Origin of the sequence: Segatella copri (genome assembly GCF_009494835.1) — a bacterium.
Classification (GTDB): Bacteria; Bacteroidota; Bacteroidia; order Bacteroidales; family Bacteroidaceae; genus Prevotella; species Prevotella copri_F.
The window spans coordinates 1-56,788 of sequence record NZ_VZBE01000023.1 but is presented as its reverse complement, the minus strand read 5'-3'; the positions used below and the strand labels follow the sequence as shown (position 1 = coordinate 56,788).

Here is a 56,788-nt window from a genome sequence, read left to right as displayed (position 1 = left end):
AGGTCGGAAAACGAAAGTAGGAGGAAAACTACTTCGTTTTCCTCCTACTCGATTTTTTATAGGATATATTAGTAGAAATAATGCACATCTTTCATAAAAATTGCACACTGAATTCTAGTGTGCGCATTTTTGTGAAAAACTACATTAATATAGTTTAAATCTTAGGCTTATATTCTTTTTCTTAGCCGAAAATTAGTAATTTCGCAGAGCAAAACTTAAAAAGAAAAGAGTAAATGACAGCAGAAGAATATTATCAGCAAGGTAACGCCTGGCGCAAGCAGGGTGACTTTAAGCGTGCCCTCGACTGCTATATGGAGGCCATTGCCCTCGATCCGGAGAGCCCTGCCGTAGCAGCCAAGGAGATGCTGGATGATATCATGAGCTTTTATTGCAAAGACTACTACAATCCATAACAACCGACATGTGGACAGCAGGAGCTTTGTTTACTCCAATGGTAAAGATAATTAGTAAGAAATTAGAATATGAGTAAGATTAAAGGGGCTATTGTAGTCGACACCGGGCGTTGCAAGGGATGCTCGCTCTGTGTGGAGGCTTGTCCTCAGCATGTCATTGCATTGGCAGAGAAAAAAGTCAATGTGCATGGTTACCGTTATGTAGAGGCAGCTGTACCTGATGCGTGTGTTGGTTGCACTTCGTGCGCCATCGTGTGTCCGGACGGCTGTATCACTGTTTATCGTAAGAAGGAGGACTAAATAATGGCAAATCAGGAAGTTACATTAATGAAAGGCAATGAGGCGATAGCCCATGCCTGTATCAGATGTGGTGCGGATGGTTTCTTCGGCTATCCTATCACACCTCAAAGTGAGATTATAGAGACGCTGGCTCTGCTCAAGCCATGGGAAACATCAGGTATGGTGGTTCTGCAGGCTGAGAGTGAGGTGGCGGCTATCAACATGGTTTATGGTGGCGCCGGTGCCGGTAAGCGTGTCATTACCACTTCTTCAAGTCCGGGTGTGGCTTTGATGCAAGAGGGTATCTCTTACATGGCTGGTGCTGAGATTCCGGGCGTTATCGTCAACGTACAACGTGGCGGTCCAGGTCTGGGTACTATCCAGCCATCCCAGAGTGATTATTTCCAGGCTACCCGCGGTGGTGGTAATGGCGACTATAATGTGATTGTGCTGGCTCCTGCTTCTGTTCAGGAGATGGCAGATTTCGTTGATCTCGCCTTTACGCTTGCCTTTAAGTATCGCAATCCTGCGATGATTCTGAGCGATGGTGTCATAGGTCAGATGATGGAGAAGGTGGTTCTGCCTCCTGTCAAGCCTCGTCGTACCGAGGAGGAGATTGCGAAGGAATGTCCTTGGGCTACCATCGGCCGTCCGAAGAATCGTCCTGTCAACATCATGACCTCTCTGGAACTCAAGCCTGAGGTGATGGAGGAGCGCAATATTGCTCTTCAGGAGAAATACAGAAAGATTCGTGAAACCGAGGTCCGTTATGAAACCGAGCAGATGGATGATGCCGACTATGTAATCGTAGCCTTCGGAAGTGCGGCACGTATTGCCGAGAAGAGCATCGAGAGTGCGCGTGAGCAGGGCATCAAGGTAGGATTGTTCCGTCCTATCACCCTCTGGCCTTTCCCTGAAAAGGAGATTCATGAACTCGCCAAGACCAAGAAGGGCATTCTGGTTGTAGAAATCAATGCCGGTCAGATGGTTCAGGATGTGCGACTGGCTGTGAATGGTCAGACTCCTGTGGAGCACTTTGGTCGTCTGGGCGGTATCGTTCCAGAGCCGGAGGAAATCGTTGAAGCATTAAAACAGTTAATAGTTAACAATTAATAGTTTATTGTTAATAGGAGGCTACGCCCTATAAACTGTAAACTATTAACTATAAATTAAATAAAATGAATGATATCATTTCACCAGAGAATCTGGTATATAAGAAGCCTACGCTGATGAACGATACCCCGATGCACTATTGCCCGGGGTGTTCGCATGGCGTAGTTCATAAGCTCGTTGCCGAGGTTATAGAGGAGATGGGCATGGAGGATAAGACGGTAGGCGTATGTCCGGTGGGCTGCGCTGTCTTTGCTTATCGCTATTTGGATATTGACTGGCAGGAGGCTGCTCATGGTCGTGCACCTGCTGTAGCTACGGGTATCAAGCGCTTGTGGCCTGATCGTCTCGTCTTCACTTATCAGGGCGATGGCGATTTGGCTTGCATCGGTACCTGCGAAACTATCCACGCCCTGAACCGTGGTGAGCATATCGCCATCATCTTCATCAATAATGCCATCTATGGTATGACCGGCGGACAGATGGCGCCAACCACCCTGTTGGGTCAGAAGACTGCTACCTGTCCTTATGGTAGAGATGCTGATCTTCATGGTTATCCACTAAATATTACCGAGTTGGCAAGCCATCTGCAGGGTACCTGTTATGTAACCCGCCAAAGTGTGGAGACCGTGGCAAGCATCAAGAAGGCGAAGAAGGCTATCCGCAAGGCATTCGAGGCAAGCATGCAAGGCAAGGGGTCCAGCCTGGTAGAGATTGTTTCTACCTGCAACAGCGGCTGGAAACTTTCACCTGTTGAGGCTAACAAGTGGATGGAAGAGAACATGTTTAAGCAGTATCCTAAGGGCGACCTGAAGGATACAACAAACATGTAATGTTGAATGTTGAATGTTGAATGTTGAATTTGACATTTGCAAAAGATTAGAACAATGAAGACAGAAATCATTATATCCGGTTTTGGCGGTCAGGGTGTTCTCTCTATGGGAAAGATTCTGGCTTATTCAGGACTGATGGAGGATAAGGAGGTAACCTGGATGCCTGCTTACGGACCAGAGCAGCGTGGCGGTACAGCCAATGTAACGGTCATTGTGAGCGACAGTCGCATCTCTTCGCCTATCCTGAGCCATTATGATGTAGCCATCGTGCTTAACCAGCCGTCGCTCGACAAGTTTGAGCCGAAGATTAAGCCAGGCGGCATCCTGATTTATGATGGCTATGGTGTGATGAATCCTCCACAGCGCAAGGACATCACCATTTATCGCATTGATGCGATGGACAAGGCTGCCGAGATGAAAAACTCCAAGGTGTTCAATATGATTGTTTTGGGCGGTCTGCTGAAGGTTTGTCCTGTTGTGAGCACCGATGGTTTGAACAAGGCGCTTTACAAGTCATTGCCAGAGCGCCATCATGGTTTGATTCCGCTGAACATGCAGGCAGTGGAAGAGGGAATGAAGATTATCGAAAAGGTAGATTAAATTCAATCATCAGTATAGATAAGGGAGCGGGCTGCGTTGCGATGCAGTTCGCTCCCTTGTTTTATTAGGCTGGGTTGAAAAGGAAAAAATGATGCATCTTGCAGATTATATATTTAATTTGCATCATGTAGTTTGCTACATTCAAAATCTGTTGTTGAATGTTTTTCGTATCTTAAACTAAAGAAAGTTGTTCTTTTCCTTGGCATTTCCAATTCTTTTCGCTAATTTTGTGGCGTTAATTTAAAAGAAAGGATTTTGATATGGTAGCAACTGTTTTTAATCAAGCACAGCTTGAACTTTTAGATATGATGCAATGGGTGAAAAGCCCGGAAGCATTGGCTGAATTGAAGCAGGTTATCTCTGATTTCTTTGCAAAGAAGGCACAGGAGGAATTGGATGCAATGTGGGAGCGTGGGGAAATGACAGCAGAAAAGCTGAAGAGCTTTGAGACATTGCACGAAAGAACTCCTTATCGTCGATAGTTATGAATATTGTTTTGGATACCAATTGCCTTGTTCTTGCAATTTCAAGGCAAAGCGAATACCATCAAGTATGGCAAGATTTTCTTGCTGGTAAATTGATTATCAAGGATCATACGATGGCTGCCCTTGGTTTGGGCGGTAAACCGTATAAGAAAATAAAGGTGACGCATCTTTGATGCGCCACCTTTTTAAATGATATGCCTAGTTGCCCCTGATTTACAACAAACTTTAACGCTGTTGCCGCTGATTTGCGACAAAAAAGTAGTATCTTTGCCCCTGATTTGAAACAAATGCGTATGTTTAGACGAAATATCATCAGTAAATTGGAGGCTTGGAAGCAAGACAAAAAGCATAAGCCTCTTATCCTGAGAGGAGCTCGACAGGTTGGCAAGACAACTGTGGTCAATGAGTTTGGCTCTCAGTTTGATAATTATCTATATTTCAATCTGGAAAGAAATGAGAATGCCAAGTTGTTTGAAATGGAGATTCCTTTAGACGACCTGGTGAATATGCTGTATGCCAGTGTCGGTAAGGTTAAGAAAGAAGGAACTACACTTCTTTTTATCGACGAGATACAGAATTCTCCTAAAACCATAGCACTACTCAGGTATTTCTATGAACAGAGACCAGATTTGTATGTTATTGCTGCTGGCAGTCTGTTGGAGAATCTGGTGGATGTTAAAGTCAGTTTCCCTGTGGGAAGAGTACAGTATCTGGCTTTGCGACCTTGTTCGTTTTCGGAGTTCCTGGGGGCTATCGGCAAGAATAATCTGCTTGCCGTACTCTCGCAGAAGGCTGAGTATACGGTTGCCTTCCATGAACAGTTGATGCATCTTTTCAATCAATATACCATTGTGGGAGGGATGCCTGAAGCAGTGCAGCAGTATGCTGAAACCCAAGATGTCATTGGTATCGAAGATGTTTATGAAACTCTGGTGCAAGCCTATAAGGATGATTCTGAGAAATACGTCAGAGGCAATAAGTTGACTGACGTGGTGAGATTCATCCTCTCCTATGGTTGGGCTTTTTCGGGTGAGACCATTACGTTAGGCAACTTTGCCAATTCTGGCTATAAGTCAAGAGAGGTGGGCGAGGCTTTTAGATTGCTGGAGAAGGCTATGCTCTTGGAGTTGATTTACCCTGTATCTTCTACCCAGTTGCCGATTATCCCTGAGACCAAGCGAATGCCAAAACTCATCTGGTTTGATACGGGATTGGTGAACTATCAGGCGGGAATCAGAAAGGAAATCATTGGCTCTACCGATATGGTGGACAGTTGGCGTGGGCATATTGCAGAACAAATTACGGCTCAGGAGTTATTGGCTTTGGAAGATAGGGTGGGACAGCATCGCTCGTTTTGGGCAAAGCCGAATAACGGTGCAGAGGTTGATTTCATTTTTTCTCATAACTCCAAGCTTTATCCGATAGAGGTAAAGAGCGGAACGAATGCCCATCTCCGTTCACTTCAGGTGTTTATGGATAGTTCTGATGTAAACATAGCCATCCGTATCTGGTCAAAGCCTTATTCTATAGATAAGGTCAAGACCATTCATGGCAAGGAGTTTACGTTGATCAATCTTCCGTTTTATCTGATAGGTAATTTGCGGAGCGTATTGGATGCTGTTGTCGAAGAATAAAGGGTAGATACAAAAACAAAAGAATTCAGCAAATAAGCATCTTGGCTATTTGCTGAATTCTCAATTCATATTCTATTTTTTCCTTTTATTCTTTACTTGAAGTTGAGCTTGCCTTCGGCAATCTTCTTAGCTTCTTCTAGCTTGTTGGTGGTTATGAAGTCAACGCCGGAATCTACGCATTTCTGAATCTCCTTCATCTGGTCGATGGTCCATACATTCACCTTCATGCCCAGGTCGTGACTCTCTTTAATCCAGTTCGGATTTTTGAGGAGGGCACCACCATAGTAGTCGATGCCGGCAAAGCCTTTCTGCTTGATGACTTTGGGAGCCACGTCGCTGCCCAGATTGTAAACCCGGGCTTGTGGGTTCAGCTTCACGAGTTCCTCGCAGGCATGCATGCTGAAGGAGATGTAATCCACCTGCTTCTCCATGCCGGTTGCCTTTACTAAATCAAGGCAAGCCTTTACGCATCTGTCTTCACGCTCAGGAGTCTGATGTGCCTTGATTTCCAGAATCAGCTGCATGGGAGCAAGCTTCTTGCCTGCCTCCAGATAACTCTTCAGCGTGGCGATAGGCTCACCGTTGGCAAGCTTCAGATTCTTGATGTCGGCATACTTGGCGTTCTCGATGATGATGCCATGAATGTCGTCGTCCTGGTTTACCACCACGGTGTCAGGAAGAACAAGGCTATGCAAAGAATTGCAAAATAAAAATGCCTCATTTCCAATGCTGGTAACGCTGTCAGAAATGATAATATCAAACAGAGAACTGCAACCCCTAAATGCAGACTCAGCAAACATGACAAACCAGCTCATCCTGCTAAGGACGAAGCAGAAAGATGCCGAAGTTATTATGCAAACATTGCTTTCTTCAAAGGCGCCCTAACCGAATACACATTCCAAATTGTTACTGGGAATATTTACAAAAATGGTATGGAAAAATATAGAGCTATTATTGCAGGAAGCAGCAGTTTCTTCAATTGTGATTTGATGAAAGAAAAATGCTGCCTCTACCTTGAGAACAAACTTAAGACGCATCATGTCATCTTACTCTCAGGAACTTCCATTGGTACAACAGAATTGATAAAAAGACTATCCAGCAGAATTAAAAATCCTAGTTGAATCTAACTTTGCTGAATGGGATAGATTCGGCCGAAGTGCTGCTGGTATATCAAACATTAAAATGGTAGAAAGAGCTAATGTGCTTATTGCTTTTTGGGATGGAATGAGTACAAGGACAAAGCAACTTATAGATATGGCCATAGCCAAGCAAATACCAGTTAAAATTATACGATATTGGCATAATTAACAAGATGAAACAACTTCTATGCAGAATTTTCGCACAGATTACAATATAAATCCCCCAAAAAGTGAAAAAACGAGTAAATCAGTATTGATTCTAAACAAATTTCACTATCTTTGCAGAGCCTTACCATGTAAAGTGGATAAGCACAAATTAATTTTGACTTAGATGATGGTGTAGTGGTCAACTATGCCAAATTTGGGGATGTTCTAAAAAAGATAAAATAGCAAAGCTATGGTTAATAGTATTGACAGAAAAGCGGTAACAGAACTTATGAAGGGGTATTATTTTTATATCCCTTCATATCAGCGCGGCTATAGATGGACCAGCATCCAGGTGGTTCAACTACTAAGTGACTTATTATGTTATGCAAGTAGCACTTTTAACAAGCGAATACAAGGTATCAACGAAGGTGAGTACTATTGTCTGCAGCCGGTAGTAGCAAGAAAAATCACAGACAAAGAAGTACTGAAAAAATTCCTACCAAAAGATGCTAAGAAAGATGCAGAAGCATGGGAGATCATAGATGGTCAACAAAGACTTACAACTCTTTATATATTGTACAAGTATTTAATTACGAAGTGCAATATTTCTGCTGAAAGTTTAAAAGAGGATGAAATAGAACTCTATCATCTTACCTATGCCACAAGAAAAGGGTCTTCAGTTTTCTTAGCAAATATTGGAAACAACGATGATGAATGCAATGATAATATTGATTTTTTCCACATGAGTCAAGCCTATGAAACTATTGACAAATGGATAAGAAGCATTGATGAGTATGAACTTACAGGTGCAAAAAGTTTGTGCCAAAGATACAACTTAAGCACAAAAGTGAGCGATATTCTGAACATATTCCGTTCATTATTAAATGCGGAAAAAGATAAATATTCAATGTATGGATCAGTCCAAGTATTATGGTATGAACTTGCAGATGACAAAGATGCCATTAAAGAGTTTAGAGAAATCAATACAGGTAAGATTTATCTAACAGATGCTGAATTAATAAAAGCTCTCTTTCTCAGAACACAGAACTTGGAATCGCAAGAGCATATTCAAATGCAGCGTGCCTTAGAATGGGAAAATATTGAAAATACGCTCCAAAATGATGCTTTCTGGTGTTTTTTAAACGCCAAAGGAATTGATATGCCTAACCGCATTGACTTCATCTTTAATCTAAGATATAAGATGGAAACTCTTTCTGTCTTAAATCAAGACGATGACAATCTTGATGGAAAAGTTGATACACTGTTAAGAGACTGTGAAACAAAACTCGCAACGAATAACTTTGTGTTCAACTATTTCTACGACAAGTTTGATGGAAAATCTAATGTTGAATTGATTCAAGCATTAACCACGGAATGGGATGAAATACTTAATATCTTCCATACAATAGAAGATTGGTATGAGGATGTCATCACCTATAACCTTATAGGTATGCTCAGTCAGTACCAAGGCAACTTGCTTCCGAAGTGTTATTATCATTTCAATCACATGGATGAAAATGAGTCCAGGGGTGAATTTAAAGATTGGCTTAAACAAAAAATTTGTGATCAGACACAAAATATCACTGTGGAACAGGGACATATTGACCTCAGCTTTGGTGATAGCCGAATATTTAATTTGCTCTTGCTCTTAAATGTCCATCATTTAAATAAGCAAGCAGAAGGACTTGAGAGCCAAAGCGAGTTAAGTTCTATCTATAAATTTCCATTTGATGTTCTTACTAAACAAGGTTGGGATATAGAACATATAGATTCATTCACAACTAATGGATTGAAAGAAATATCAAACAAAAAGGAATGGATTAGCATAGCTCTTGAAGACTTAAGTATGAATGAAGAGGAAAGATCTTTCATAAATGAGCTTTACGAAGAAGGAGAACTTGACAAGGCCATCGAGAAAATACGAGAAATCGCAAAAGAGTGGACTGATGCACCAGAGGAGGTTAAGAATAATATTGGGAACCTCACTCTATTAGACTCAGGAACCAACCGTTCATATGGTAATAGCTTATTTGTAGTGAAACGTCGTAAAATCATTGAAAGAATGAAAGCTGGCATTTATGTTCCAGTTACAACTACTTATGTCTTCATGAAACTCTTCGACGAAAACGGAACAAACCGCTCTCGATGGGGAGAAGAGGACATGAATAAATATCAAGCCTACATTTGCGATGAACTCAAAGATTATCTAAACATTAAAAAGTAAAGACAATGAGTGAGACATATACATTCAGAAGTATCTTCAGCAAACCTATTTCATACGCAAAAGACGAGGATCCTATAGTAATTTCGAAAGTTATCATACCAAGAATACAGAGACCCTATGCGCAAGGAAGACTTGGTGAAGCAGAAACAAAGATAAGAAATTCCTTCTTGAAGGATATTTTTAAATACTTGACATCTGAAAATGATGCCATCATGGACTTTCATTTTATCTATGGTTCTATCAAGAATATTGAAGATATTACAAATCAAAAAGAGTATATCTTGGAGCTATTAGATGGTCAGCAGCGTTTTACAACTCTGTTCCTTCTTCATTGGTTTCTTCTTAACAAAGAGAAAAGACAAAATACGGAAGTAGCAGAAAGCATTGTCCATGCACTTAAAAGTTTCACCTATGAGACTAGAGCTACAACTACTGCTTTTTGCCAATCTTTAGCTCAATATTCATGCAGCTTAGAAGATGAAAAGCCAAGCGTTTGCATACGTAGAGCAAGATGGTACTATCATAATTTTGACAAAGATTCTACCATTGCAGGTATGCTTGTCATGCTGGATGCTATGAACGAGGAATACAATAAGACTGAAAATAATAATCTCTTGGAAAAGACCGAGAGATTGCAATTCTATGTACTCCCCCTAATGCAGTACAATCTTTCAGAAGAACTATATATGAAGATGAATGCTCGTGGTCTGCCTCTATCTGTCTTTGATAATTTTAAAGCAGAATTTACAGGTGCTTTAAGAAAATGTAAAACATTGACAGAAGAAAAGGTTGACTTAGAGGGTGGCATTCAAAATGAATTAATCTCACATGAAGAAAGTATTTCTCTGAAACTGGATGCCAAATGGATAGACTTGTTTTGGAATAAAAACAAATCTAATTCTGATGAAAGCTATATGAGATTTTTCAGTAGATTCTTTGCCTATCGATATATGATTGATAGTGATGTTGCAGCTAAAGAAATGACAAGCAAAGAACTTCCCATTTACTCATTTTATACACTTTCAGAAAGCAAAAAAAATGAAAATGTATATTTAGGATTTGATGAATATGAGAAAGTCTTGACCAACCATCCAGAATATTTTACGGCTTTAGAAAAAGTCTTAGATACACTTTGTTCGCATAAAGAAGAAATTGCCAAATCACTCACCCCGGCCTGGGGAAAAGAGAAAGAGGAAAACTTCTTTCTGGATTCTACAGCAACGTTTTCACAAACGCTCTTGGTTGTATTTGGAGCCATTTGTGAATTTATACTATGCTATGAGGATTGGGAAGCAGATATTTACCAAAAATGGATGAGAATCGTATGGAACATCATAGAGAATACCAATATTGACAGTTTGATACCAGCAACCAACACGCTACGTAATTTATCTAATTTTACAAAAGCTGTTGCTTCGAATCAGCACAAAGCAAGTACATTCTATGATCTCAAATCCAGGGCAAAATGTAATAACAGTTTCTTTGAGGCAGTAGCTGCTTCCAAGGAGATTGGCTCTTGGCCACGTCCATTCCAGGAAGAAATAGAAAAGGCCAAGAGAATTGCAGAGAATCCAGATTGGCTAACTGTGTTTCAAAGTGTAGAAGTCAATCCATTCATAAAAGGCACTACCTGTTTCTTCTATGAAGAAGGAATGCCAATAGAAGTATTCTGCAAGAACTGTGAGTGTATTCAAGAAATGTTTGATAAGGAAGGCATCAGTCCATATTATCGAAAGAATCATGTACTACTTCGTGCTATCAACTCCAATTTGTACGAATGGGATGGTCAACTAGAGAACCGCTATGTAACAGAAGATAGTGAACCTAAAAAGTTCTTAAAGACATTCCTCATTAATGAGCCTATCATAAGAAAGATGCTTATAGCAGCATTTAAGAATGCCAACAACAAGGAGGAGATTACATTCTTTTTAGAAGAGTACATCAAGAGCAACATTGTGTCACTGAATGGTTTAGAGAACTGGGATCTTCAACTTGCCATTGCTCATAACATCTTATGCCAAGACATCAGACTATACGACTGGATGACTTCTCAAAAAGCACCCGTTTGCATAAGTTGGTTTAAAGGACACATTGCTGTAGCTATACCACGTGTATGGTATGATAGATATTTAATCGATTCTGAAAGAGATGCCATAGCCCAAAAACTAAAAGATGATTTTAGCATGGAATATTGGGAAGATGAAACTAAACATACCTATCTGTCTGATTTCGAAGAAACTGGACACTATAAAGGTGAAGATTTGTTTATGTTTGCATCACTATCAGACAAGGAAGATTATTCTATGAATTGCTGGTTCAAGAATTACCACGAAATTCGAATATTCATACAATGTCCAAGTCAAAAGAAATGTAAGGAACTTGAGAAATTATTACTTGAAGGTACCATATATGATGATGAGCGAAATTGCTTATACTTCGATACCGATATGGATGGTAACCTGATGGCTAGCTTTCATTACTTTTCAATAAGTGACTATAGTCCAATAAAGAAGCGTTTAGAGGAGATTTGGGATAAAGTAGAATCGGCGGTTAAAAAATTAACAAACAATAAGTAGCAATGAATTCGCGAAATAGAAGAATACAAGAAAAAACATAAATAAGCATCAGCCAAGAAGCCAGGAGCTTCTTGGCTTTTTTCGTCTAAAATATTAAATCTTTAAGGTTGCAATTTGCGACCTTAAACATAGGAAATCATGGTTTGTGATATCCAATGTATTAAATCGAGTAGGAGGAAAACAAAGTAGTTTTTCTCCTACTCGATTATATACCTTATATATATACCTTATTATATATATACATCTAATCTGCTTTATTCCGCCAGTCGGATGCTCATCGGGCTTACGGTGATGAGGCGCTTTTTGTATAGATCGCCCACGGCACGCTTGTAAACCTTCTTGCTCACATGGAAACGCTCGTAGATGTCGTCGGCCTCGCTCTTGTCGCCAAGGTTACACTCGCCGTCGTTGTCCAGAAGATACTGGTAGAGGGTCTCGGCGAAGTCGGCAGTCTGCTGGATGCCGGTCTTCTGCAGGGTGACATCTATCTTTCCGTCAGGACGAACTCTTCCGATGTAGCCCTTCATCTTGTCACCCGTATGGATGTACTGGAAAATCTGGTCCTGGTAGAGGAGACCCGGATACTGGTTGTCGATGATAACCTTGAAGCCGAGGTCGGTCTTCTGCCAGATGAGGAGATCCACCTCGTCACCATGCTTGTAGTGAGGATGGTCTTCGTTGAGATAACGCTCAATCTTGGCAGAGGCAACGATGCGGTAGCTCTCCTCATCGATGTGGATATGCACGATGTAGGAGTTGCCGAGCACCATACGTTTCTTCTGCTCGCGGAATGGGCAGAAGATGTCCTTCATCAGCCCCCAGCCCAAAAAGGCTCCGTATTCGTTGACCCATTTCACTTCGAGATAGGCGAAGTCGCCCACCTTAGCCAATGGGGTTTCGGTGGTTGCTATGAGGCGCTCTTCCTGGTCGAGATAGATGAAGACATCCAGCTCGTCGCCGATGCCTGCGTCTTCAGGTACGTAGCGGGATGGAAGGAGGATTTCTCCCTCGTCACCACCATCGAGATACAGACCGAAATCAACATTCTTTACGATGCGAAGGCGATTGTAATCGCCGAGTTTTATCTTTTTTGCCATATCATATTATTTTCGAGAATATAAAATGCTTTTGCCCTTACAGGGCGACAGTTTTTTGCGTCCGTAATTACCCAGGGTGTTGCCCTGGGCTAGGAGCTTCTGCCCTTTACCTTTCCCTTCGGCCGGTGACCGTTGGTTCAGGGCGTTTAGATGCGATCTATGGATGAGTCTGGTTCTTCTGCAGAAACTTCTTTGTTATCAGCAGTTTCTTCCTGGCTATCAGCAGCTCCTGCTTCCACCGTTTTCTCAATCATTCCATCCTTGAGATGGATGGTGCGGTCGGTGATGGAAGCAAGGCCCTCATCATGAGTTACGATGACGAAAGTCTGACCGAACTTGTCTCTGAGGTCGAAGAAGAGCTGGTGAAGCTCAGCCTTGTTCTTGGTGTCGAGACTTCCTGATGGCTCATCGGCAAGGATGACGGCAGGATTATTGACCAAAGCTCTCGCCACGGCTACACGCTGTTTCTCACCACCGGATAACTCGGCAGGCTTGTGACTGGCTCTATCGCTCAAGCCCATGAACGCCAGTAACTCCTCGGCACGCTCCTTGGCTTCTTTTCGGCTCTTGCCTGCAATGAAGGCAGGAATCATGATATTCTCCAGGGCGGTGAACTCAGGGAGAAGTTGGTGGAACTGGAAGACGAAACCGAGATGCTGGTTGCGGAAATCGCTCAGTTTCTTGGTGCTGAGGCTGCTTACATCGATGCCATCAACCATGATGCTGCCACTATCAGGCTTGTCGAGGGTACCGATAATCTGGAGGAGTGTAGTCTTGCCGGCACCACTAGGACCGACGATACTTACTACCTCGCCCTTGTCTATATGCAGGTCGATGCCCTTAAGCACCTGCAGGGAGCCGAAGCTCTTGGTTATACCTTTTATATCTATCATTTTCTTACTCAAAATTATTTTGCAGGCAAAATTAAGCAAAATATTTGGAAATGCCTAATTTTAAGAGATAAAAAGAAATAAGGAGGGATATAAAAAAACAAAACGCGCCTTATTCTTGCAAATAAAGCTCGTTTCAGTACTCTATTCTGTATTACTTTCTATAAAATGTATGTGCTATTTCAACCCATCGGCATCACCGGTGGTCTTCAATCCGTTGCTCTTTTCTCTAGGGGTGATGTTCATCTTCTTTGCCACGGTATTCTCGATGAGGCTGGCATCGAATGCCATCTTCTTATCGGTACAGTTGATGTTCTCGAAGGTGAAATCTGCCAGACGGTATTTCTCGCTCTTGCCCACATCGAAGAAATTGTCGCAATCCATGTGGATATTCTTCATCGTGATGTTGCTTCATGATGATATGAAATCCATTCTATCAAATTGCATCAGCCAGTACTTGGTATCCTTGCGCCACATATCTCTTTCTGTTGCTAATAGGTATTTGCTTGTTTGCATATTGTTTCTTGTTTTATTTCATCTGCAAAATGACGCTGAATAATTCTAACTTCCAAATTTTTATGTTTTTTTTCAGCAATCCTGCATTTCGTTGTTACTTCTGATTGACGTTGCAAAGATACAACATTTCCGTTTCCTACCTATGCGATTTGTGCGATTTGCGTGGATTCGGGAAATAAAGTACAGAAAATACCATGAAATCATTCTGAAAATATCTCCGAAGGATAAAAAGATAACTCCGATAGATAAGAAATTATCTCCGATAGATAGCAAAATATCTCCGAAGGATAAGAAAATATCTCCGATAAAGAAGATATGGAAACCGTGTTGGGGTGACGAGGTGAAGGGTATATTTTAAATCTTTATATTATATTCTTTTTTAGGGCTTTTTCGATTTTTGACCCTAGGGTCTTTTTTTGAATTACCCACTTTTTTCTTTACCCACGCGTACATATATAAATAGAGTTTTCAAACCTTCACCCTTCACCTTTTTATTTAACATTCTGTAAATCAATTTATTACAGGTGAAGGGTGTGAAGGCTGTTTTTCCGCTTTTCTTAAACATATTTTAAGAAATGAAGCTGCCTTTACATTTTTTTAAAGTTGCATTTCTTCTTAAACCATTGCAGGAATGATTCGTAAGCACTGATCTCTTCCTGATGCTGAGGCTCAGCGAAGGTAAGCTGGTCGCCGTAGGAATCACCATGCTGGTCGGGGAAGATAATCATCAGGTTGGTACCTGAGAAGTATTTCGTTATTTCCTCCGGCAAACGCTCCAGTGCTGTCTTGTAAGATACGGTTCCCTTACGGGCGGTTACTACCACGAACAGGTGGTCTGGAGATATCTGCGAAGCCAGCTGCGGCAACTCGTTCCAGTGAATCATCTGGGTATAATCGGCACGCACTTCCGGATGCCGGTTCTTGATATATTCATTGATGAGCGCCAGACTCTCTTCTCTGCCATGAAACTGGATGCGGCAGTCTAGGTTGCCGGCAAGTCGGGCAAGGCGTTCCAGCCAGCGGTAGAAACCCGGCTCAAACTCTGCTCTCGAAGGTACGGCTACCTGTATTCTTCTCAATGTATTCAACGGCTGTCTGATGCGTGCCATGATGATCTGTCGGCTCAATCCGTTGAAAAGACTCTGGTGAAATTCTCCCCAGAACTTCGGCGAAACCTCAGGATGCATGTGCATTCCGATGATAATCTCAGAACATTGGAACTCGTTGAAAGCATGCTTGATGCCGTTGGCGATGTTGGCTGCAATACGAACCTGGGTCTGCGTCATCACATCGGTGGCAGCAGCCAGCTGACTGCAATGTTCCAGAAGCCGTCTTCCCTGTTCCTGGTTGTATCGCATGTCCTTGTCTTCATATACCACATTCAGGCAGATGAGTCCCCTGTTCAGTTTCTGGTTTCTCACCAGAAACGCCAGACTCATCAGGTTGTCGGCATATTCAGGATATTTCACCGGAACCAGAATCTTCTCATCGCTCACCTTCTTGTCGTCTTCCGCATCAGGCAGTTCCTTGTCTCTCAGGATAATCTTATGCGAAGACCGGTCGGTAAGGATGGATGAGATGATGCAGGTAATCAGAATCATCATAACCACACCATTGAGCATATCATCGTTTACGAGGTAAGTGCCCGGTGCTACGAGCAGATGCATACCTACCATCACCATGGCGATACTTCCGGCAGCATGAGCCGAAGTGAGTCCGAACATCATGTGACCCGAAGAAAGTGGCAATCGGAAACCCAGACAGGCGATATAGGCTGCGATGGCTTTGCCCAGGGTTCCGAAGAAGGCGATGCAGAACACGACCCATAGAATATGACTGCCCTGAAACAGCAGATTGATATTGATCAGCATGCCCACACCTATCAGGAAATAAGGAATGAAGAGGGCATTGCCGATAAACTCGAGGCGGTTCATCAGTGGCGAAACATGCGGAATATATCTGTTTAATATCAGACCGGCGAAGAAAGCACCGAAAACGCCCTCGATGCCCACTATCTGCGAAAGTGCCGCACTCATAAAGAGCATTGAAAGTACGAAGATAAACTGCATCACCGCATCGCTGTATCTTCGCAAGAACCATCTTGTAAGTCGGGGAATCAGCATGATCATCACGCCACAATAGGCGGCAAACTTGAGGGTGAAGAATACCCAGAACAGTACGCCGTCATGCTTGCTGAACGATGCTACCAGTCCGGCAAGCATAATCAGGGCTATGAGCAGCGAAATCATGCTCGACCCCACACTCAGCGTAACGCTCGGTTTCTGTTGCAGTCCATATCTCGAAACGATAGGATAGGCAATCAGCGTATTGGATGCCATGATGCAACTCAGCAGGAAGGATGCCTTGGCAGAGTAGTGGAGCAGCCAGATACTCATGCCGTATGTGAGGAAGAACGGTATAAAACAGGTGAGCAGACCATAGATAAGCAGTCGCGACTTGTTCTTTTTCATGCCTTCCATATCCATCTCCAGGGCGGCGAGGAACATGATGTAATAAAGTCCCACCTTTCCGAAGAGCTCAAACGAAGAGTCGCGCTCCAGGATATTCAGTCCGTATTTGCCTATGAGCACACCTGCCAGCACCATACCGATGATGTGCGGGATACGGAGTTTACCCATGATGATAGGGGCAAAGAGGATGATGAGGAGCACTACGAAGAATATCAACGTAGGGTCAGTGATAGGGAAGTATTGAGCGATATGGAACATAGGCTTTCTTCTTTTTTGTTATACTTAAAGAGGGATTTCTGCATCAGCATTCATCCCTCCCTTTCTGTTTTTGACTGCAAAAGTACGAATAAATCTTGAAAGCACAAAGTTTTTCTGCCCTTATCCTACAATCATGGTGATATTTTTGCATGCTCACTATTGTTTCTATCTTTTCAAATCCCTATCCACCATGGCACAGACACAGGAATCAGACCATACGTTTTCTGCCGTTTCAATCATGTCGATGATGGTATAGATTGGCAGGATGATGCCCATGATGCCGATAGGAGCATTGATACCGGACATTAGAGATAGGGTAAGAAAATAACATCCCATCGGTACTCCTGCATTACCCACTGCTGAGATAACTGAAATGAAGAGCCAGAGAATCATCGTAGTCCAAGGTAAAGGCATTCCTCCATTCTGCATCAGGAATAAGGAGGTTACGAGGATAAACGCAGCGCAACCATTCATGTTGATGGTAGTACAGATAGGCAATACGAAGCGGGAAACCTGATTGGAAACTCCCAGTCTGTCTTCTGCTGTCTGCATCGTCACCGGCAACGTAGCAGCAGAACTCTTTGTAAACAGAGCCATTAATACTGCCGGCATCATCTTACCCAAAGTGCGCACAGGATTCAAGCCTCTTGCCAAGAGGAAGAGCGGAAGGATGATGAAGAATTGAATGACATTACCTCCCAGGATAACAGCTACGTACTTTCCTAGAGAAGCCATCACGATACCCGCAGAGAACTGGGCTGAGAGTTGTGCTGCAAAGGCAACGATACCCAGAGGCAGAGCCCAGATTAATCCATGAATCAGCATGAAAAGCAGATCCTGTAATCCAAACAATCCCTTCATCACGACTTCTTTCTTATCGCTTGATGGCATCTTGGCTAAAGCAATACCTGCTGCTGCCGCCAAAATCAGGATAGAGAGTACATTTCCTTCGGCAAACGGCTTGATGATATTGTTGGGTATTACTCCAAGAATATGGTCATAATAGCTGGTTTCTCCCAGCTTTTGGGGAACATCCGCCATACCGCTCTGTACCAAGGCTGTAGGTAAATTGCCTGGAGAAACGATGTTGTAGAGCACCAGTCCCACTGCTGCAGCTGCTATCGTCGTGAGCAGGGTGTAGGTGATGGCGTGGCGGAATATCTTACCGGTATCTGCCTGGTTGCCCAAGGATGCCAGGGTTGTGATAACTGCCAAGGCTATGGTTGGTACTGCTAGAAGCTGGAATAAGCGGGTATAGACCGTGGCTATGAAGTTCATCAGACCATCCAGCCAGCTGATGCCGAATATCCCCAAGACTGCGCCTACTATCAAAGCGCCAATCCATAGTATCAGCTGCCGGGTTTGCTTATTCTTCACTCCTTTTTGCTTACTGCAGCCAGCATTGCTATCCGGCTGTCTATTTCCAATATTATTCATTGTTTCTACCATGATTTTAAACTATTATTTTCAAAAGGCAAAGGTATTATTTTTTTTCCTTGTCAACAATCCCACAAATATGGTATTTTGCAATCTCGTTATTTTTTTCGGAATATTCTTTTGCTTGTATCATTATTTTTTGTAACTTTGCCGAAAGAAATTAAAAAGGCAGCAATATGAAATATCCTATAGGAATACAAGACTTCGAACAAATCATAGAAGGTGATTATGTTTATCTTGATAAGACGGCATTGGTCTATGACTTAGTGACTAATGGTAAAATATACTTTCTGTGTCGTCCTAGACGATTCGGAAAGTCGTTGCTCGTATCTACCTTGAAATACTATTTTGAGGGAAAAAAGGAGTTGTTCAAGGGGCTTGCCATCGACAAGCTGGAGAAGGAATGGAAGCAATATCCTGTGTTCCATTTAGACTTCAATGGCATTAATTTTACTGATGCAGGAATGTTGGATAAAACCCTGTTAGGTTTTGTTGAACGACAGGAAAAAATATATGGGAGGGATGAGTTTGCTGAAGGATTGGGAAGCCGATTTGTATCTGTCCTCAAAGCTGCCCATGAGAAAACTGGTCTTCGTGCTGTTGTCTTGATTGATGAATACGACAAGCCTTTGCTAGATGTCTTGGACCAAGATTTGAATATTACAATCAATGGTCAGAAGAGAAAGTTGGAGGAATGGAATAGAGAAGTTTTGAAAGGTTTTTATTCAGTTTTCAAGGCAGCCGATGCCGATTTGCAGTTCGTCTTGTTGACTGGCGTTACCAAGTTCTCTCAGGTGAGTGTGTTCAGTGGTTTTAACCAACCTGATGACATCAGTATGGATGAGCATTACGAGGCACTTTGCGGTATTACGGAAGAAGAGCTGTATTCCACATTCGAGGAACAGATTAAAGTGATGGCTGTGAGATATAAGACTACAGAGGAGGGGATGAAATACAAGTTGAAACGTAAGTTCGACGGTTATCATTTTAGCTCAGACATGCTCGATATCTATAATCCGTTTAGTATCTTGAATTCTTTGAGCAAGAAGAGACTAAGTGACTTTTGGTTTCGTACTGGTACACCAACTTATTTGGTTCGCTTGCTTTCCCATTTTAAGGAGAATTTGAATGAATTGACAGGCAAGTATTATCCAACAAGTAGTTTCGTGGATTATCGAGCAGATGTAGAAGCGCCATTGCCTATGATTTATCAGAGTGGCTATCTTACGATAAAGGATTGGAACATGAATATGGATTCCTATCTTTTGGATTTTCCGAATGATGAGGTGAAAAATGGATTCCTTACTTTGGTGGCTACTAGCTATTTGCAGCCAAAAGAATCGACAGATGCTTTTGTTTTACAAGTGGTGAGTGCTATGGACGTGGGCGATTGCCATCAGTTGGAGAATCTGATGACATCCTTCTTTGCCAGCATTCCTTATAGCCAGCGTCGTAAGGACGATGAACGCGAGAAGGAACATTACTTCCAATACACCTTTTATCTCGTATTGAGAATGATCAGCTGCTTCACGGTCTTCATCGAAAAGCAGCAAAGCGAAGGTAGGGTAGATTGTGTGGTAGAGACTCCGAACTATATCTACATCTTCGAGTTCAAGCGTGATGGTTCGGCAGAGGAAGCTCTGAAGCAGATAGAGGATATGGGCTATGCCAGGGAATATGCAGCAGATGGCAGAAAGATTTATCAGATAGGCTGCAACTTCTCATCGAAGACGGGAACCATTGATGGGTGGAAAATGAAGTAAGTAATCAGTAAGAATATCCCGAAGATGTAGTGATGCGGCGTTATAAAGAATAAGTTTTCTTTACATTAGCTTGCCTGAGATTCTCGTATTTTCAGATGCTTATTGTTTCTTTGAGAATATCGCAAATATGAAGAATAATAGAAACTTATTGATAATCAGGTATTTGTGATTTATTGACAAGATGATGCCGTTGAGGAAAATCTATAGTTGTACGACTATAACCCCTATAGTTGTACAACCATAACTCTACAGTTGTACAACCATAGCATGTATAGTCGTACAACTGTAACTTTATAGTCGTACAACTATAGGTCTTATTCTTAATATAGAGCAGAAAACAAGGATTTCCAGCCTCTCAATCCTCTTGTTTTTATCGCTAGATTCAAAACTTGTAGCTATATGAATTTTGGTTATAAATATTGACGGTAGGTTGGGTTGGTGTTAATACTCGTATGTTTACCATTCGAATTCGTTTTTGAAATCGGCCATCATTTCTAGAAAGTCAACAGCGTTGCCTGTTCTTGCATATTCTTCTTCACGAGCTAAGACATGATTCACCAACTCATCATTATTGCATGGTGTCATAAAAGGATATTCTTCGGATTCGTTATGAGCCTCTGTTGCATATTCGTGACGATAGGCTACTGTTGGTTCTTGAACGGTACAGCTATCCTCGAAAAAGCGTTGGGCTTTATCGTTTAGTCGTTCTTTTGAGTTTGACATTATTTTAGTCATATAATAATCCTCCTTAATTTTGGTTACTCTAATATGTTGCAAAATTACGATTAATATTTGAAAGTACCAAAGTTTTTCTCTTTTTTCTTATGAATAATCCTAAAGAACTTGAGTTTCATATTGAAGGCCTTGTGGAAAATGGGGAAGATGTTCCCGAATAGCTGAAGAATGGTGATTATGAGTTTGAGTATAATATTATAAGATAAGATCAGTTGTGTATCTGATTTAGCAAAGAGGGTGTGTCATAAGTAAATGATTCACCCTTTTTTGTTTGTTGGAATGTTGCTGATATGTTGTTGGAAAACATAGTATAAGTTGTTAGAAAAGATAGTATATGTTTTTGAGTTAGTTAGTATTTCCGGTCGCACAACAGCTGTTGTGCGCTTGCATATCAGCTGATATGCGCTTGCACAACAGGTGATGTGCATGTGTAGGTCAACTGTTATGCACCAACTGTAATTTAGACTTATGACGCCTCCTCTTTGTCATTTGGTACATACAGAATGGCATTTCATACATTTATCCCCCAACTTTCTATGCTGTTTCGGATAAATTCATTATCTTTGTCCCCCTGAAAACAACTAAAAGATAAAATGTAATGAAGAAAAGATTAAAATATACTTTGGTTTCCTTAGGCAGCCTGGTCGTTTTGGCAGGTATTGGTCTGGGAATCATGTATATGGTGTCAGTTTTTCTGCCCTTATCCTACAATCATGGTGATATTTTTGCAATTTTGCATTTCGAAAAAGACAAACGTATGTTTGAAAGAATCTCTATCAAATGAACTAAGGAATGGTGATTGAAAATCGTGAAGCTCCATATCCCAACCAGTAACCAATTCCTCCTTTTATGTTTGTGGGGAGGTTATGTTGGTAGGTGAATATTGGGTTTCTTGATAGTTCTAACATCTTTGCATATTCGCTCCAATAGTTGTAAGCAAAGCTGTCCACTCTGCATAATTTAACGGAAACCTGCTCGTTTGCCAGAAAGGAAACGTGGCTGTTCTCCTTTTTGTTTCTGGAAAAGCCATATATCGGTAATTTAGGATTTGGCTTGTCGAAAAGTTCATTGTCGCTTTCTCCCAAGAAAGAGCTGTGAAACTCTTCTTGATGTGTCTTATCTAAATTGACAAATACCTTATAGAATCTGTGTTGAGCTAAATCGTCTTCTATCTTGGCATAGAGATTATATTTTCCCTTGCCGAGATCTTGACTGATACCTTTCTCTAAAATCTCGGGTGGATAAGGAATAGATGTTGTTGCTTCTAGTTTTTTCCCGTCCTTGGTCTCAATGGTGAGTTTGTAACTTCTTCCTGCAATGCCTGTAAGTTCGTTGCTGGTATAAATACTTGAAGACTCATAGCTGTTATTTATCTCATGATGCAATACGTATGTTTGGTCATCGCAAGTTATGGCTACGTTGGCATCATCGATGGTATTATTGTATAGGTCCTCCTGTTTGTTCTCGTTGTTGTTTACGGGTACTGTACAATAAAGGCGGACTACAGGGGCATGTCCGTTTTCTATCCAACCTTCTACTACGATTTGAGGCTGGTAGTCTGGGATTGTATCTGATGTGCAGCTAACCATAAAAAGAAGTGTTATAATTAGAACTTCAAATATTTTTTTCATAACTTTGTCTGTTTAAAATTTGCAATAGAAATTGATGGATGGAAGTACTTTGATTGCAAAGCTCAGCGGTTTGTAACTGTAAGTCTTTTCTTTGTCAACTTCATGGAAATGCAACCTGTAGTAGATTGGATTTCTATGGTTGAGGGCGTTGTATAAAGAAAAGTTTACTCCATACTCCGAATGATTCTTTTTGCAGAATGTATAATCTGCTGATAGGTCTAGACGGGAATATGCAGGAAGTCGATTCTGGTTGTATCCGTTGTATTGGGATATAATGTTGCCGTCTATGGCATAAAATGACTTTGAGGCTGTGAATGGTGTGCCTGATGCATATACGAATGTGCTGCTGAGTACTAAGTGCTTACTGGTCTTGTAGGATAAGACCATATTTAACTCATGCGGACGTTCGTTGGATGCCGGGAATGTCTCTTTTCCTGTTGTTCCTTCTATTGTACGGGATGCATGAGTGTAAGTATAGCCTATCCACCCATTTATGCTTCCAAATCGCTTGTTAATCATGATTCCAAAACCATAATTGCAACCTTTGCCTTGTCTTACATAATTTTTTAAGTCATAAGTTGACTTGCTGAAATCTAGCAGGTCGCCGGTATATTCCACTTGATTATACAGCTTTTTGTAAAACAGTTCCAGATTGATGGTATAACCACTTTTGCCGATGGCTTTTTCTCCCAGAATGTTTATACCGTCTGCGTATTCTGGTTTGATAAAATCATCTGAGCTTACCCAAAACTCAAAAGGCAATCCTATCTGTGATATTCCTGTTTGGTGTAGATTTTGCCAGCGTCTATATAGGTTCATCACTACTTTGGAAGAAATTCCCTGAAAGTGGAAGGAAACGTTGGGTGAAAAATGAAAGTCAGCTTTCTGTCCTGATGTCCAGTATATACATTCTCTGCCACCAATGATGGCATAAAGACTTTCATTTCCTATCTTGTAGTCTGCGTATGCAGATAGTTCTGCTGCATTTTCTGTCGTATTGGTGCTCCTGCTGGTATAGTAATTGCTAACGGCAGGTGATTGGGGGTCTATGTCATGATATCTCAGTTCATAGCCAAGTCCCCAATGATGCAGTTGGCTATGGTTGGCAACTCCTATTGTTGTTATCTTGCTTGGCAAAAGAAGCTGTTCATTTCCACGTACAAACTTAGTGTCATTGCTATATGAGGTGATGTATATCTGCTGTCTGGTCTTAGCGTTGGCATTGTACGTCCGTTCGTATTGGGCAGATAACAGGATGTTGTTCCAGCCGAGTTTCAGTTCAGCTGGATAGTAAGGCATATTGAGGTTCACATGGTCGCCTCCTGTATAAAAGTCGATAGAAACCTTGTCTTTTGTGTTAGGTTGCCAAAGATAGGTTAGATTCACGTCGTTAAAGTCATATTTGAATTTGTCTCCGTCGAATGTAAGCCATTTGCTATATAATAAGTTGAGGTATGCCATACGGGCTGACAGGATAAGGGTGCTGTTTGTGGATAATGGCAAATGTAATGTGCCTTGCGATGACATTGGTCCTACTGCTATATTGCCATGTATCTTATGGCTAATTGTATCAATGGAGTTTAAAGAAACCATACCACCGATTCTCTCTGTGAAATCTGCGCTGGTTGGCGATGTGGCAACTGTGAGGGATTGGAAATGAGAAGGATTGAATGTTGAGAACAGTCCAAGAAGGTGTCCGGCGTTGTAAACTGGTATGCCGTTGATACCCACCAGGTTGTGTCCTGTGCTGCATCCCATGATATGTATGCCCGCATCATATTCGTTGTTGGTCGAGATGCTGGGCATGGTCTGCAGGTAATGTATAGGGTCTGTATTGCCTAATATCTTAGGCAGGGTATTGATGAAAGTAATATCGAGTTTGGTAGTCGCATCTTGCCTTTTTAAGAAAGAAGAAATTTTCTTGGCGGTGATGTTGACATCGTTCAATGACTGGCTTTTCTCGTAAGTGCTATCCTTTAGGTTCTGTGCATTCATTATCCCTAAAGTCATAAAGGAAAACAATAGAAGGAGTGTATATCTTCTCATAGAGCGTAAAAGTTCGTAGCATCCTCCTCAAATAAGTTTGGAGAATGCTACGAGTAAAATATAAATTAGAATCTGCAACCTAATGTTGCTGACAATGTATTGAACTTCAAGTCGATGTCGTCATGGAACTTAGAGAAGTCCTGACCGTATGAGATACCGATAAATGCCTTCTTGTAAACAAAGTTTGCACCTACGTGCCAACCTGCCTGAAATCTGTTAGCCTGATGACCGTCACAGTCTTTCTTGTCGAAGATGTTGTCTAATTTATCTTCGTCTTTTTTTGTTTCGCCATAGTATTTGTAGGTCACTTCACGCTTTGCTGTACCAATGATGTTATATTTGAAATCAATACCTGCAAAAGGCTCTATTGCAAAGTCTGAGTTTGGAATAGCAACGTGGTAGAGCAGGCTTACAGGAACTTTGGCTGTAAGCATGTTTCCTGTGTATTTGAGAGTAACTTCTTGGCCTACCTCGTCAGAATAGAATGCGTACTGGAGAGCTGCACCAATCTCCAGATAGAGAGGTGCAGATGGAGTCAAGTTGATGGTGCGGTTGTAACCGATAGAGAAAGCGTTAAGTTTCTCGCTCAAGCCACTATTGTCTATTGCTTTCTGATATTCATCTCCATAATCATCATACCTGTCATTGAATGAAGAAAGACTGTAGCTGGTGCCAATACTGTTGTACTGCACATACAGGCTGTTCCAACCCTTGGAGATTTCGTTACTGCTGTTAGAAAAGTTCTTGCTCTGTGAAAACTGTGCAAACGATGTGGTACTGATCATCATCGCTGCTACTAATGCTAAAAATTTAATTTTCATGATGTTTGTTATTTAAAAATGAAACAATTGCTTTAGTTCTTTATCTTAAATGGAATCCTCCAAACATTGGCAGTTTGAGTGCCGCTGCCACGTTGTGATACAAAATAGATGTATTTGCCGTCTTTACTCCATACAGGACTCAAATCGTCTGCAGCATGGTAGGTAATCTGTGTTAGGTTACTTCCGTCTATATGGCAAACAAAGATGTCTGTATTAGGGTATACCTTATTTTGGCTATTCTGTCCGGCTACATCAACAACTTTCATACTGCTGCCTACCATCAATATCCATTTTCCGTCAGGCGAAATAGTAGGAGAGGTGAAGCTGCGGTTCCCTTCTGATACGATGCATTCTTCAACTCCTGTTTCTGTATTGATTCTCCATATCTCATTGTTTCCAATGCCTGAAGATCTTACACAGAGAATGTCTGTGGTGTTAGGAACTGGTATGGCATTGAATCCAGACGTAAAGTTGGAGAAAGAGTTGTCGTTGAATTGATAATTCCAAATGCCAAAGCTGCCAGAGTTTTCTTTACGGCAAAATAAGATTTGACTCATGTCGGCATTGTAAGATGGAGAAAAGTCGAACTCGTTTGCTGTTACCTGTCGGCAACCATATCCTTTGTTTGCGTCTGTGATGAAAATGCGATTGGAAGAACCATTCTTTTCGGTGAAACAGATTTTCTGTCCGTCAGGCGAATAAGAAAAATCTATTACTTGCTGGCGATTGGTGCGCTGCTGCGTAGTTCCAGCACCTGTCAGGTTTTTCAGATAGATGTTTGAATTGTTGGTCTTATAGGATAAGAAAGCTAATTTTTCTTCAGTAGGTGACATGGCGATAACTCTGCCAGACCACCATGTAATTTTCTTGCCTCTTCTTTTAACTTCCGGCATGCACAAGCAATCGTTGTCTGAAGTGATTTTCTTGAAATCAAGTCCGCTTTCTTCGCCGACGGCAACAATAGAGTAGTCTACAGATTGAGCCATAGCAGGCAATGAGAGACCTAAAAGTAATAGCAAAGCATTTAATTTTCTAGTGCTCATATACATTATTATATATACAAGCCGACTCTCCAAAGCTTGTGATATAACATTTGAAAGTAGGACATAAAAAAAGCGCGGGAGTCTGTACTCGTCACTCATCCCGCTCTTCGAGGCCTTCGCACTGCCCATCAAGTCTGAACGAGCAACGCAGAAGCCCACGCCGATAGTATATAACAATCCCTGCATCCTATCAAAAAAATAGGATGTTAAGGTGTACAATCTACCCACTTGGACATCTACTGTTGCTTTCGTTTTTGACTTGACTTTGAAAGTTGCGAAGTTTCGAAGAGCCAAAACAAAGCGTAAGTAAACGCCTTTCCCTTATGTCTTGATCCTTTAGTCCCCAAGCCAATCGTCATCGTTACGAGAGATAATCTTATCCTTTACAATCGGCGCGAACTTCAGCTCTCTTTTACAAGAGTATTTAAGAATCGCTGCAAAGGTAGATAAAAAATGTGTAATCGCCAAACGTTTTAGTTAAAATCTTTGTAAAACATTAAAAATATTTAGTTTCCCCATTTGTGTATCCTAATAAAAATGTATGTGTGGTCTGGAAAAAGTCTCTCATAAAAATGTAATAGATTCTACTATCTCACCATTTTTTCGTACTATTCCTTTGCTTGTATCATTATTTTTTGTAACTTTGCCGAAAGATTTTAAAACGGCAGCAATATGAAATATCCTATAGGAATACAAGAGTAGAACGTATCTATGGACGTGAGGAGTTGACCGAGACTTTAGGTAGTCGTTTTAAGGCAGTGTTGGGGAAAGCTTATCAGAAGACAGAAATGAGGGCTGTCGTATTGATTGATGAATACGATAAGCAACTATTTTTCTCTTATTTTCTGCATATTCTTGCAGAAAAGTAAGCAAAAATGATAAATTTGCAGCAAAAAGCAATAATTTTTGGGAATTTATGCTTGATATTGTAGAAAAAGTCTTAACTTTGCAGCGGATTTGAGAAAATAAGCAGTTTCCGGCTATCAGAAAATGAGAAATTATGAAGCTGTCAGAAAGATGAGGAATCATGAAGATGATGATAAGGAGGCTGGCTTTCTCTTCCACAGTTTACACTTATAACAACTTTATAAATTAAAAGATTCGATTATGAAAGTAGCAATTGTTGGTGCAAGTGGCGCAGTAGGACAGGAATTCCTGCGTATCCTTGCTGAGAGAAATTTCCCTATGGATGATTTGGTGTTGTTTGGTTCTGAGCGTTCTGCCGGACGAAAATACAACTTCAAGGGAAAGGACTATGAGGTCAAACTTTTGCAGCATAACGATGACTTTAAAGATGTCGATATTGCTTTCACATCTGCTGGTGGCGGCACTTCAGAGGAGTTTGCCGAGACTATCACCAAGTATGGTGCCGTGATGATTGATAACTCTAGCGCATTCCGTATGTGCGACGACGTGCCTCTGGTTGTGCCTGAGGTAAATGCTGAGGATGCCCTGAACCGCCCTCGCAACATCATCGCCAACCCTAACTGTACCACCATCATGATGGTTGTAGTGTTGAAGCCTATCGATAACTTGAGCCATATCAAGAAGATTCATATCTCTTCTTACCAGAGTGCTTCAGGTGCTGGTGCTGCTGCCATGGCTGAACTTGAGCAGCAGTATAAGGATATCATCGAGACCGGTAAGACTGAGCATATCAATAAGTTCCCTCATCAGTTGGCATACAATGTCATTCCACAGATTGACAAGATGACTCCTAACGATTACACCAAGGAGGAGATGAAGATGTATAACGAGACCCGCAAGATTATGCACTCTGATGTTCGCACCAGTGCTACCTGCGTTCGCGTTTCTTCACTCCGTTCTCACTCAGAGAGTGTTTGGTTCGAGACAGAGAAGCCATTGGCAGTAGAGGACATCCGCAAGGCTTTGGAGGCTGCTCCAGGCGTAACCGTAAAGGATGATGCCCAGAACTACGTTTATCCAATGCCATTGGAGAGTGCCGGTAAGGACGATGTATATGTAGGTCGTATCCGCAAGGATCTGGCTGATGACAATGGTAACACATTGTGGTTGACCGGTGACCAGATTCGTAAGGGTGCTGCCCTGAACGCTGTTCAGATTGCTGAGTACTTGATTAAGGTGGGCAACGTAAAGTAAGCCATACCTTATTTATATAAAAGAATATGAGGAAGTTAAGGGATAATGAATTTTATCTCTTAACTTCTTTTCGTCTTTATACGATTCTGAATAGAAAAGTAAGAATATGCTTGAAAGATTCAAACAATTACTCGGTGAGATGAACCGGGACATTTATGAGAAGGAGACGGAGATATCGCTCTCGCTCCTGGCAGCTCTGGCAGGTGAGAGTATCATCCTGCTGGGACCTCCGGGTGTGGCAAAGAGTATGGTGGCCAGACAGTTGAAGACGGCATTTAGGGATGCTCAGAGCTTTGAGTATCTGATGTCGCGATTCTCTACACCCGATGAAATCTTCGGTCCGGTGAGCATTCAGAAACTGAAGACTTCGGATACTTACGAGCGTGCGGTGGAGGGTTATCTGCCTACTGCCGATGTGGTTTTCCTTGATGAAATCTGGAAGGCGGGACCTGCTATCCAGAACACGCTCCTTACGGTGATTAACGAGAAAATCTTCAGAAACGGCAATCGGGAAATGCATCTTCCTCTGAAACTTCTCGTGGCGGCAAGCAATGAGTTGCCGGCTAAGGGAGAAGGACTGGAGGCGCTTTGGGACCGATTCGTTATCAGAATAGAAAGCCGACCGATTAAGCTGGAGAAGAATTTCCGGGCGATGCTGCTGGAGGCTCCCACGGATTTCTTAGGTCCCACAGATTTCACAGATTCCACAGATTCTTCTGGTTCTATGGGGAAATCTGATTCCGCAGATTTTTCTGATTTGAAGATTACTGCTGAGAAGTATGCTGAATGGGCGGAGAAAATCAGTAAGATTGGCGTGAAAGAGGCGGTGCTCGATGCGATTTCTGCCATCCGTAAATCTCTGAGAGCCGTGAATGTGGATGAGGCTGCCGAGCGCAGAAACATCTATGTGAGTGACCGAAGATGGAAGAATATCGTCCGCCTGCTTCGCACTTCTGCCTTCATGCAGGATAGGGAAGAGGTGGATATCTGCGATTTGCTTCCTATCTACCATTGTCTGTGGCAGGAGCCGGAAGAGCGGGATGCTATCCGAAACATCGTGATCCGTGCCCTCTTTTCTCCTTTTGCAGATAAACTCGTGGAGATGAAGAATGCGCTTGCTGAGGATATTAAGTATCATCGTGTACGCAGGAATCCGGAGGATGGAAGGGATTACGAGGGAGAGATAGAAAACCTTTCGGATGGCTTGAACTCGCTGGAAAGGCAGTTGGGCGAGAATCTCTTCGCATCTGCTGATGATAAGGCGGAAATATCGGCTTATCTCCGTGATTTCTATAAGGAGCTGGCGTTTACCCGTCAGGATACGATGAAACTTTATGAGGTTTAATCGCCTCCTATTACATTATTATATATAGAAGAATCTAAACATGATGAATGAACAGAAAATCTTGACTCCAGAGTTGGAGGCGCGTGTTCACCAGGCTGTGGATAACTTTATGCAGGGCTATGGCTGCTGCCAGTCGGTAGTGGCTGCCTTTGCCGATTTGTATGGTCTTGATGATGAGATGGCGAAGCGCATTGGTGCCGGCTTCGGTGGTGGAGTAGGCAGAATGAGAATGATGTGTGGTGCTGTTTCGGGCATCGTGGTGCTCGTTGGCTTGGATTGCGGACAGACCGAGGGGGATGACCGCGAGGGCAAGTCGGCATGCTATAAGGTGGTGCAGGATTTGCTCGCCAAATCGAAGGAGCAGAACGGCAGTATCATCTGTGCCGAAATCCTCGGTTTGAAGGGCCACGAGAAAGCGCAGTCCAGCTATGTGGCTTCGGCAAGAACGGCAGAATATTACAAGTCTCGCCCTTGCGCAGCCAAAGTAGAGAGTGCTGCAAGAATCTTCGCAGAATATCTAATGGAGAAAAAATAAGGATTTACTCCTATGAAATATCAGAATAACAAGGACTTGGCGGAGGCACAGTATTACTTGAAGATGCTGGATGACTTCTGCAAGTCGGGACAGGTGAAGATTCCTGATCCGACAGGCACCGCCATGCCTTGGAATTTGAAGGAAGACCCGCTGAAGGATTATCTCATTCATCTCTTCACCCTGAAAGTAACCATAGAAGAAACTGGCGAAGAGGTGCAGAAATTCGTGCGACAGGTGGTAAACAGCAAGATTAAGAGCAAGGTGTTCTATGATAGCGTGGGAAAGTTTATCGTGGAATGCGTCCACCACATGCGATTCCAGCGCCAGCGTGCCTGGACCGAGAGTCATCGGGCTGATGATGTGCTCGATTGGGCTCCCTTCAAGCGGATGGATGAACTGGTGTGGCTCCCTTTGCTCGACCAGCTGGAACAGGAACATGCTGAAGATGGGTTCGATAAGCCTTTCTTCCTCAAGCTGATGACTGGAGACGGGGCTTCGAAACCCGAAAACTGGGAAAGGCTGGTAAGAGACTGGAAGGTCTGCATCGACCATCAGGTATTGAACAAGCTGAAGGACTTTATCTTGCTCCGTCAGAACAACTTCGAAACAGGACTGGTGCGCATGATGGACCAGATAACCCGCAACATGAAGACGAAGGGCGTTTCGGAACAGCGCGCCGTACAAGCCTGGGAACTGATGACGAACGGATGGACCGAAACGGAGTTTGAACGCCGTCTGAACCAGGTGAAGATTCAGGACAAATATCCCGAAATCAAGGAGATTGTGGCGAAGATGGGACGAGTAGCCGATGCCAACGGCAAAGACCGGCTCACCATCGCATCGGGCGTAGAGATGAAGATGGAGCATTCTGCAGGTAGCGATATCGAGGGCATTACCGTGGGCGATGATCTCAACTCTCTTCTCCCGCTCGAACTGGCACAGTACAGCGATGAAGATATGGAGGGCCTCTTTATCTATAAGTATCGCACGCGAAGACTCCAGACCTTCCGTTATAAGAGCGAAATGTCGAAACCATCCCGCAAACTGGGCTTTACCCATGCCTCCCGCAAGGGGCCGATGATTGTCTGCCTGGACACCTCAGCCAGTATGTATGGCACGCCTGAAAGGATATCCTCAACACTCATCTCTCTGCTGGAAGAGACGGCAGAAGATTTGGAGCGTGACTGCTTCCTGATAGATTTCTCCGTCAGTACCCGTGCCATCGACCTGATGGCGAAGCGCAAGGCAGAGCGCCTGAAGAGAATAGGAATCACTATGATGGAATCAGCCGAAGTAGATACATCTCCGTCCGACGGAGATGGACAGGCGCATACCGGGCGAGGCATCCGGCGGCAGCCTACCACAACCCACCTTCCATTTATCGGAGGCGGAACATCGGCAAAGAAGATGATGACCCAGATGTTCGACCTTCTCGACAACGACGGACTCCATTACGTGAATGCCGATGTGCTTTGGATTACCGACTTCCTGATTCCAGATCCGCCACAGCAGCTGTTGTCGAGATTCCGGGAATACAAGGAGACGGGTACCCGATTCTATGGCATCCGCATCGTGCGTGATGATGACAAGGAGCCGAACGCCTGGAAGGAGTACTTCAATCAGATTTATACCATCCGGTACCGCCCGCTGCGAAGATATTAAAGAAGATGTTAAGGCAGAAAAGGGGTATCAGATGATAATAGAGACATGTATGAAATGTATCAAGAACTTTATCATATGTTACATTTGGCGCAGAATTTCGGTTTTGCGCCATTTTTTTGAATTAAAAATTCCTTAAAATGCTTGGTGATACAAAATATATTTGTACCTTTGTGCTCGGAACAATGAATAATTGTCAGCCAAACAAATTTAGAAAAGAATCAATAAATATAAGCAATTTATACAAAAACTTAAGTAATAAACTAAAATTATGGTAAGCAACAACATTCCACAAGTAAAGCTCGGTATTATTGCCGTTAGCCGTGACTGTTTTCCAATCGCGCTTTCTACTCAGCGCCGTGAGAACATCGTAAAAGAGTACAAGGGTGAAATCTTCAACTGCCAGACTACAGTTGAGAACGAGAAAGATATGCTCAAGGCTTTGGGCGAAGTGAAAGAGCAGGGCTGCAACGCTTTGGTTGTATTCCTCGGTAACTTCGGTCCTGAGACTCCTGAGACTTTGATTGCAAAGAACTTCGATGGTCCTTGTATGTTTGTTGCAGCTGCAGAGGGTGACGGCGACATGATTAATGGTCGTGGCGACGCTTACTGCGGTATGCTCAACTGCTCTTACAACCTCGGCATGCGCCACCTGAAGGGTTACATCCCTGAGTATCCTGTAGGTACAGCAGAGGACGTAGCTAAGATGATTCAGGACTTCGTTCCTGTAGCTCGCGTTATCATCGGTTTGAAGGGCTTGAAGATTATCACCTTCGGTCCACGTCCACAGGACTTCTTCGCTTGCAACGCTCCTATCAAGGGCTTGTACGAACTCGGTGTTGAGATTGAGGAGAACTCAGAGCTCGACCTTCTCGTAGCTTACAAGGAGCACGAGAACGACCCACGTATCGACGAGGTTTGCGCTGATATGGCCAAGGAGATGGGCGAAGGCTGCTACTATCCTGACCTCAGCCGCAGAATGGCACAGTTTGAGTTGACATTGCTCGACTGGGCAGAGGCTCACAAGGGTTCTCGCCAGTATGTAGCATTCGCTGACAAGTGCTGGCCTGCATTCCCAAGCCAGTTCGGTTTCGAGCCTTGCTATGTAAACAGCCGTCTCGTTAGCCGTGGCATTCCTGTAGCTTGCGAGGTAGATATCTATGGTGCACTCTCTGAGTACATCGGTATGTGTGCTTCTGACGATACCGTTACATTGCTCGATATCAACAACTCTGTTCCTCAGTATATCTATGATGAGGACATCAAGGGCAAGTACGATTATAAGTTGACTGATACCTTCATGGGCTTCCACTGCGGTAACACTCCACAGTGCAAGATGTGCTCTAGCCGTAAGATTAAGTATCAGCTCATCCAGAACCGTTTGTTGGAGAATGGTGGTAAACCAGACTTCACCCGTGGTACTTTGGAGGGTGATATCGCAGCTTCTGACATCACATTCTACCGTCTGCAGTGCGATTCTGAGGGCAACCTCCGCAGCTACATCGCAGAGGGTGAGGTTCTCGATGTTCCTACCCGTTCATTCGGTGGTATCGGTATCTTCGCCATCAACGAGATGGGCCGCTTCTATCGTCACGTATTGATTCAGAAGGGTTATCCACATCACGGAGCCGTAGCATTCTCTCACGTAGGTAAGACCTTGTTCGAGGTATTCAAGTATCTCGGCATCAAGGATATCGCTTACAACCAGCCAGCTAGCCTGCCTTACCCAACAGAGAATCCTTGGAAGTAAATTGAGTGAAGAGAGAAGAGTGAAGAAACAAAGTTCGGCGGCCGAAGGGAAAGCCAATTCATTTGCTCTTCTTTCTAAACTGAGTTCATAAAAGATAAGGGCGATTGCTTATCCCTTGCGTAGGGAATAGCAATCGCCCTTTTTATGTTTTCCTGGAAGGAGATTACCTGATGATAATCTCCTTTACGAATGGTTTGCTTATTTCGTATTTTCCAACGCTTCCTGTTTCTGCGGAATCACCACCGAAGCCCCGATGCTGACGAGCAGTACGAGGATGATGAATACCAACGAACTGACTGCATCAATCTCGAAGAAATCGTGGATGAGCATCTTCACACCGATGAACACCAGCAGCACACTCACACCCACCTTCAGATAGCGGAACTTATCTGCTATCGCTGCCAGCAGGAAGAAGAGGGCACGCAAGCCCAGGATGGCGAAGATATTCGAGAAGAACACCACGAACGGATCGAGCGATACCGAGAAAACGGCTGGAATGCTGTCGAAGGCGAAAATCAGGTCGCAGAACTCGATGAACACCACCGTCATCACCAGCGGACCCAGATGCAGGCGCTTCTGCATGAACTTCACTACCGGATGCTCCAGGGCATTGATCTCTTCCTTCTTGTTCCTGTTGAGGAACATCTTGGCACCGCTGTAAACCAGGAATCCTCCGAATACGAGTAATATCCAGGCGAACCGGCTGATGAGCGCAGCACCCGCAAAGATGAAAACGAAGCGCAGCACGATGGCTCCCAGAATACCCCAGTTCAGTACGTGCTGGTAATCTTTCTTGTCTACTCCGAACGAGGTGAAAATCATCATCATCACGAAGAGATTATCTACCGAGAGCGTTTTCTCTATCAGATAACCCGAGATGTAGGAGATGGTCATATAGTGCCGGTATTGCTGCAGACTCCCCTCATAGTTGTTCGGGTCCAGTTTGAGATGAGAAGCATAGCGCGAGGCTATCAGCTTCAGGTCGTCGAAGTTCTCTATGCCGTGCACCATGTCTCCATGGAAATAGATGAATACGGCGAAGGCGAGCGCGAGAATAATCCATACAGCCGTCCATGAACCGGCTTCCTTGATAGACACCACATGTGCCTTTCGGTCGATGACCAGCATGTCTAATACGAGTATGGCGGCGATAAATATCACGAAGCCCACCAAAAACATCGATTCAGTAAAAACATGTTCCATTTTTCTTTATCCTTAATCTATTTAGTATATACCATTGAATCTTAAAATCATTTCATCTATTAGAAACGTGGGCGCAAAATTAGGAAAAATATCTGGAATAGCGAAGGTTCCGGTGCAAAACTTAATTGATTTTAACTTGAAAGGCAGGAATGTAACAGGTTTGTAATAATAGCGCTGTGAGAACCGGCAAAAAAGGCGTTTTAAAGGTAAAAAAGTAAAAAAGTAAAAAGGTAAAAAGGTAAAAAGAGCCTAGCGGAATGTTAAGCTAGGGGGCTCTTTTTACCCTTTTACCTTTTAAAGGCTCTTTTACCTTTTCTTAGTCAGCACATAGTGCTTAGCCATGGCGCCTTCAGGCTCATTGCCCAGCGAATCGGTCCTGATGAGGCTGTTGGCATCCTTTACCTTGTAGTAAGATGTCTCGCCGCTCGATGGACGGGTGATTTCTACCACGTTGTTAGCCAATACCTTGAAGATACCGCTCGCTTCGTCGTGACCATCCTTGCGCTCCAGATAGTCGGCTGAGTACTGGTAGGTGCTGTCGGCGTTGAGCGTCAAAACGGTCTTGATGCCCGGACAGTCGGCAGCAGGGAGAGTACCCTCATAGGTGCCGGCAATGGAATCGAGAATGACATCGTTGGAATTGAGCGAATCATTTTCAGCATAACTGAGGCTATCCTGGCCAGCCCCCTGGCTATTTGTCTTCTTGCCATTGCAGGAGACAACTGACAATGCAGCGATGACGGCTGCTGTCAAAACTAATTTCTTTTTCATACTATACTGCTTTTTAATTGTTACTTATTTACGGAATCTCTTCTCTTAGAGAGCACTTTCCCCGAGAAGGATTTCTCTTCGCAAAAATAGTGTTTTATTCTGATATCCGCAAGTTTTACACAGAAAATTATAGAATATTATACTATTTTCTTAATTGATGATGACTGGCACAATCTCTTCTTCGCTAGGCCAATGAGGCAGATAGAAGAGCGGGCGAGGGGTGCCGCCCAAGCCCGTCCAGTCTATCTGTTTCACAAAGTCGAAATCGGGAGGACCGAAGTCGAAACTTCTGCCGTAGAGCACGATGGCGCCTCTGCCTTCATCTATCTTCCACAAACCGCCCCCGTAGGTGCATTGCTCGCCGGGTGACAGCATGTCACGGTGAAGATAGACACGCCCGAACTTCAGTACTCCGTCTCTGTTGATAATGAATTTCTGAAACATCTCTATTTCTGGTTTATTCAATGAAATCTGTATTCCGATTGATTCAATGTAATGAGAGAATTATTTCTTCTTCCAAAACAGTTTGTCTATGAAATCATAGCGCTTCTCCATCTGGGCATCAGTTTTTACGACGGTATTCACGTCTATCTGAAGCACAGGGGCTACTGCCTTGCCGTTGGTGGATGGCCACTCAGGCAGACCCAGACCATTCGGATTGCCGGTCTTTACGAAATTGACGTAATACTGGTTGAAGATGTCGCTGATCATATAATCCTCCGGCTGCCAGTTGAACACGCGGTTGGTTGGCAATGTACCCATTGCATACTCGATGTCGGCAGAATGAACGGCTCCCTTATCCTGTGGAGCTGGAGTTGCATCTTCCTTAGCATCTACCACGCCGCCAGCCAAAGCTGCCACCTTACCCTTGATGGCCATAGCAGGACGAGGATGGCAATAGCGGTAGCGGTAAACAGGCTGTCCGCCGGTCAGCTTGTGCATGTTGCCCCACTTCCATGTAGAATAATCGAGGAAGATATCCGAAGCCAGATTCACACCCGGCTGCTCCAATACATCCTTATCGCTGTTGATGCCGTAGAGGCGGAAGAGTTCTTCGGTGTTCTCTTCTCCAAATGTAGCCTTGGCACCCGCCTTCAGATTCTCGACGGTAGGCTGCTTGCCCATCAATACCGCCCATGGAGTCATCTCCTGGTTGTTACCGCCAATGAGCAGAGGCACCTTGGTCTGCTCGCCCTTGGCAAATACCTCTACAGGCTGTTCTTTCATAAAATATCCGTCGATATTATAGACAGGAACCGCTCTTACTTCCGCCAGCTTCATCAGTTCCTCGGCAGGAAGGGCACGAAGGTCGTTGAGATTCTTCATTCCGACCTTCTTTCCCACCTTCTTGCCGTTTTTCTTACCTATCTTCTCGGCTATTTTCTGGGCAAGCTGCACGCCTTCTTCCTCGGCCTCCTTCAGCGTAGCCACCTTCTTGAATCCCATCACCGAACCACTGGAACCCATTGCCTGCGCAAAGAGTCCCTGACAGAGAGGGGAAGCCATCAGGGCGCTGACCGACATGGAACCTGCCGATTCGCCTACGATGGTGATGCGGTTAGGGTCGCCGCCGAAAGCCTCGATGTTATCCTTTACCCACTGGATGGCAGCCACCTGGTCCATGAATCCATAGTTGCCGGAACCCTTGTAGGATGTTTCCTTAGAGAGCTGTGGGTGGGCGAAGAATCCGAAGATGCCCTCACGATAGTTGGCTGTGATGGAGATGATGCCCTTGCGTGCCATCGCATCGCCCGCATATCGAGGTTCGCTTCCGCTACCTGCCATCAATCCTCCGCCGTTGAAATAAATGAGTACCGGCAGATGCTCCTTCATGGTCTTTGCCGGTGTCCATATATTAAGGTAGAGGCAATCCTCGCTGTTGGTCTTCGCACCGAAGTTCATATCGCCGAAGAGAGGTTCCTGCATCGGGTTCGGTCCGAACTCCTTGGCCTCGCGAACGCCCTGCCATTTCTGTACAGGCTGCGGAGCCTTCCAGCGGAGATTTCCTACCGGAGGGGCAGCGAACGGAATACCCTTGAATACTGTGATGCCTGAGAGGTCTTTTCCTTCGAGGATACCTTCGGCAGTCGTTACCTGAGTCTGCGCCATCATTCCCATACCAGGGAGCAGAAAGGCGATGGATAAGAGTAGTTTTTTCATATCGTAAATCTGTTAGTTTTGCAATAATACTGCAAATATAATCAAAATATCGTTACCTTGTTTTATTCAGTCCCATTTTTTAAATCTTTTTGTAAAAAGGCAATGCTTTCACTCTTCTTTCATTTATTTGTAACACGAAAGTAACATCCTTTAAATACCTTTGCAGCGGTATAAAGTATTACAGCATTATCCGCAAAACTCCTTTCGGCAATTCGCTGACGATTGATTTGGCAAAGGCGGCGATAGACGGCGAGCAGTTGGGTGCAGATGAACTATATGGCAGCCGCGGAGACTCTGGTGTGCTCTTGGAATGACATAGCTGTAGAAGTTTTGGACAGATATCAATATTTAATTGACAGACAACAAAATAGATTGGCCATTTAATCGTTATATTATATAATAAGGTATAGTTTTATTTTGAGAGTAATATGAAAAAATGGCATTTATGGTTGGCGGCTTCCATCGGACTGGTGGTCATCGTTGGAATGATGATTCGGGAGTTTGATGTGGAAGTTCTGAGCAGGATAGATTTGTCTCCCAGGTTCTTTCTGGGGGTAGTAATGGGCGTGTTGCTCTTTGCGGTCCAGAATCTGATGCTCACCCTCCGTTTCCGTCATCTCTGCCAGCGTAAGTTATCCGTTGCCGAGGCGTTCCGCATCAATGTGCTCTGCGAGTTTACTTCTGCCGTCACTCCTTCGGCGGTGGGGGGAAGTGGTTTGGCTTTTGTCTATCTCAATCGCGAGGGAGTTTCTATGGGCAGAAGCATCTTCACTATGTTTGCAGCCCTGCTGGCTGATGAGGCATTCCTTGCCATCAGTTGCGTGTTGCTCTATTTCTGTGTTCCATCGCATCTCTTGTTCAGCTTGGCTGATGGAGTGGGGATTTCTGCGGATGCTACGAACGAATGGATTAAGGGCGGAGTGCAGGTTATTTTCATCGTCAGCACCCTTATCGTTGCTGTCTGGACGGCCATCCTCTACCTCTTGTTGTTGCATCGTCCTCAGATTCTGGGCTGGGTATTGAAGGGGTGCTGCAAGATTCCTTTTCTCCATAAGTTTCTGCCGAAGGTAGAAAAGTTTTCCGAGGAGATGACGATGGCTTCGAAGGAGGCAAAACAGGAGGGCGGAAGATTCTGGCTGCAGCTGATGGGTTATACTTCCCTGGCGTGGCTGTCGAGATTCGCCATCGTGGTAGCTATTCTCATTGCCTTCCATTGTCAGGGCAACATGCTGGTGGCTTGGTGCCGCCAATGGGTGATGTGGATGATTTCCATTCTGAGTCCTACGCCTGGCGGAAGTGGCGTGGCAGAGTTGATGTTCCGCCTTTATTATGCCGATTTCCTGCCCGATGCCTCAGTAGCCATCCTTGCCGCCATGCTCTGGCGCGCCATCTTCTATTACCCTTTTCTGGTGATGGGCACCCTGGTCTTGCCGAAATGGATAGCAAGGAAATAAGATTGAAACAATCTCGATACTTCAAAATTTTCGTCCATAGACGAAAAAATGATGGAAATAAGGAAATTTTCGTCTATAGACGAAAATCTTGTTAAAAACAGAGATATTTTCGTCTATACACGAAAAAAATGCTATCTTTGCACAAAAATTCGAGTATGAACGAAAATATAGAATCAGTAAAGAAGTATAATCTTTGGTTCGGTAACACCATCGATTGTGGTTTTCCTCGTCCGCTTTATACCGAAAGTGTCGCTTCATATATTGGCAGCAAGGTGGTGAAGGTACTTACGGGACAACGACGTGTGGGAAAAAGTTATATATTGCGTCAAACTGCCATGCATCTTGTGCAACAGGGGATCAGCAGCAATAATATTGTCTTTATCAACCGAGAACTGACGGCGTTCGATTTTATAGAGAACTATAAGGATTTGGACAATTTTATTCGTCTGTACCGGGAGGAATTAAAGCCTGAAGGGCGAATCTACATCTTTATAGATGAAGTGCAGGATATTGATGGTTGGGAACGTGTAGTCAACTCGCTGTCTCAGGATTATACTGAAGATTACGAGATATTTATCACAGGTTCTAATTCAAAGATGTTCTCAGGAGAATTATCCACTCTTCTATCTGGTAGATATGTGGAATTTCACATATTCCCGTTGTCTTACGGGGAATATGCTAGCATTCATCAGCTCCCTGTCGGCAGAGAGAGTTATTTGACGTATATGGCTGATGGAGGTTATCCTGAACTCGTGCATTTCCAGTCTTCCGATGTAAAGCGTAACTATATTTCGGGATTGAAGGATACGGTATTACTGAAAGACATCATACGCAGATATACGATTCGCGATGTAAGACTGCTCGAAGATTTGTTTGCCTATCTGGTTAATAATTCTTCCAATCTTCTTTCTGTTACCAATATTACCAACTTCATAAAAAGCAAAGGACGCAAGACTTCGTATGATACAGTATCTCTATATTTGGGATATATAGAAGAAGTTTATCTTGCACATCGTGCTTTGCGCTACAATATCAAAGGGAAGGAGATCCTTTCTGGCAGCTGTAAATACTATATGAACGATTTGTCGTTTAAAAATTATCTCTATGCCGGATTCGGCTATGGAGCTGGGTATCTGTTGGAGAATCTTGTTTATCTAGAGTTGTTGCGTCATGGATATGATGTATATGTGGGTAGCATTAAGGATAAAGAGGTTGATTTTGTTGCCATCAAGAACGATCGTACCATATATGTACAAACCACTTATATGCTTGTAGATGAGCAGACCATAGAGCGTGAATATGCTCCGCTGGAATGTATAGCAGATAACTATGAAAAAGTTGTAGTGTCGCTTGATGATCTCCAGTTGCCTTCTCGCAAGGGTATTACGCATGTAAGGGCATGGGAATTGTCTCAGATGTTATAGTTTCATTCCGAATAGTGGGTAGCTGTTATTTTACCATATAAAAAAGGTGTACATCGTTTGTTTTTTTGAAGTCAAACGATGTACACTTTTTGATAAATTTCTCTTTCCTTTAGAAACTGACATAGAGTCGGGCACTAAGTGCCGTGAAATCTCCATTGTCGTTTTTTATGTATTGGAACGATGGCTGAAGGGATATGGATTCCGTCAGCTGTCTTTTCCATGTTACTTCCAGCGAATATTCCGAACCTTGCTGGAAGCGGGCGTACTGGCCCGACAGACCGCACTCGTTCTTATCGTCCTGATAGGCACCGCCCAGTTCTGCGTATCGGTAGCAGGCATTCTGATGACTGGTGTTCTCGGAATATTGCACCATGCACGAAATGTTCTTGTCGCCAGCCTTCCAAACGCTCTGCTCTCCGTAAATCCACCAGCCACAGGTTGTTTTGCCCTTGGATTCATCGGCAGAAACCATATCGCCATCCTCGTTGATTGGATATTGACGGGTATGGACGGCAACACCCGCAAAATATTTTCCACCTTTATGTTCATACTCCAACTGCGACATGTTGAAGATTCCATCTTTCTTCGGGCGAACAAGGAAAGGATTGTCGTGGGCTTTCCAACCATTATATCCTGCACCATTATACAGACTGTTTCTGAAAGTCCATTTTCCCTTGGTTACATCAAAGTAAAGGGTCAAGCCCGAATACGGATAGTTGGCTATCGGATAGCTGGAAGCAACCGTAGGGAAGATTCCCTCAGAACTGTTCAGGAAAAGTGCCGTAACATCAGAGGTAAAGAAATCCTCGTTCACGTTTCTCACACCCACAAACAGATGGCCCGAATTCCACTCGTGCATGTAGCCAAGCACGGCAAGCATGGCGAAATTATTATCCGCATCTATGTTCGAAAATCCCTGCCAGTCATCAATAATACCATCGTTGGTTTTTGCCACATGCAGCGTGGCCGCCTCGAACGAATCCTTTCCTTTTCCTATCGGAACACTCAGTTCCAATCTCAGCTGATTGATCAGATTGGTATTCTTGTTCATGTCCCATTGCCATTCAGAAATATATTGTCCGTTAAAGCTCTGTGCATAAGCAAGGCAAATATTGATGCAGCCTAAAATAATAAAAATAATTCTCTTCATTTCTTAATGTTTTGTATAATTTCTTGTTCGCTTGCCCGCCGCCTGCGAGCATTTCTCTAATTCATGCTGCAAAGGTAATGGATATTTCAAGATCCTGCAATACTTAATAGTTGGTATTTTTATTTATTCTAAATAGATAAATGCTCTTTCTATCCCCATTTCTAGGTATTGTGATTTCATTTTTATGGATAAAATTCCGCCTAGTCACTATTTTTAGGTATTACTAGTCACTATTTTTAGGTATTAAATGAATGCCAACAATAATATTTAAAAAAAATCTTTGTCTTATCAGATATATATTCGTACCTTTGCATCGTTTTTAAAAAAAGTTAGAAAATGAAGAAGATATTAAATCCATATTTGAACAAGGAGGGTTACAACTGCGTTTGCTGTGCCCCAAACAATCCTGTGGGATTGCATCTTGAGTTTTGGGAAGAGGGTGAGGATGTGCTTACCATCTGGAATCCCGGCGAGAATTATCAGGGCTGGATCAATACCCTGCATGGCGGAATCATCAGTATGCTGATGGATGAAGTGGCAGGCTGGGTCATCAACCGCAAACTGCAGACCACGGGTGTGACGATGCAGCTCAACGTGAAGTACAAGAAGCCTGTAATGACCACCGATTCGCAGATTACGGTGCGTGGTCACATCGCCAGTCAGCGCCGCAACATCGTCACCATCCACCTGACTCTGGAGAACTCCCAAGGCGAGGTTTGTGATGAGGGCGAAGCCATCTACTTTACCTTTGGTCCTGATAAAGCCAAGGAGATGGGATTCGACAGCTGCAAGGTAGAGGGGGAGGAATAACTCTCCCCACTTGTTTGTAATGCTGGAGTCTTTCTTGAAGTTTTGAAAGTTCTTAAAGTTGATCATGCTCAGTCTGCGTTTAAGAGTTCCTTGAATCACAATTCCCCAGAAAGCCGTTTCCTGCCCATTTTGTGGTCTTCATTGATGACCGGCGCCTGCCATCTATTAAGACCAGCCTCGGTCGTCATAGATGACCGACTTTTGGCACAAGAAGACTGTTCTTTCGATTGCCGGTGCAAAGATACAAAAATTCTAAGCAGAAAGCAAGCTTTTTCCGGTAGAATGTTGGAAAATAGTGCGTAAGTAGCTGATGTGTAGAGATATAAGTGTTTCCGGTTTGTGCATCTGATTGCAAAAGCTGCCTTTGGAATCGTTTTTTGATGTTGGGAAAGCGGTCATTTTCGGTCACGGTCATTTTCGGTCATTTTCAAAAATGATTCGGTCATTTGGGGCTATAGTATATATAAATATATTTATATAATACTATAGGGGGAGATTTGCGCCCCCGAAAACGAAAATGACCGAAAATGACCGTGACCGATAATGACCGGATCAGACTTCTGAAAGTTATTCGGAAAAGGATGACGTTTGTTTGTAAGATAATGATAATCAATGGGATAGTTTTGCGCAGTGCTTCTGTAGAGTACCATGCTTTGTACGGCTAAAACAGTACATATTCCTTTTCGCTCTATCCCGGTTTTTGCTCTTTTTACTAGAATCTTGACAAAATATATCAAAAAATTCCTCGTTTTTCCCCTTTCATCCTACCTTTTACCCCTCTTATTTTAGCTTTCTGAAGGGGTGAAAAGTGCCATCGGAACCACTTTTTCTTGCTCCTAAGAGCATTTTTCTCCTTCTTTCTCTGAAAAAGAAAGGTGTATTTTGGTATGCTTGAAAGGGGGGAAAATATAAAATGGCAGGTTCCAAATTAACGCATCAGGAACCTGCCATTTTCTTTCATTTTACGCTAATCTCAACCTCAGCGAATTAAGCACTACGCTTACGCTGGAGAAGGCCATAAGGGCACTTGCCCACATCGGGGTTATCTGGAAATCAATGCCGAAGATATGAAGGACACCGGCTGCCAACGGGATGCAGATGATGTTGTAGATGAACGCCCAGAAGAGATTCTGCCAAATCATGTGAACCGTCTTCTGACTCAGTTTTACGGCTTCCGGAAGTGCCACCAGGTCGTCGCTCATCAGCGTAATCTGCGCCACATCCATCGCCACATCCGTTCCCTTTCCTATCGCCATACTCACGTTGGCAAGGGCCAGAGCCTGGGTGTCGTTGATTCCGTCGCCTACCATTGCTACCTGCTTGCCTTCGTCCTGAAGTTTCTTTACCAAAGCCTGCTTGTCGCCAGGCAGCACCTTGCTCTGGTAATGCTTGATGCCGGCTTTCTCCGCCCAGTAGTGAGCCGCTTCCTCCTTGTCGCCACTCATCATATAAACCTCTATTCCCTTTTCCTGCAACTGCTTCATCGCTTCCTGGGCATGAGGCTTGAGGGTCTCTCTTGTCTCCAGATCCAAATCCTCCTGCTTGGTGAAATCGATGTTCTGGTTAGGAATGGTGAGGGTGCCGGTCTTGTCGATGACGAGGGCGTTGATCTTGTGGAGATTCTCCAGCGCCGACGCATCCTTGATGAGAATCTGCTTCTGCGCCGCCTTGCCGATGCCCACCATCAGAGCGGTAGGAGTGGCTAAGCCCATGGCGCAAGGACAGGCGATGACCAATACGGCTACGGCTGAAAGAATGGCCTGTGGAAGAGCTGCGTTGCCACCTATCAGCCACCATATTAAAAAGGTGATGAGGGCGATGGCTGCCACGGCAGGAACGAAAATCAGAGCCGCCTTATCCACGATGCGCTGCACGGGTGCCTTACTGCCCTGTGCCTCCTGAACCATGCGGATGATGTGTGCCAGGGCGGTGTTCTCGCCAATCTGCTTGGCTCTCATGCGGAGCTTTCCCTGACTCGGAATGGTGCCAGCCAGCACGTTGTCGCCTGCCTTTTTCATTGCCGGAGTCGGTTCGCCGCTGATCATCGCTTCATCTACATAGGCAGCATCGGGAGTCATGAAACTCTCTGCCTGGGTAACCACGCCATCCACCGGAATCTTCTCGCCGGCTCTTACCTCTATCATGTCGCCTATCTGAATGGTGGAAATCGGAACTTCCTCCATCTTGTAGTCGTTGGTGCCTTCTATCTTCTCGTAAGTCACCAGTCGGGCGGTTTTCGGCTGCATTCCCATCAGTTGGCGGATGCTGCTCGCCGTACTGTCCTTTGCCTTTTCTTCCAGGCATCTGCCAGTTAGCACGAAGGTGATGATCATCACGGAAGCATCAAAATAAGTGTGCCATTCTATGCCTCTCGCTCCCCATACCATTTCTCCGAAGAAGGTGTTGAAGGTGCTGAATAGGAAGGCGATGAGGGTGCTGAGTGCTACGAGCGAATCCATGTTTGCCGTATGATGCAAAAGCTGCTTCCAGGCGGAAACATAAAACTGTTTGCCGCAGTAGAGCAGGTTGGCGAGTGCCAGGAGCAGACAGATCTGGTTGGCGAAGGAACTGGTATGATGAGCCGAGGCAACGCCATCTGAAATCATATTCTGTTCCATACCCAGTGAAATCCATCCCATGGAGAAACACATGGTCAGGATGGCGAAGAGCCAGGAAGCGAGGGTTCGGCGGCGCAGGAGGGTGAACTCACGGCGGTTGATTTCCTCCACGCTTCTGTCGTTTTCGATAACGAGGTCGTATCCGGCATTGCTGATTTCCCGTTTCATATCTTCCAGAGAGATGATATCGGGGTTATAGTCTACCAGGGCAGTTCGGCTCGCCAGGGATACCGAGGCGGAGTTGATGCCTTCTAGCGACTGCAGCTTCTTTTCTACATTGGCAGAGCATACGCTGCAAGCCATGCCTATTACTGGAATTGTTTTCTTCATCTGTTTCTTATATAAATGTTCTGAATTCTATAAGCAGAAGCTTTCATATCTGCTTTTCTGCCTGCAAAATTACATATTAATTATGGAAGAAAAAAGATTTATGGTGAAAAACTTTTGGCTGCTCCATGAAAATCATTATAATAAGGTAGATGAAAAATGCGATGGTTCAGGTAAGGGCACAAAAAAAGGCAGGTTCCAAATTGCTTTGGAATCTGCCTCCATCATTTATGGGAGATGATTATTTGACTTCGATGTTCTTTGTAGTCTTAGCCTCCTCCTTAGGAGTAAGCTTTGGAATCTCGACCTCGAGTATACCATCAGCTACCTTTGCTGAAATCTTCTCACGATCAGCATCCTCAGGCAGCGTATAACACTGCTGGTAGTTGCTGTAAGAGAATTCGCGGCGCAGATAGTGCTCGTGCTTGTCTTCATCCTTGTGTTCCATCTTGTTCTCGATGGCGATGTTCAGATTACCATCGTTATCGATGTTTACACGAACCCACTCTTTCTTCAAACCAGGAGCTGCAACCTCCATGATGTAATTCTTATCTGTCTCCTTGATGTTAATGGCAGGAGCAGTAGCATTCATACGTGACATTACTTCGGTATTGAATAAAGTATCATCAAAGAAGTTACTCAACCAATCTGAATCATTATTTCTACGTGCTAACAACATAATTAAAACCTCCAAATTTTATTTTACTCGTCCTCTCGGTTCCTTACGGCTCCGTCGGGATTTCTGCTTGTTAATATTCTTGTTATTTTTTTGCTTTCGCCTCGAAACTCCGTCATTCTTCTGAACTCCTTTATCTTTTGGCTTCAGCTTTCACTCTCTGTTTTTGCAACTTATGTGCCAGCGGACTGAAAGTGGTAATGTTGGCACGAAAGGATAAATATTTTAAACTTTTCTGCCAGATGATGCGGTTATCTCAACAAAAAAGTGTAACTTTGTCACCAACTAAATAATTCCAAAAAGCTTGTTTTTTTTGAAGTTTTTTCAAGAAAACGTACTTTGAATCACTCTTTTTTATTATATTTGCAATCGAAAATCGATTTGAACCTTGACTAAACGATGAAATAGTTATGGAACAGAACTTAAAAACCATATTTTATGCGATGGGTGCGATGATTCTTGCACCCCAAACCCTCTGTGCTCAGTCTGTGAACATCGAAGGCTTAGATTCCTTGCGCTTATTGGGTTCGGTGAGCGTAGTGGAGCCTGAACTTCTGAAGAAGGGTGTGCTCAATAATGCCCTGGATGCCTTGAGCGGACAGACGGCAGGTGTTAACGTCACTACCAATGGTCTTGACCGTATTGCTATGTTGAACTCCGTCCGGGTTCGCGGTACAACTTCTATCATGGGCGGCAATGATCCTCTGGTGATTATTGATGGTGTTACTTCTGATGTGGCGACGCTTGCTACAATCTATCCCGCCGATATAGAGAGCTTTACAGTACTGAAGAATGCCAGCGAAACGGCACTCTATGGTTCCCGTGGTGCTTCGGGCGTTATCCAGGTAAAGACCAAGAAGGGTACGGGTAAGGGATTTCAGATTTCTTACGAGGGAAACTATGGTATAGAGGCGATGTACAAAAGTATGGAGATGCTCAATGCCGCCGAATACATAGCTGCTGCACAGAAGTATGGGCTGGAGTATAACAATAAGGGATATGATACCAATTTCCGCAAGGCGATTACCCGAACCGGAAATATCCAGAACCATTATCTGGCCTTCAGCGGTGGCACTCCGCAGAGCAACTACCGCGCTTCTTTTGGCTATATCGACCATAGCACGATTATTCGGAGCAAGGGCTATCGTAATCTGGTGGCTAAGATTGATGTCACCCAGAAGGCGTTTGGCGATAAACTGACGGGAGATTTCGGCGTGTTCGGTTCGTCTTTCAAGAACAATGATATCTTCGACAGTCAGGCGCTTTTCTATTCTGCCGATGCCATGAATCCTACTTATCCTTATGATAAGCTGAACGGCAGTTGGGTGAAGAATGGGGCTGCATCTCAGGTGAATCCTCCCGGTGTCTTGCTCAAGGAGCGTAATGATACGAAGAACATGAACTTCAATGCTCATCTGAAGTTGAACTATGATATGACAAATTCTCTGAGTGTTTCTGCCTTCGGAGCATACAGTTATGCTTCCAACGAGAACAACCAGTTCTGTCCTACCTGGGTTTGGGCGCAGGGCAATCTCTATCGTGGGGAGTTCAAGAGCGAGGACTGGCTTGCCAATGTATCGTTTAACTATCAGCATTCGTGGGGAATCCACAATCTGAAGGCAATGGTGGGTGCAGAATATCAGAAGGATATCCGAACGGGATTCTGGACTTCTGCGAAGGGAATCACCAACAACGACATGTATTACCATAACATAGGTGCTGCTGCATCACGGCCTTTCGGTGGGACAGACAGCAAGTACGAAGATCCGACCCTGGCTTCTGTGATGGGCAATGTCGACTACACCTTATATAATAAGTATAGTCTTTCGGTTTCCATGCGTGGCGATGGTTCTTCGATGGTGGGCAATGACCATACCTGGGGTTTCTTCCCATCCGTCTCTCTTTCCTGGGATATGAAGCAGGAGAAATGGCTCCGTTCTCTCAAGGAAATTACCATGCTGAAACTGCGTACGGGCTATGGACGCTCAGGTAATCTTGGCGGAATATCTTCTTATACCACTTTGAATACGGTACGGCAGAATGGTATTGTTTCGGTGAACAGTTCTCCTACGGTTACGATGGGAATGATTAGCAATAACAATCCTGATCTGAAGTGGGAAACCCGCGCTACCTGGAATATCGGAGCTGATTTGGGATTGTGGAACAACCGGCTGGTTCTGACGGCAGAATATTACTATTCCAAGACCACCGACATGCTCTATGCCTATGATGTGCCGGTTCCGCCTTTTGCCTATGATAAACTGTTGGCAAACCTGGGTTCTATGAGCAACCAGGGTTTGGAGGTCGGCATTTCCTTCACTCCTATCCAGAAGAAGGACATGGAACTGAACATCAATATGAATCTCTCCTGGCAGAAGAACAAACTCCTCTCGCTGAGTGGTGAATATGACGGAATGCAGATGTCGGCAGCCGATATTACTGCGATGGGTGCCTTGTCGGGTGCCGGTCAGCATGGTGGTTACAACAATGTGGTCTATCAGATAGTTGGTCAGCCTTTGGGGGTATTCTATCTTCCTCATTGCAAGGGAATTATAGAAGATGGAAATGGGCATTACCGCTATGATATCGAAGATTTGGACAAGAACGGAACCATAGATTTGAGTGATGGCGGTGACAGATATATTGCCGGTCAGGCTACTCCTAAAGTAACGTTGGGTTCCAATATCAGTTTCCGTTATCGCGACTGGTATCTTTCATTGCAGATGAACGGGGCCTTCGGACATAAGATATTCAATGGTACGGGCTTAGCCTACACCAATATGTCGAGTTTCCCGGATTATAATGTGCTGAAGGGAGCTCCTGAGAAGAATATCGTTGACCAGAATGTTTCTGATTATTGGCTGGAGAAGGGCGATTATCTCAACTTTGAGAATCTCACGCTGGGCTATGATATCCCTATCCGAAAGGGCGTGGTGCAGTCGCTCAGAGTTTCGGCGAGTGTCAACAATCTTGCCACCATCAGCAGTTACAGCGGCTTGACTCCGATGATTAACAGCTACGTGGTGAACAGTACGATGGGTATTGATGATAAGCGGACTTATCCTGTTTACAGAACCTTTTCATTGGGTTTAAGTGTTCAATTCTAAAATCAGAAAGTTATGAAACGATATAGATTTTTATTTCTGCTGCTGGCGGCATTGTCTATGACATCCTGCCTGGACGAACATCCTAAGGATCAGTTGGACGAGGATGCCATCTATGGCTCTGCATCTGATATTTATATCAATGCCGTGGCTTCTCTCTATAATTATATAGGTGGAGCTAACGAGAGTGAGGGCATTCAGGGCACCTGCCGTGGCATTTACGATTATAATACGCTGACCACCGATGAGGCGATGATTCCGATTCGAGGCGGCGACTGGTATGATGGTGGCCTCTGGAATGCCATGTACCAGCATCGGTGGAGTGCCGATGACCAGTCTCTTTATGATACGTGGAAGTACCTTTATAAGGTTATCGTGCTGGCTAATAAGTCTTTGGATATTATCAGCAACAAGTCGGCCCTGCTTTCTGCCGCACAGCAGGAGGAATATCGGGCTGAGATAAGAGCCATCCGGGCTATGTTCTATTACTATGCTATGGACATGTTCGGTCGGGTCCCATTGGTCCTTTCCAGTGCAGAACAGCTCCATTCCAGCCTGTTCCAAGGTCAGACAGATCGCAGTTCTATCTTCCAGTTTGTCTTTCAGGAGTTGCAGCAGGTATTGCCTTCACTTCCCGACCAGCACAGCAATAAGGAAGGCAATTATTATGGTCGCATCACCCAGCCGGTAGTCAACTTTCTGTTGGCGAAATTGGCTTTGAATGCAGAAATCTATATGTATGATGACTGGACCCAGGGTTATGCGAGCCGTCCGAAGGGAAGTGACATTCATTTCTCTGTGCCGGCTTCTGATGCCTCTTTGCGCAATGGCGATAAGGTGGACTGCAGGAAGTTGAATGCCTGGGAAACCTGCATTTATTATTGTGATAAACTGGCAGAAGAAGGCTATGTCCTGGAGTCGGATGATTCATTCAATTTCTCTACGCATAATGAGACATCGAAGGAGAATATCTTCACGATTCCGATGGATAAGAATATCTATACCAACCAGTTCCATTATCTCTTCCGCTCTTACCATTATACGCATGGCGGTGTCTTGGGATGGGGAAGTGAGAATGGTACCTGTGCCACGATTTCTACGATGAAAGCCAATCATTATGGCGAGGCTGATGAAGATGCCCGTTGCAAGATGAACTTTGTGGCGGGAGTGGTAAAGGTAGATGGTCATGAACTGCTGATGGATAATGGAAAGCCGTTGGAGTATCAGCCTTTTGAAGTGGCTCAAAACCTGACCAACAGTAAGTTTGTCAAGACGGCTGGAGCGAGAATGGCGAAGTATGAGGTGGATAGAACCTCTTATATGGACGGCAAGTTGCAGAGTAACGACATAGTTCTTTTCCGCTATGCAGATGCTTTATTGATGAAGGCAGAGGCAAAGGTCCGAAACGGAGAGAATGGTGATGAGGAGTTGAATAGGATTCGTGCCCGTGTGGGAATGCCTTACCGTAAGGCTACGCTCGATAACATTCTGGAAGAGCGGTTGCTGGAGTTGGTATGGGAAGGATGGCGTCGTCAGGATCTCATCCGTTTCGGCAAATTCACCGGTGCCTACGATCTCCGTACGCCTCTTCAGGGTGAATCCTCCGGCTACACCACAGTCTTCCCGATTCCTCAGAAATGCATCGATTTAAATTCTGAATTGGTACAGAATAAGGGATATGTCAATATTTTGAAGTAAAGAAACTTGAATAGTGTAAGAAAAGAGATCAGCTCTTATCAGAAGCATCTGTTTTTGAAAGTTTTTCCAAAAAAGGTTTGTGGTTTCAGGAATAATGGCTAATTTTGCGGGCTGAAAGGGGAATCGCTTGATAGGCGATGATTCTTGGAATGATATAATATAAATAGAATATGGATAGGAAAAATGATGGCCTCAGACTGATGGATGGGGCTGGATATAAGAAGATAATAATTGCTTGCGACTCTTATAAGGGTTGCCTTTCGAGCAGAGAGGTAAATGAGGCGATTGCTTCGGGAGTGAAGGAATGGAATGCGGATGATGCTTCTCCCGAAATCATTACCCTGGAAATGAGTGATGGGGGAGAGGGAATGCTCGATGCTTTTCTTTCGGCGATGAAGGGAGAGCGAGTGAGGATTCATGCCCATGATGCGCTGATGAGATGGATTGAGGCTGAATACGGAATCGTGGATGATACAGCGATTATCGAGATTGCGCAGACTGCCGGACTGGCTCTGATTGAGCCTGAACAGCGCAACCCGATGAAGGCTACTTCCTGGGGCGTGGGCGAGATGATAATGAATGCTTATCGCCGGGGCGTGCGACATTTCATCGTGGGCTTGGGTGGCAGCGCCACATCCGATTGCGGCATCGGAATGCTCAAGGCGATGGGCGACGACTGGAAGAAGATTCGCCGGGAATGCAGTTTTGTGCTGGCTTCGGATGTTACCAACCCGCTTTGCGGCGAAAATGGGGCGGCTCATGTCTTTGCCCCTCAGAAGGGAGCTGATGCTAAGATGGTGCAGATGTTGGATGATAGGGCGAGGAAGTTTGCCGAGGTAAGCGCCAAGCATTTCGGATATGATAGGAGTGAGGCTCCTGGGGCTGGTGCAGCCGGCGGACTGGGCTATGCTTTCCTGCAATATTTCAATGCAGAGGCACGACCAGGGGCTGAACTGCTTTTAGAGAAAATAGAGGTTGATGTGCTCATTCAGAATGCTGATCTCGTGATTACGGGCGAAGGTCATAGTGACCGCCAGACCTTGATGGGGAAGTTGCCGCAAAGAATTCTGGAGCATGTTACCAATCAGAAAATATGGCTAGTATCGGGCGGAGTTAGCGATAGAAAGGCTATGCTGGATGCAGGATTTGATAGAGTTGTTCAGGTTACTCCTGAAGAAATGCCATTGGATGAGGCGATGAAGCCAGAAGTGGCTCGTAATAATATAATAAAGGCAATTCGTGAGCAATTTGCTTTGTAGTTTCAGCTATTATCTGTACCTTTGTGACCGTTTTCAAATAAGGTAAGAATAATGAAGTATATAATTTTTGATTTTGATGGAACCATCGGCGATTCGCAGAGTCTCATTGTGAAGACTCTGCAGGATACGATGCGTGCAAGAAAGCTGGAAGTGAAATCGGAGAAGGCTTGTGCCAAGACCATCGGTCTTCGATTGGATGAGGCCTTCGTTTCACTCTTCGGAATGAGTGCTGAGGAGGGAATGGAATGCGCAGCAACCTATCGCGAAATCTTCCTGGAGAACAAGAAGACGATTAAAGTGCAGCCCTTCCCTCATGTGATAGAAACCCTGAGAGAGTTGCATCGCTGTGGGTTTGTATTGGGTATGGCCAGCAGTCGAAACCATTGCTCGCTGGATGGATACGTGCATCAGATGCAGCTGGAGGATATATTCTCTTCCATTGTTGCAGGCGATGATGTGGAGCATGCGAAGCCAGCACCTGATATGGTCTTCAAGGCATTGAAGGAGATGAATGGAACGGCAGATGAAACCCTTGTAGTGGGCGATATGACCTTCGATGTAGATATGGCGCATCATGCCGGCTGCAAGGCTTGTGCCGTGACTTATGGCAACGGAACCCGCCAACAGCTCGCCTCTGCCGAATGGATCATCGATGATTTCGCAGAACTCCTGGAAATCGTAAAAGAATAAACTGAACTCTGAATAAAAAGATAATTTTATCCTTGCTGGAATAAAAAAGCGGATAAAGTTATCTTTTTATTCATTTTTTTATAGTACCTTTGCACCCGCAATTGGTTCGCTGCCACCTTCTGCCGCCTCAGGCAGGATGAGTGCGTAGTGATTAAAAGGGAATCGGGTGAGAAGCCCGGACAGTCCCGCTGCTGTAAGCGTCTTATTGCGGCAAGCATCATGGTCACTGACAATTTTTCGGGAAGACCGCTTGCCATGAGTTTTGCATCTTTTTATGTTTACATAGAGTGAGATGCTGGGAGGACGCAAGTCAGAAGACCTGCCGTTGCCATCGGAAACAATATGATGAAAGAGTGTCTTTAGGATAAGAGATTCCGATGATTCTATCCAACCCCGTGGGATGGGTTCGTGATGGAGACACAGATAATAATATAAAAGATAGGATGAATGAAGGCATTGAGGATATTTTGTCTCGGTGGCTTGCTACTGTTGTATGCACAAGTGGGTATGGGGCAAGATTCCATTCGTACCGAGCATTTGCAGGAAGTAAAAGTGAATGCTCGGCAGCACCGGATACTTACGAGCACATCACCTCTCCAGCTTTTGGACAAGGGGGATATGTTGAGGCTCGGCGTTACGGATATGGCCGACGCTTTGCACCGCATGCCAGGCATCAATCTGCGCGACTATGGTGGGGCAGGAGGAATGAAGACGGTAGCTGTGCGTGGATTCGGAGCGGGACATACGGGAGTGAGTTACGATGGTGTGCTGCTCAGCGAATGTCAGGGCGGCGAAATTGATGTGTCCCGTTATTCGCTCGACCAAGTGCAGACATTGCGACTCACCATTGGTGACAACGACGACATTTTCATTTCGGCCCGGCAAGCCTCGGTGGCAGCTTTGCTTGCCATCGAGACTATGAGCGAGATTCCCATCGACCAGCAGCCTCACCTCTCTACTCAGTTGCAGGTGGGGTCCTTCGGATATGTCTCGCCTTATCTGCGCTATGTGCAGAGATTGTCAGATAGGTTCACTCTCCAGGCGATGGGTGAGTACACCTATGCCGAAAACGACTATCCTTTCATTTTGCACAATGGTAAATATACTACCCATGAGCGAAGAACCAACAGTCGTATGAACTCGGGGCATGGCGAACTGAATATGCACTGGATGATGGGCAGACGAGCCGATGGTATGAGCCGGAACCAATTGTGGGCAAAGATTTACTATTATGACAACGACCGACAGTTGCCTGGCATCGTGAGATATTATACCGATGTAACAGCCGAACAGTTGCACGACCGCAACGCCTTTGCTCAGGCGAGGTGGCAAGCCAGAAGTCTCGATGACCATTGGATGCTGAAGGTGCAAGCCAAGATGAACTGGGCGAGCTCTGCCTATCAGGACACGCTCGTGGCAAATCGGCGCAATGATGCTACCTACTGGCAGAGGGAATTTTATACTTCGGCAGCACTGATGTGGATGCCGGGGGACGGCTGGGCGGTGGATTACTCTGCCGACTGGATGATGAACTCGCTCAACAGCACTCTCGCCACCGACCTGCGACCTCATCGACATGGCATCCTGCAGTCGCTCTCCGCCCGATATGCGAAGGGAAGATGGGTAGCTCTTGCCAGAATATTGGCTTCGGTTTACCTCAACAGCGTGGGGCGCAAGATAGAGACTCAGCAAGGCAGCGCCAATCCTACCAAAGCAGGACAGGCTGCCAAGGATGCACGCCGGCTTTCGCCATCGCTTTCGCTTTCTTATCGGCTCCTGGGAAATGGTACTGCCAGCGATGAGCTTTATCTCAGGGCTTCGTACAAGGACATCTTCCGGGTTCCTACTTTCAACGAGAACTATTTCTTCCATTATGGAAGTTCAGATCTGAAGCCTGAGAAAACCCGACAGTTGAATATCGGGTTTACGTGGAAAAAAACTTCTTCGGGAGATGGGGGAAACGGCGAATCCCTACGTTATAAGGGATGGAATATTCAAGCAACGCTGGACGGCTATTGCAATCGGGTGACCGACAAGATTGTGGGCGTTCCTTACAATATGTTCGTTTGGCGTACTGTGAACTTGGCACGGGTTGATGTAGTTGGCGCGGATGCCTCCTTGCGTGGCACCTGGCAGATGGCTCCGGGGCAGCAACTCTCGCTGCAAGGGTCGTATAGCTACCAGCACGTGGTGAATCATACCGACCGCTCGTCCAGATATTATGGCAATCAGGTAGCCTATATCCCTCTGCACTCGGGCAGTATTGCCTTGGGGTGGGAGAATCCCTGGGTGAATGTCTCGCTCCATGGACAAGGAATGAGCAAGCGATGGGCCAACAATGAGCATTATGAAGGCACCGAAGTGGATGGTTACTGGGACATGGGGTTGACGCTCTATCGTCAGCTGGATGGACTGACTCTTTTGGGGAAATCCCTGAGAGGTGTGAAGGTTAGAATGGATGTGAAGAACCTGCTGTCTGAGCAGTATGAACTCGTAGGGCATTATCCGATGCCTCGCTGCAGCTGGATGTTAAGCATCGGGTATAACTTCTAGATAGTAACAAATTAGATTCAAATATAAACAGAAAAAGAAAATGAAAAAGTATTTATTAGGTTTGGCGGTGCTCTTGATGGGTACTGCAGTGATGACATCATGTAGCGACGACAACGATGGTCCTGAGACTTATCTCCAGGAGTACAGCACGGGCGCTTACGTTGTGAATTCAGGTAACATGTATAACAAAATTGAGAGCTCTCTCACAGCTATCGACTATGCTTCAAGCACAGCCACACAGAAAGTATTCAAGGCTGCTAACGGTCGTTCGCTCGGTAATACTGCCAATGATGGCATCGTATATGGCAACAAGATTTATCTCGCCGTAGATCAGAGCAACACCATCGAGGTAATCGACAAGAAAACCAAGCAGAGTATCAAGCAAATCAAGACTACAGACCTGCTGGGCAAAGCCGAGGGTGCTGAGCCTCGCCATATCATCGCTGACGGTGGCAAGGTTTATTTTACCACATACGGTGGATATGTGGCTGCCGTGGACACCACAAGCTTTGCTCTTCAAAAGAAGTGGCAGGTGGGCAGCTATCCTGAGAGCTTGGTCATCGGCAATGGCAATCTCTATGTAGCTAACAGCAACTACGGTTATGGTGGTGGCAACATCTCTTGCATCAATCTTTCCAACGACAATGTTGAGACTAAGAATATCGAGGGCGTGAACAATCCTACCAGCATCTATTATGCATCTAATGTTTTGTATGTTCTCGACAACCCAGTATATGGACCTGCTCCTGACTATGCGACCACTGGCGAGAATGCCCTACGTGCAGTGAGTTTCGCCGAGGGCAAGTCGCAGAAGGTGGCAGATGGCAACTATGCAGTATGCGTAACCCCTGGTACTACAACACGTACGCCGCAGTTGGTTCGTTCTTATTTCTTTGTGCTCAATGCACCTTATGGCGGCACTCCTAGCGTGAGCGTGCTTGCAGCAGGAAGTACACAACCACAGGCGCTGACGCTCTCTGAGAAGCCTGTGAGCCCATGCGGAATCTTTGCCGACCCATTGAACGGTCATATCTTCGTGCTCTCTTATAAAATGGGCGATAAAGGTACTCCCGACTATAATGGCAATGGCTACGTAGTGGAGTATGACAGAGCTGGTCAGAAGCAGCATGAGTATGAGACTGGCGTAGGTTCTTGCGCTATGTTCTTTGACTCTGCCTACAAGACTGCATACGCAGAATAAGATGTCGCGAGACAGATGATTATATAACTCATCCAATCCATGGGGAAGTGTCGTTTCGGCGCTTCCCTTTTTTATGGTATGCTCGGCATGAGCTTATTCTAATGGGTGCAAGTCCCTAACAAGCCCTAATAG

General features: G+C 44.4%; 44 protein-coding genes, 1 pseudogene and 1 riboswitch. Of the genes and pseudogenes, 27 read left to right on the top strand and 18 right to left on the bottom strand.

Translation table 11 applies throughout. From position 1 onward, the window contains the following. The first annotated feature begins 233 nt into the window (after positions 1–233). From F7D47_RS04200 to F7D47_RS04170, 7 genes are all read left to right on the top strand, one after another. The gene (locus F7D47_RS04200; RefSeq protein WP_006848323.1) at positions 234–413 is read left to right on the top strand and encodes a tetratricopeptide repeat protein; all 180 of its coding nucleotides are present in this window, start codon (positions 234–236) and stop codon (positions 411–413) included. A gap of 69 nt (positions 414–482) precedes the next feature. Further along, positions 483–713: a 4Fe-4S binding protein gene (locus F7D47_RS04195; protein ID WP_006848322.1), complete on the top strand. Its 231-nt coding sequence runs from the start codon at positions 483–485 to the stop codon at positions 711–713. Between the two features lie 3 nt (positions 714–716). Further along, positions 717–1,805 (top strand): 3-methyl-2-oxobutanoate dehydrogenase subunit VorB, encoded by a 1,089-nt coding sequence (locus tag F7D47_RS04190; protein WP_153086669.1) that lies wholly within the window; start codon positions 717–719, stop codon positions 1,803–1,805. A gap of 65 nt (positions 1,806–1,870) precedes the next feature. Further along, positions 1,871–2,635: a thiamine pyrophosphate-dependent enzyme gene (locus F7D47_RS04185; RefSeq protein ID WP_022120394.1), complete on the top strand. Its 765-nt coding sequence runs from the start codon at positions 1,871–1,873 to the stop codon at positions 2,633–2,635. Positions 2,636–2,689: 54 nt separating this feature from the next. Further along, positions 2,690–3,235 (top strand): 2-oxoacid:acceptor oxidoreductase family protein, encoded by a 546-nt coding sequence (locus F7D47_RS04180; protein ID WP_006848319.1) that lies wholly within the window; start codon positions 2,690–2,692, stop codon positions 3,233–3,235. A 260-nt stretch (positions 3,236–3,495) separates the two neighbouring features. Further along, positions 3,496–3,717: a dephospho-CoA kinase gene (locus F7D47_RS04175; RefSeq protein WP_153086668.1), complete on the top strand. Its 222-nt coding sequence runs from the start codon at positions 3,496–3,498 to the stop codon at positions 3,715–3,717. Positions 3,718–4,013: 296 nt separating this feature from the next. Next, positions 4,014–5,354, top strand: coding sequence for an ATP-binding protein (locus tag F7D47_RS04170; protein WP_153086667.1), 1,341 nt, complete (start codon positions 4,014–4,016; stop codon positions 5,352–5,354). 92 nt (positions 5,355–5,446) lie between these two features. Here the strand turns inward: F7D47_RS04170 and F7D47_RS04165 are convergent, their stop codons facing one another. Then, positions 5,447–6,154 (bottom strand): glycerophosphodiester phosphodiesterase family protein, encoded by a 708-nt coding sequence (locus F7D47_RS04165; RefSeq protein ID WP_228112438.1) that lies wholly within the window; start codon positions 6,152–6,154, stop codon positions 5,447–5,449. Between the two features lie 736 nt (positions 6,155–6,890). Here F7D47_RS04165 and F7D47_RS04160 point away from each other — a divergent pair. Both F7D47_RS04160 and F7D47_RS04155 read left to right on the top strand, forming a co-directional pair. Continuing rightward, positions 6,891–8,864 (top strand): DUF262 domain-containing protein, encoded by a 1,974-nt coding sequence (locus F7D47_RS04160; RefSeq protein WP_153086665.1) that lies wholly within the window; start codon positions 6,891–6,893, stop codon positions 8,862–8,864. 5 nt (positions 8,865–8,869) lie between these two features. Further along, on the top strand, positions 8,870–11,440 hold the full coding sequence (locus F7D47_RS04155; RefSeq protein WP_153086664.1) for a GmrSD restriction endonuclease domain-containing protein: 2,571 nt from the start codon (positions 8,870–8,872) through the stop codon (positions 11,438–11,440). Between the two features lie 254 nt (positions 11,441–11,694). Here the strand turns inward: F7D47_RS04155 and F7D47_RS04150 are convergent, their stop codons facing one another. The 5 genes from F7D47_RS04150 to F7D47_RS04130 all read right to left on the bottom strand — a co-directional run bounded on the left by F7D47_RS04150 (position 11,695) and on the right by F7D47_RS04130 (position 18,049). After that, positions 11,695–12,537, bottom strand: a complete 843-nt coding sequence (locus F7D47_RS04150; protein ID WP_153086663.1) for a CvfB family protein — start codon at positions 12,535–12,537, stop codon at positions 11,695–11,697. A gap of 146 nt (positions 12,538–12,683) precedes the next feature. Continuing rightward, positions 12,684–13,430 carry an ABC transporter ATP-binding protein gene (locus F7D47_RS04145; protein ID WP_153086662.1) on the bottom strand — a complete coding sequence of 249 codons (747 nt, stop codon included), beginning with the start codon at positions 13,428–13,430 and terminating at the stop codon, positions 12,684–12,686. Positions 13,431–13,604: 174 nt separating this feature from the next. Next, the gene (locus F7D47_RS04140; protein ID WP_153086661.1) at positions 13,605–13,826 is read right to left on the bottom strand and encodes a hypothetical protein; all 222 of its coding nucleotides are present in this window, start codon (positions 13,824–13,826) and stop codon (positions 13,605–13,607) included. A gap of 704 nt (positions 13,827–14,530) precedes the next feature. Continuing rightward, the gene (locus F7D47_RS04135) at positions 14,531–16,672 is read right to left on the bottom strand and encodes a cation:proton antiporter (protein WP_153086660.1); all 2,142 of its coding nucleotides are present in this window, start codon (positions 16,670–16,672) and stop codon (positions 14,531–14,533) included. 165 nt (positions 16,673–16,837) lie between these two features. Continuing rightward, entirely contained in the window at positions 16,838–18,049 is a 1,212-nt protein-coding gene (locus F7D47_RS04130; protein WP_228113322.1) for a dicarboxylate/amino acid:cation symporter, read from the bottom strand. Positions 18,050–18,285: 236 nt separating this feature from the next. Here F7D47_RS04130 and F7D47_RS04125 point away from each other — a divergent pair, with 236 nt between their 5' ends. Continuing rightward, positions 18,286–19,872 (top strand): ATP-binding protein, encoded by a 1,587-nt coding sequence (locus F7D47_RS04125; protein WP_153086658.1) that lies wholly within the window; start codon positions 18,286–18,288, stop codon positions 19,870–19,872. A gap of 456 nt (positions 19,873–20,328) precedes the next feature. Here the strand turns inward: F7D47_RS04125 and F7D47_RS04120 are convergent, their stop codons facing one another. Then, on the bottom strand, positions 20,329–20,607 hold the full coding sequence (locus F7D47_RS04120; RefSeq protein WP_153086657.1) for a hypothetical protein: 279 nt from the start codon (positions 20,605–20,607) through the stop codon (positions 20,329–20,331). Between the two features lie 598 nt (positions 20,608–21,205). Here F7D47_RS04120 and F7D47_RS04115 point away from each other — a divergent pair. Continuing rightward, the gene (locus tag F7D47_RS04115; RefSeq protein WP_153086656.1) at positions 21,206–21,391 is read left to right on the top strand and encodes a hypothetical protein; all 186 of its coding nucleotides are present in this window, start codon (positions 21,206–21,208) and stop codon (positions 21,389–21,391) included. Between the two features lies 1 nt (position 21,392). Here the strand turns inward: F7D47_RS04115 and F7D47_RS04110 are convergent, their stop codons facing one another. From F7D47_RS04110 to F7D47_RS04095, 4 genes are all read right to left on the bottom strand, one after another. Beyond that, on the bottom strand, positions 21,393–22,238 hold the full coding sequence (locus F7D47_RS04110; RefSeq protein WP_153086655.1) for a DUF4249 family protein: 846 nt from the start codon (positions 22,236–22,238) through the stop codon (positions 21,393–21,395). 12 nt (positions 22,239–22,250) lie between these two features. Continuing rightward, positions 22,251–24,233, bottom strand: coding sequence for a TonB-dependent receptor plug domain-containing protein (locus F7D47_RS04105; RefSeq protein ID WP_194252560.1), 1,983 nt, complete (start codon positions 24,231–24,233; stop codon positions 22,251–22,253). A 116-nt stretch (positions 24,234–24,349) separates the two neighbouring features. Next, on the bottom strand, positions 24,350–25,105 hold the full coding sequence (locus tag F7D47_RS04100) for an outer membrane beta-barrel protein (RefSeq protein ID WP_153086653.1): 756 nt from the start codon (positions 25,103–25,105) through the stop codon (positions 24,350–24,352). Positions 25,106–25,137: 32 nt separating this feature from the next. Beyond that, positions 25,138–26,124 (bottom strand): hypothetical protein, encoded by a 987-nt coding sequence (locus F7D47_RS04095; RefSeq protein ID WP_228112435.1) that lies wholly within the window; start codon positions 26,122–26,124, stop codon positions 25,138–25,140. 677 nt (positions 26,125–26,801) lie between these two features. Here F7D47_RS04095 and F7D47_RS04090 point away from each other — a divergent pair. The 6 genes and pseudogenes from F7D47_RS04090 to F7D47_RS04065 all read left to right on the top strand — a co-directional run bounded on the left by F7D47_RS04090 (position 26,802) and on the right by F7D47_RS04065 (position 33,558). Then, positions 26,802–27,017, top strand: coding sequence for an AAA family ATPase (locus F7D47_RS04090; protein ID WP_367379469.1), 216 nt, complete (start codon positions 26,802–26,804; stop codon positions 27,015–27,017). A gap of 238 nt (positions 27,018–27,255) precedes the next feature. Then, the gene (locus tag F7D47_RS04085; RefSeq protein WP_006848280.1) at positions 27,256–28,269 is read left to right on the top strand and encodes an aspartate-semialdehyde dehydrogenase; all 1,014 of its coding nucleotides are present in this window, start codon (positions 27,256–27,258) and stop codon (positions 28,267–28,269) included. Positions 28,270–28,375: 106 nt separating this feature from the next. After that, positions 28,376–29,437: pseudogene (locus F7D47_RS04080) on the top strand (AAA family ATPase); the annotation flags it as partial. Positions 29,438–29,654: 217 nt separating this feature from the next. Then, a complete protein-coding gene (locus F7D47_RS04075; protein WP_006848278.1) occupies positions 29,655–30,149 on the top strand; it encodes a C-GCAxxG-C-C family protein in 495 nt (164 codons plus the stop codon). 12 nt (positions 30,150–30,161) lie between these two features. Next, positions 30,162–31,811 carry a vWA domain-containing protein gene (locus F7D47_RS04070; RefSeq protein WP_153086650.1) on the top strand — a complete coding sequence of 550 codons (1,650 nt, stop codon included), beginning with the start codon at positions 30,162–30,164 and terminating at the stop codon, positions 31,809–31,811. 268 nt (positions 31,812–32,079) lie between these two features. Beyond that, positions 32,080–33,558: an L-fucose/L-arabinose isomerase family protein gene (locus tag F7D47_RS04065; RefSeq protein ID WP_117728117.1), complete on the top strand. Its 1,479-nt coding sequence runs from the start codon at positions 32,080–32,082 to the stop codon at positions 33,556–33,558. A gap of 198 nt (positions 33,559–33,756) precedes the next feature. Here the strand turns inward: F7D47_RS04065 and F7D47_RS04060 are convergent, their stop codons facing one another. From F7D47_RS04060 to F7D47_RS04045, 4 genes are all read right to left on the bottom strand, one after another. Continuing rightward, positions 33,757–34,761 carry a TerC family protein gene (locus F7D47_RS04060; protein WP_153086649.1) on the bottom strand — a complete coding sequence of 335 codons (1,005 nt, stop codon included), beginning with the start codon at positions 34,759–34,761 and terminating at the stop codon, positions 33,757–33,759. Positions 34,762–35,067: 306 nt separating this feature from the next. Then, on the bottom strand, positions 35,068–35,532 hold the full coding sequence (locus F7D47_RS04055; RefSeq protein ID WP_153086648.1) for a copper resistance protein NlpE: 465 nt from the start codon (positions 35,530–35,532) through the stop codon (positions 35,068–35,070). Between the two features lie 150 nt (positions 35,533–35,682). Continuing rightward, positions 35,683–35,976, bottom strand: coding sequence for a hypothetical protein (locus F7D47_RS04050; RefSeq protein WP_117587460.1), 294 nt, complete (start codon positions 35,974–35,976; stop codon positions 35,683–35,685). A 60-nt stretch (positions 35,977–36,036) separates the two neighbouring features. Further along, positions 36,037–37,692, bottom strand: a complete 1,656-nt coding sequence (locus F7D47_RS04045; RefSeq protein WP_153086647.1) for a carboxylesterase/lipase family protein — start codon at positions 37,690–37,692, stop codon at positions 36,037–36,039. Between the two features lie 428 nt (positions 37,693–38,120). On the opposite strand from F7D47_RS04045, the gene F7D47_RS04040 reads away from it, so the two are divergent. Next, positions 38,121–39,146 carry a lysylphosphatidylglycerol synthase transmembrane domain-containing protein gene (locus F7D47_RS04040; protein ID WP_153086646.1) on the top strand — a complete coding sequence of 342 codons (1,026 nt, stop codon included), beginning with the start codon at positions 38,121–38,123 and terminating at the stop codon, positions 39,144–39,146. Between the two features lie 155 nt (positions 39,147–39,301). Further along, the gene (locus F7D47_RS04035; protein ID WP_153086645.1) at positions 39,302–40,570 is read left to right on the top strand and encodes an ATP-binding protein; all 1,269 of its coding nucleotides are present in this window, start codon (positions 39,302–39,304) and stop codon (positions 40,568–40,570) included. Positions 40,571–40,679: 109 nt separating this feature from the next. Here F7D47_RS04035 and F7D47_RS04030 read toward each other — a convergent pair whose 3' ends face one another. Then, positions 40,680–41,720 (bottom strand): carbohydrate porin, encoded by a 1,041-nt coding sequence (locus F7D47_RS04030; RefSeq protein WP_153086644.1) that lies wholly within the window; start codon positions 41,718–41,720, stop codon positions 40,680–40,682. Positions 41,721–42,056: 336 nt separating this feature from the next. Between F7D47_RS04030 and F7D47_RS04025 the strand changes: the two genes are divergently transcribed. Further along, entirely contained in the window at positions 42,057–42,530 is a 474-nt protein-coding gene (locus F7D47_RS04025; RefSeq protein ID WP_117662115.1) for a PaaI family thioesterase, read from the top strand. A gap of 962 nt (positions 42,531–43,492) precedes the next feature. Here F7D47_RS04025 and F7D47_RS04020 read toward each other — a convergent pair. Further along, positions 43,493–45,478, bottom strand: coding sequence for a heavy metal translocating P-type ATPase (locus tag F7D47_RS04020; protein ID WP_153086643.1), 1,986 nt, complete (start codon positions 45,476–45,478; stop codon positions 43,493–43,495). An 82-nt stretch (positions 45,479–45,560) separates the two neighbouring features. Here F7D47_RS04020 and F7D47_RS04015 point away from each other — a divergent pair, with 82 nt between their 5' ends. Further along, complete coding sequence (locus tag F7D47_RS04015; protein WP_153082670.1) at positions 45,561–45,716, top strand: hypothetical protein; 156 nt, start codon at positions 45,561–45,563, stop codon at positions 45,714–45,716. On the opposite strand, the gene F7D47_RS04010 is transcribed toward F7D47_RS04015, so the two are convergent. After that, positions 45,717–46,154 carry an Hsp20/alpha crystallin family protein gene (locus F7D47_RS04010; protein WP_022121596.1) on the bottom strand — a complete coding sequence of 146 codons (438 nt, stop codon included), beginning with the start codon at positions 46,152–46,154 and terminating at the stop codon, positions 45,717–45,719. A gap of 449 nt (positions 46,155–46,603) precedes the next feature. Here F7D47_RS04010 and F7D47_RS04005 point away from each other — a divergent pair, with 449 nt between their 5' ends. The 6 genes from F7D47_RS04005 (at position 46,604) to F7D47_RS03980 (ending at position 56,656) form a co-directional block, all read left to right on the top strand. Beyond that, complete coding sequence (locus tag F7D47_RS04005; RefSeq protein WP_194252561.1) at positions 46,604–49,258, top strand: SusC/RagA family TonB-linked outer membrane protein; 2,655 nt, start codon at positions 46,604–46,606, stop codon at positions 49,256–49,258. Positions 49,259–49,270: 12 nt separating this feature from the next. Continuing rightward, entirely contained in the window at positions 49,271–50,953 is a 1,683-nt protein-coding gene (locus F7D47_RS04000) for a RagB/SusD family nutrient uptake outer membrane protein (RefSeq protein WP_153086641.1), read from the top strand. A gap of 170 nt (positions 50,954–51,123) precedes the next feature. After that, the gene (locus F7D47_RS03995; RefSeq protein ID WP_153086640.1) at positions 51,124–52,212 is read left to right on the top strand and encodes a glycerate kinase family protein; all 1,089 of its coding nucleotides are present in this window, start codon (positions 51,124–51,126) and stop codon (positions 52,210–52,212) included. Between the two features lie 51 nt (positions 52,213–52,263). Further along, positions 52,264–52,902, top strand: coding sequence for an HAD family hydrolase (locus F7D47_RS03990; protein WP_153086639.1), 639 nt, complete (start codon positions 52,264–52,266; stop codon positions 52,900–52,902). An 85-nt stretch (positions 52,903–52,987) separates the two neighbouring features. Then, positions 52,988–53,243: riboswitch (cobalamin riboswitch) on the top strand. A 106-nt stretch (positions 53,244–53,349) separates the two neighbouring features. Then, positions 53,350–55,455, top strand: a complete 2,106-nt coding sequence (locus tag F7D47_RS03985; protein ID WP_153086638.1) for a TonB-dependent receptor plug domain-containing protein — start codon at positions 53,350–53,352, stop codon at positions 55,453–55,455. Between the two features lie 40 nt (positions 55,456–55,495). Beyond that, positions 55,496–56,656 (top strand): YncE family protein, encoded by a 1,161-nt coding sequence (locus F7D47_RS03980; protein ID WP_153086637.1) that lies wholly within the window; start codon positions 55,496–55,498, stop codon positions 56,654–56,656. Positions 56,657–56,788 lie beyond the last annotated feature (132 nt).

Excerpts from the sequence above, each read along its gene's own strand:
- F7D47_RS04200 (WP_006848323.1), top strand. The coding sequence starts at position 234 with ATGACAGCAGAAGAATATTATCAGCAAGGTAACGCCTGGCGCAAGCAG.
- F7D47_RS04195 (WP_006848322.1), top strand. The coding sequence starts at position 483 with ATGAGTAAGATTAAAGGGGCTATTGTAGTCGACACCGGGCGTTGCAAG.
- F7D47_RS04190 (WP_153086669.1), top strand. The coding sequence starts at position 717 with ATGGCAAATCAGGAAGTTACATTAATGAAAGGCAATGAGGCGATAGCC.
- F7D47_RS04185 (WP_022120394.1), top strand. The coding sequence starts at position 1,871 with ATGAATGATATCATTTCACCAGAGAATCTGGTATATAAGAAGCCTACG.
- F7D47_RS04180 (WP_006848319.1), top strand. The coding sequence starts at position 2,690 with ATGAAGACAGAAATCATTATATCCGGTTTTGGCGGTCAGGGTGTTCTC.
- F7D47_RS04175 (WP_153086668.1), top strand. The coding sequence starts at position 3,496 with ATGGTAGCAACTGTTTTTAATCAAGCACAGCTTGAACTTTTAGATATG.
- F7D47_RS04170 (WP_153086667.1), top strand. The coding sequence starts at position 4,014 with ATGTTTAGACGAAATATCATCAGTAAATTGGAGGCTTGGAAGCAAGAC.
- F7D47_RS04165 (WP_228112438.1), bottom strand. The coding sequence starts at position 6,154 with ATGTTTGCTGAGTCTGCATTTAGGGGTTGCAGTTCTCTGTTTGATATT.
- F7D47_RS04160 (WP_153086665.1), top strand. The coding sequence starts at position 6,891 with ATGGTTAATAGTATTGACAGAAAAGCGGTAACAGAACTTATGAAGGGG.
- F7D47_RS04155 (WP_153086664.1), top strand. The coding sequence starts at position 8,870 with ATGAGTGAGACATATACATTCAGAAGTATCTTCAGCAAACCTATTTCA.
- F7D47_RS04150 (WP_153086663.1), bottom strand. The coding sequence starts at position 12,537 with ATGGCAAAAAAGATAAAACTCGGCGATTACAATCGCCTTCGCATCGTA.
- F7D47_RS04145 (WP_153086662.1), bottom strand. The coding sequence starts at position 13,430 with ATGATAGATATAAAAGGTATAACCAAGAGCTTCGGCTCCCTGCAGGTG.
- F7D47_RS04140 (WP_153086661.1), bottom strand. The coding sequence starts at position 13,826 with ATGAAGAATATCCACATGGATTGCGACAATTTCTTCGATGTGGGCAAG.
- F7D47_RS04135 (WP_153086660.1), bottom strand. The coding sequence starts at position 16,672 with ATGTTCCATATCGCTCAATACTTCCCTATCACTGACCCTACGTTGATA.
- F7D47_RS04125 (WP_153086658.1), top strand. The coding sequence starts at position 18,286 with ATGAAATATCCTATAGGAATACAAGACTTCGAACAAATCATAGAAGGT.
- F7D47_RS04120 (WP_153086657.1), bottom strand. The coding sequence starts at position 20,607 with ATGACTAAAATAATGTCAAACTCAAAAGAACGACTAAACGATAAAGCC.
- F7D47_RS04115 (WP_153086656.1), top strand. The coding sequence starts at position 21,206 with ATGAAGAAAAGATTAAAATATACTTTGGTTTCCTTAGGCAGCCTGGTC.
- F7D47_RS04110 (WP_153086655.1), bottom strand. The coding sequence starts at position 22,238 with ATGAAAAAAATATTTGAAGTTCTAATTATAACACTTCTTTTTATGGTT.
- F7D47_RS04105 (WP_194252560.1), bottom strand. The coding sequence starts at position 24,233 with ATGAATGCACAGAACCTAAAGGATAGCACTTACGAGAAAAGCCAGTCA.
- F7D47_RS04100 (WP_153086653.1), bottom strand. The coding sequence starts at position 25,105 with ATGAAAATTAAATTTTTAGCATTAGTAGCAGCGATGATGATCAGTACC.
- F7D47_RS04085 (WP_006848280.1), top strand. The coding sequence starts at position 27,256 with ATGAAAGTAGCAATTGTTGGTGCAAGTGGCGCAGTAGGACAGGAATTC.
- F7D47_RS04075 (WP_006848278.1), top strand. The coding sequence starts at position 29,655 with ATGATGAATGAACAGAAAATCTTGACTCCAGAGTTGGAGGCGCGTGTT.
- F7D47_RS04070 (WP_153086650.1), top strand. The coding sequence starts at position 30,162 with ATGAAATATCAGAATAACAAGGACTTGGCGGAGGCACAGTATTACTTG.
- F7D47_RS04065 (WP_117728117.1), top strand. The coding sequence starts at position 32,080 with ATGGTAAGCAACAACATTCCACAAGTAAAGCTCGGTATTATTGCCGTT.
- F7D47_RS04060 (WP_153086649.1), bottom strand. The coding sequence starts at position 34,761 with ATGGAACATGTTTTTACTGAATCGATGTTTTTGGTGGGCTTCGTGATA.
- F7D47_RS04055 (WP_153086648.1), bottom strand. The coding sequence starts at position 35,532 with ATGAAAAAGAAATTAGTTTTGACAGCAGCCGTCATCGCTGCATTGTCA.
- F7D47_RS04050 (WP_117587460.1), bottom strand. The coding sequence starts at position 35,976 with ATGTTTCAGAAATTCATTATCAACAGAGACGGAGTACTGAAGTTCGGG.
- F7D47_RS04045 (WP_153086647.1), bottom strand. The coding sequence starts at position 37,692 with ATGAAAAAACTACTCTTATCCATCGCCTTTCTGCTCCCTGGTATGGGA.
- F7D47_RS04040 (WP_153086646.1), top strand. The coding sequence starts at position 38,121 with ATGAAAAAATGGCATTTATGGTTGGCGGCTTCCATCGGACTGGTGGTC.
- F7D47_RS04035 (WP_153086645.1), top strand. The coding sequence starts at position 39,302 with ATGAACGAAAATATAGAATCAGTAAAGAAGTATAATCTTTGGTTCGGT.
- F7D47_RS04030 (WP_153086644.1), bottom strand. The coding sequence starts at position 41,720 with ATGAAGAGAATTATTTTTATTATTTTAGGCTGCATCAATATTTGCCTT.
- F7D47_RS04025 (WP_117662115.1), top strand. The coding sequence starts at position 42,057 with ATGAAGAAGATATTAAATCCATATTTGAACAAGGAGGGTTACAACTGC.
- F7D47_RS04020 (WP_153086643.1), bottom strand. The coding sequence starts at position 45,478 with ATGAAGAAAACAATTCCAGTAATAGGCATGGCTTGCAGCGTATGCTCT.
- F7D47_RS04015 (WP_153082670.1), top strand. The coding sequence starts at position 45,561 with ATGGAAGAAAAAAGATTTATGGTGAAAAACTTTTGGCTGCTCCATGAA.
- F7D47_RS04010 (WP_022121596.1), bottom strand. The coding sequence starts at position 46,154 with ATGTTGTTAGCACGTAGAAATAATGATTCAGATTGGTTGAGTAACTTC.
- F7D47_RS04005 (WP_194252561.1), top strand. The coding sequence starts at position 46,604 with ATGATTCTTGCACCCCAAACCCTCTGTGCTCAGTCTGTGAACATCGAA.
- F7D47_RS04000 (WP_153086641.1), top strand. The coding sequence starts at position 49,271 with ATGAAACGATATAGATTTTTATTTCTGCTGCTGGCGGCATTGTCTATG.
- F7D47_RS03995 (WP_153086640.1), top strand. The coding sequence starts at position 51,124 with ATGGATAGGAAAAATGATGGCCTCAGACTGATGGATGGGGCTGGATAT.
- F7D47_RS03990 (WP_153086639.1), top strand. The coding sequence starts at position 52,264 with ATGAAGTATATAATTTTTGATTTTGATGGAACCATCGGCGATTCGCAG.
- F7D47_RS03985 (WP_153086638.1), top strand. The coding sequence starts at position 53,350 with ATGAAGGCATTGAGGATATTTTGTCTCGGTGGCTTGCTACTGTTGTAT.
- F7D47_RS03980 (WP_153086637.1), top strand. The coding sequence starts at position 55,496 with ATGAAAAAGTATTTATTAGGTTTGGCGGTGCTCTTGATGGGTACTGCA.